At 64.5% G+C, this 56,731-nt stretch carries 51 protein-coding genes and 2 tRNA genes (2 of these 53 running past the window's edge); 21 read left to right on the plus strand and 32 right to left on the minus strand.

Going from position 1 to position 56,731, the window contains the following annotated elements:
* From CXZ10_RS12335 to CXZ10_RS12355, 5 genes are all read right to left on the minus strand, one after another.
* Positions 1-772, minus strand: the 5' portion of a protein-coding gene (locus tag CXZ10_RS12335; protein ID WP_101289647.1) for an ABC transporter permease. Its footprint begins 35 nt before the window's first position; the window shows 772 of its 807 coding nt (coding positions 1-772); the start codon lies at positions 770-772; the stop codon falls past the left edge of the window.
* On the minus strand, positions 762-1,697 hold the full coding sequence (locus tag CXZ10_RS12340; RefSeq protein ID WP_244617148.1) for an ABC transporter permease: 936 nt from the start codon (positions 1,695-1,697) through the stop codon (positions 762-764). Before CXZ10_RS12340 ends, CXZ10_RS12335 begins: the two co-directional genes overlap by 11 nt.
* On the minus strand, positions 1,690-2,712 hold the full coding sequence (locus CXZ10_RS12345; protein ID WP_101289649.1) for an ABC transporter ATP-binding protein: 1,023 nt from the start codon (positions 2,710-2,712) through the stop codon (positions 1,690-1,692). The genes CXZ10_RS12340 and CXZ10_RS12345 overlap by 8 nt, the downstream gene beginning before the upstream one ends.
* A gap of 188 nt (positions 2,713-2,900) precedes the next feature.
* Entirely contained in the window at positions 2,901-4,028 is a 1,128-nt protein-coding gene (locus CXZ10_RS12350) for an ABC transporter substrate-binding protein (RefSeq protein ID WP_244617157.1), read from the minus strand.
* 162 nt (positions 4,029-4,190) lie between these two features.
* The gene (locus tag CXZ10_RS12355) at positions 4,191-5,102 is read right to left on the minus strand and encodes a LysR family transcriptional regulator (RefSeq protein ID WP_101289795.1); all 912 of its coding nucleotides are present in this window, start codon (positions 5,100-5,102) and stop codon (positions 4,191-4,193) included.
* Between the two features lie 313 nt (positions 5,103-5,415).
* Between CXZ10_RS12355 and CXZ10_RS12360 the strand changes: the two genes are divergently transcribed.
* Positions 5,416-6,585, plus strand: a complete 1,170-nt coding sequence (locus CXZ10_RS12360) for an AI-2E family transporter (RefSeq protein WP_101289650.1) — start codon at positions 5,416-5,418, stop codon at positions 6,583-6,585.
* A gap of 10 nt (positions 6,586-6,595) precedes the next feature.
* Here CXZ10_RS12360 and CXZ10_RS12365 read toward each other — a convergent pair whose 3' ends face one another.
* Entirely contained in the window at positions 6,596-7,192 is a 597-nt protein-coding gene (locus CXZ10_RS12365; RefSeq protein WP_101289651.1) for a tRNA-specific adenosine deaminase, read from the minus strand.
* 521 nt (positions 7,193-7,713) lie between these two features.
* Here CXZ10_RS12365 and CXZ10_RS12370 point away from each other — a divergent pair.
* On the plus strand, positions 7,714-8,571 hold the full coding sequence (locus CXZ10_RS12370) for a DUF4238 domain-containing protein (protein ID WP_101289652.1): 858 nt from the start codon (positions 7,714-7,716) through the stop codon (positions 8,569-8,571).
* 228 nt (positions 8,572-8,799) lie between these two features.
* Here the strand turns inward: CXZ10_RS12370 and CXZ10_RS12375 are convergent.
* A tRNA-Gln gene (locus tag CXZ10_RS12375) sits at positions 8,800-8,874 on the minus strand.
* A 222-nt stretch (positions 8,875-9,096) separates the two neighbouring features.
* Between CXZ10_RS12375 and CXZ10_RS12380 the strand changes: the two genes are divergently transcribed.
* Positions 9,097-9,173 (plus strand) — tRNA-Pro (locus CXZ10_RS12380).
* 143 nt (positions 9,174-9,316) lie between these two features.
* Here the strand turns inward: CXZ10_RS12380 and CXZ10_RS12385 are convergent.
* Complete coding sequence (locus CXZ10_RS12385; RefSeq protein WP_244617149.1) at positions 9,317-10,108, minus strand: sugar phosphate isomerase/epimerase family protein; 792 nt, start codon at positions 10,106-10,108, stop codon at positions 9,317-9,319.
* A 273-nt stretch (positions 10,109-10,381) separates the two neighbouring features.
* On the minus strand, positions 10,382-11,722 hold the full coding sequence (gene guaD / locus CXZ10_RS12390; protein ID WP_101289653.1) for a guanine deaminase: 1,341 nt from the start codon (positions 11,720-11,722) through the stop codon (positions 10,382-10,384).
* 166 nt (positions 11,723-11,888) lie between these two features.
* Between guaD and CXZ10_RS12395 the strand changes: the two genes are divergently transcribed.
* Both CXZ10_RS12395 and CXZ10_RS12400 read left to right on the plus strand, forming a co-directional pair.
* On the plus strand, positions 11,889-13,562 hold the full coding sequence (locus CXZ10_RS12395; RefSeq protein WP_101289654.1) for a formate--tetrahydrofolate ligase: 1,674 nt from the start codon (positions 11,889-11,891) through the stop codon (positions 13,560-13,562).
* Between the two features lie 114 nt (positions 13,563-13,676).
* Positions 13,677-14,063, plus strand: coding sequence for a winged helix-turn-helix transcriptional regulator (locus tag CXZ10_RS12400; protein WP_101289655.1), 387 nt, complete (start codon positions 13,677-13,679; stop codon positions 14,061-14,063).
* A 34-nt stretch (positions 14,064-14,097) separates the two neighbouring features.
* Here CXZ10_RS12400 and CXZ10_RS12405 read toward each other — a convergent pair whose 3' ends face one another.
* The 3 genes from CXZ10_RS12405 to CXZ10_RS12415 all read right to left on the minus strand — a co-directional run bounded on the left by CXZ10_RS12405 (position 14,098) and on the right by CXZ10_RS12415 (position 16,786).
* Positions 14,098-14,406 (minus strand): PilZ domain-containing protein, encoded by a 309-nt coding sequence (locus CXZ10_RS12405; RefSeq protein ID WP_101289656.1) that lies wholly within the window; start codon positions 14,404-14,406, stop codon positions 14,098-14,100.
* A gap of 83 nt (positions 14,407-14,489) precedes the next feature.
* Complete coding sequence (locus CXZ10_RS12410) at positions 14,490-15,419, minus strand: carbohydrate kinase family protein (protein ID WP_101289657.1); 930 nt, start codon at positions 15,417-15,419, stop codon at positions 14,490-14,492.
* 119 nt (positions 15,420-15,538) lie between these two features.
* Entirely contained in the window at positions 15,539-16,786 is a 1,248-nt protein-coding gene (locus tag CXZ10_RS12415) for a D-amino acid dehydrogenase (protein ID WP_101289658.1), read from the minus strand.
* Positions 16,787-17,038: 252 nt separating this feature from the next.
* Here CXZ10_RS12415 and CXZ10_RS12420 point away from each other — a divergent pair, with 252 nt between their 5' ends.
* On the plus strand, positions 17,039-17,629 hold the full coding sequence (locus CXZ10_RS12420; RefSeq protein ID WP_101289659.1) for a DUF1131 family protein: 591 nt from the start codon (positions 17,039-17,041) through the stop codon (positions 17,627-17,629).
* A gap of 212 nt (positions 17,630-17,841) precedes the next feature.
* Here CXZ10_RS12420 and xylA read toward each other — a convergent pair whose 3' ends face one another.
* From xylA to CXZ10_RS12440, 4 genes are all read right to left on the minus strand, one after another.
* On the minus strand, positions 17,842-19,158 hold the full coding sequence (xylA, locus tag CXZ10_RS12425; RefSeq protein WP_101289660.1) for a xylose isomerase: 1,317 nt from the start codon (positions 19,156-19,158) through the stop codon (positions 17,842-17,844).
* Positions 19,159-19,197: 39 nt separating this feature from the next.
* Positions 19,198-20,661 carry a xylulokinase gene (gene xylB / locus CXZ10_RS12430; RefSeq protein WP_101289661.1) on the minus strand — a complete coding sequence of 488 codons (1,464 nt, stop codon included), beginning with the start codon at positions 20,659-20,661 and terminating at the stop codon, positions 19,198-19,200.
* A gap of 46 nt (positions 20,662-20,707) precedes the next feature.
* Positions 20,708-21,730, minus strand: coding sequence for a LacI family DNA-binding transcriptional regulator (locus CXZ10_RS12435; RefSeq protein ID WP_101289662.1), 1,023 nt, complete (start codon positions 21,728-21,730; stop codon positions 20,708-20,710).
* A 144-nt stretch (positions 21,731-21,874) separates the two neighbouring features.
* Positions 21,875-23,260 (minus strand): M20/M25/M40 family metallo-hydrolase, encoded by a 1,386-nt coding sequence (locus tag CXZ10_RS12440; RefSeq protein ID WP_101289663.1) that lies wholly within the window; start codon positions 23,258-23,260, stop codon positions 21,875-21,877.
* Positions 23,261-23,970: 710 nt separating this feature from the next.
* Here CXZ10_RS12440 and CXZ10_RS12445 point away from each other — a divergent pair.
* Both CXZ10_RS12445 and CXZ10_RS12450 read left to right on the plus strand, forming a co-directional pair.
* Positions 23,971-24,681 carry a helix-turn-helix transcriptional regulator gene (locus CXZ10_RS12445; protein ID WP_101289664.1) on the plus strand — a complete coding sequence of 237 codons (711 nt, stop codon included), beginning with the start codon at positions 23,971-23,973 and terminating at the stop codon, positions 24,679-24,681.
* Between the two features lie 139 nt (positions 24,682-24,820).
* Positions 24,821-26,443, plus strand: coding sequence for a helicase HerA-like domain-containing protein (locus CXZ10_RS12450; RefSeq protein ID WP_101289665.1), 1,623 nt, complete (start codon positions 24,821-24,823; stop codon positions 26,441-26,443).
* A gap of 3 nt (positions 26,444-26,446) precedes the next feature.
* Here CXZ10_RS12450 and malQ read toward each other — a convergent pair whose 3' ends face one another.
* Both malQ and CXZ10_RS12460 read right to left on the minus strand, forming a co-directional pair.
* Positions 26,447-28,444, minus strand: coding sequence for a 4-alpha-glucanotransferase (gene malQ, locus CXZ10_RS12455; RefSeq protein ID WP_101289666.1), 1,998 nt, complete (start codon positions 28,442-28,444; stop codon positions 26,447-26,449).
* 121 nt (positions 28,445-28,565) lie between these two features.
* Positions 28,566-29,225 carry a haloacid dehalogenase type II gene (locus CXZ10_RS12460; protein ID WP_101289667.1) on the minus strand — a complete coding sequence of 220 codons (660 nt, stop codon included), beginning with the start codon at positions 29,223-29,225 and terminating at the stop codon, positions 28,566-28,568.
* 202 nt (positions 29,226-29,427) lie between these two features.
* On the opposite strand from CXZ10_RS12460, the gene CXZ10_RS12465 reads away from it, so the two are divergent.
* Both CXZ10_RS12465 and CXZ10_RS12470 read left to right on the plus strand, forming a co-directional pair.
* A complete protein-coding gene (locus CXZ10_RS12465) occupies positions 29,428-30,285 on the plus strand; it encodes a branched-chain amino acid aminotransferase (RefSeq protein ID WP_101289797.1) in 858 nt (285 codons plus the stop codon).
* A gap of 239 nt (positions 30,286-30,524) precedes the next feature.
* Positions 30,525-30,836 carry a hypothetical protein gene (locus CXZ10_RS12470; RefSeq protein WP_101289668.1) on the plus strand — a complete coding sequence of 104 codons (312 nt, stop codon included), beginning with the start codon at positions 30,525-30,527 and terminating at the stop codon, positions 30,834-30,836.
* Positions 30,837-30,839: 3 nt separating this feature from the next.
* Here the strand turns inward: CXZ10_RS12470 and CXZ10_RS12475 are convergent, their stop codons facing one another.
* The 6 genes from CXZ10_RS12475 to CXZ10_RS12500 form a co-directional block, all read right to left on the minus strand.
* Positions 30,840-31,610, minus strand: a complete 771-nt coding sequence (locus tag CXZ10_RS12475) for a response regulator (RefSeq protein WP_101289669.1) — start codon at positions 31,608-31,610, stop codon at positions 30,840-30,842.
* 196 nt (positions 31,611-31,806) lie between these two features.
* Entirely contained in the window at positions 31,807-32,403 is a 597-nt protein-coding gene (locus CXZ10_RS12480) for a superoxide dismutase (protein WP_101289670.1), read from the minus strand.
* A 154-nt stretch (positions 32,404-32,557) separates the two neighbouring features.
* A complete protein-coding gene (locus CXZ10_RS12485) occupies positions 32,558-34,645 on the minus strand; it encodes a S9 family peptidase (protein ID WP_101289671.1) in 2,088 nt (695 codons plus the stop codon).
* An 84-nt stretch (positions 34,646-34,729) separates the two neighbouring features.
* Complete coding sequence (locus CXZ10_RS12490; RefSeq protein ID WP_101289798.1) at positions 34,730-35,083, minus strand: DUF1491 family protein; 354 nt, start codon at positions 35,081-35,083, stop codon at positions 34,730-34,732.
* Positions 35,084-35,183: 100 nt separating this feature from the next.
* Positions 35,184-36,065, minus strand: a complete 882-nt coding sequence (locus tag CXZ10_RS12495) for a peptidoglycan-binding domain-containing protein (protein WP_101289672.1) — start codon at positions 36,063-36,065, stop codon at positions 35,184-35,186.
* A gap of 3 nt (positions 36,066-36,068) precedes the next feature.
* Positions 36,069-37,853: a sensor histidine kinase gene (locus CXZ10_RS12500; protein WP_149744464.1), complete on the minus strand. Its 1,785-nt coding sequence runs from the start codon at positions 37,851-37,853 to the stop codon at positions 36,069-36,071.
* A 502-nt stretch (positions 37,854-38,355) separates the two neighbouring features.
* On the opposite strand from CXZ10_RS12500, the gene CXZ10_RS12505 reads away from it, so the two are divergent.
* The gene (locus tag CXZ10_RS12505; RefSeq protein WP_101289674.1) at positions 38,356-38,730 is read left to right on the plus strand and encodes a DUF5330 domain-containing protein; all 375 of its coding nucleotides are present in this window, start codon (positions 38,356-38,358) and stop codon (positions 38,728-38,730) included.
* 155 nt (positions 38,731-38,885) lie between these two features.
* Positions 38,886-39,308, plus strand: coding sequence for a SufE family protein (locus tag CXZ10_RS12510; protein ID WP_101289675.1), 423 nt, complete (start codon positions 38,886-38,888; stop codon positions 39,306-39,308).
* A gap of 128 nt (positions 39,309-39,436) precedes the next feature.
* Here the strand turns inward: CXZ10_RS12510 and CXZ10_RS12515 are convergent, their stop codons facing one another.
* The 3 genes from CXZ10_RS12515 to CXZ10_RS12525 all read right to left on the minus strand — a co-directional run bounded on the left by CXZ10_RS12515 (position 39,437) and on the right by CXZ10_RS12525 (position 42,487).
* Positions 39,437-39,856 carry a Ros/MucR family transcriptional regulator gene (locus tag CXZ10_RS12515; RefSeq protein WP_101289676.1) on the minus strand — a complete coding sequence of 140 codons (420 nt, stop codon included), beginning with the start codon at positions 39,854-39,856 and terminating at the stop codon, positions 39,437-39,439.
* A 444-nt stretch (positions 39,857-40,300) separates the two neighbouring features.
* Positions 40,301-41,434, minus strand: a complete 1,134-nt coding sequence (locus tag CXZ10_RS12520) for a DUF2336 domain-containing protein (protein WP_101289677.1) — start codon at positions 41,432-41,434, stop codon at positions 40,301-40,303.
* A 453-nt stretch (positions 41,435-41,887) separates the two neighbouring features.
* On the minus strand, positions 41,888-42,487 hold the full coding sequence (locus CXZ10_RS12525) for a TetR/AcrR family transcriptional regulator (RefSeq protein WP_101289678.1): 600 nt from the start codon (positions 42,485-42,487) through the stop codon (positions 41,888-41,890).
* Positions 42,488-42,587: 100 nt separating this feature from the next.
* Between CXZ10_RS12525 and CXZ10_RS12530 the strand changes: the two genes are divergently transcribed.
* On the plus strand, positions 42,588-43,436 hold the full coding sequence (locus CXZ10_RS12530; protein ID WP_101289679.1) for a DUF6920 family protein: 849 nt from the start codon (positions 42,588-42,590) through the stop codon (positions 43,434-43,436).
* A gap of 103 nt (positions 43,437-43,539) precedes the next feature.
* Positions 43,540-44,415, plus strand: a complete 876-nt coding sequence (locus tag CXZ10_RS12535; protein WP_101289680.1) for a hypothetical protein — start codon at positions 43,540-43,542, stop codon at positions 44,413-44,415.
* A gap of 68 nt (positions 44,416-44,483) precedes the next feature.
* Here the strand turns inward: CXZ10_RS12535 and CXZ10_RS12540 are convergent, their stop codons facing one another.
* From CXZ10_RS12540 to CXZ10_RS12550, 3 genes are read right to left on the minus strand one after another with little or no spacing between them, the layout of a single operon-like run.
* Positions 44,484-45,020 (minus strand): hypothetical protein, encoded by a 537-nt coding sequence (locus tag CXZ10_RS12540; RefSeq protein WP_101289681.1) that lies wholly within the window; start codon positions 45,018-45,020, stop codon positions 44,484-44,486.
* The gene (locus tag CXZ10_RS12545) at positions 45,017-45,601 is read right to left on the minus strand and encodes a DUF1214 domain-containing protein (protein WP_101289682.1); all 585 of its coding nucleotides are present in this window, start codon (positions 45,599-45,601) and stop codon (positions 45,017-45,019) included. Before CXZ10_RS12545 ends, CXZ10_RS12540 begins: the two co-directional genes overlap by 4 nt.
* Positions 45,602-45,613: 12 nt before the next feature.
* Positions 45,614-47,842 (minus strand): transglycosylase domain-containing protein, encoded by a 2,229-nt coding sequence (locus tag CXZ10_RS12550; RefSeq protein WP_244617150.1) that lies wholly within the window; start codon positions 47,840-47,842, stop codon positions 45,614-45,616.
* Between the two features lie 81 nt (positions 47,843-47,923).
* Between CXZ10_RS12550 and CXZ10_RS12555 the strand changes: the two genes are divergently transcribed.
* The 3 genes from CXZ10_RS12555 (at position 47,924) to CXZ10_RS12565 (ending at position 50,378) form a co-directional block, all read left to right on the plus strand.
* Positions 47,924-48,430 carry a YcgN family cysteine cluster protein gene (locus tag CXZ10_RS12555; protein WP_101289684.1) on the plus strand — a complete coding sequence of 169 codons (507 nt, stop codon included), beginning with the start codon at positions 47,924-47,926 and terminating at the stop codon, positions 48,428-48,430.
* Between the two features lie 184 nt (positions 48,431-48,614).
* A complete protein-coding gene (locus tag CXZ10_RS12560) occupies positions 48,615-49,232 on the plus strand; it encodes a YitT family protein (protein ID WP_101289685.1) in 618 nt (205 codons plus the stop codon).
* Positions 49,233-49,343: 111 nt separating this feature from the next.
* Entirely contained in the window at positions 49,344-50,378 is a 1,035-nt protein-coding gene (locus CXZ10_RS12565; protein ID WP_101289686.1) for a serine hydrolase domain-containing protein, read from the plus strand.
* Positions 50,379-50,424: 46 nt separating this feature from the next.
* Here the strand turns inward: CXZ10_RS12565 and CXZ10_RS12570 are convergent, their stop codons facing one another.
* Both CXZ10_RS12570 and CXZ10_RS12575 read right to left on the minus strand, forming a co-directional pair.
* On the minus strand, positions 50,425-51,171 hold the full coding sequence (locus CXZ10_RS12570) for a helix-turn-helix transcriptional regulator (RefSeq protein ID WP_101289799.1): 747 nt from the start codon (positions 51,169-51,171) through the stop codon (positions 50,425-50,427).
* A gap of 2,115 nt (positions 51,172-53,286) precedes the next feature.
* On the minus strand, positions 53,287-53,538 hold the full coding sequence (locus CXZ10_RS12575) for an HP1242/YdcH family protein (protein WP_101289687.1): 252 nt from the start codon (positions 53,536-53,538) through the stop codon (positions 53,287-53,289).
* Between the two features lie 301 nt (positions 53,539-53,839).
* Here CXZ10_RS12575 and CXZ10_RS12580 point away from each other — a divergent pair, with 301 nt between their 5' ends.
* The 4 genes from CXZ10_RS12580 to CXZ10_RS12595 all read left to right on the plus strand — a co-directional run.
* On the plus strand, positions 53,840-54,154 hold the full coding sequence (locus tag CXZ10_RS12580; protein ID WP_210199916.1) for a PepSY domain-containing protein: 315 nt from the start codon (positions 53,840-53,842) through the stop codon (positions 54,152-54,154).
* A 13-nt stretch (positions 54,155-54,167) separates the two neighbouring features.
* Positions 54,168-54,830 carry a response regulator transcription factor gene (locus CXZ10_RS12585; RefSeq protein WP_101289688.1) on the plus strand — a complete coding sequence of 221 codons (663 nt, stop codon included), beginning with the start codon at positions 54,168-54,170 and terminating at the stop codon, positions 54,828-54,830.
* On the plus strand, positions 54,827-56,209 hold the full coding sequence (locus tag CXZ10_RS12590; RefSeq protein ID WP_101289689.1) for an ATP-binding protein: 1,383 nt from the start codon (positions 54,827-54,829) through the stop codon (positions 56,207-56,209). The genes CXZ10_RS12585 and CXZ10_RS12590 overlap by 4 nt, the downstream gene beginning before the upstream one ends.
* 165 nt (positions 56,210-56,374) lie before the next feature.
* Positions 56,375-56,731 carry the 5' portion of an RT0821/Lpp0805 family surface protein gene (locus CXZ10_RS12595; RefSeq protein ID WP_101289690.1) on the plus strand. The gene runs 105 nt beyond the window's last position, so only the first 357 of its 462 coding nucleotides appear in the window; it begins with the start codon at positions 56,375-56,377; its stop codon lies off the right edge, out of view.

Genomic DNA, 56,731 nt, shown 5'->3' on the forward strand with positions numbered 1-56,731 from the left:
GGGTCAGCCAGTAGGCGGCGAGAATGGGGAAGAAGGTCACGACCATCACCAGCACGGCGACCACGTTGGTTACGGGGCGTTCGCGCGGACGGACCAGTTCGTTGAGCATCCAGATCGGCAGTGTCGTCTGCTGACCGGCGGTGAAGGTGGTGACGATCACCTCGTCGAAGGACAAGGCAAAGGCGAGCATGCCGCCGGCCAGCAGCGCCGTGCCGATATTGGGCAACACAACGTAGCGAAAGGTCTGGAAAGCATCGGCGCCCAAGTCGAACGACGCCTCGACCAGCGACGGTGACAGGCGGCGGAAACGGGCGACCGCGTTGTTGTAGACGACGACGATGCAGAAGGTGGCGTGCCCCAGTACGATGGTGAACACCGAGAAGGGTATGTCCATCAGGTTGAAGGCCGATCGCAGGGCAATGCCGGTGATGATGCCGGGCAGGGCGATCGGCAGGATCAACAGCAGCGAGACGTTGTCGCGCCCCCAGAACCGAGCGCGCGACAAGGCTGCGGCGGCGAGCGTGCCGAGCACCAGAGCCAATCCGGTCGCCACCAGCGCCACATTGAACGACAAGGACAGGGCAGCCCAGATATCGGACCGTCCCCAGGCCACCGCGAACCAGCGTAGCGTCAGGCCCGGCGGCGGGAACTGATAACTCTTGTCCTCCGTGGTGAAGGCATAGACCACGATGATGGCGAGGGGCCAGTGCAGGAAAATGAGGCCGCCGATGGCGGAGAGCTTGAGCAGCAGCGAGGAGCGGTCAGAGCGCATCGAATGCCCCCAGCTTGCGGGCAAACGTCAGGTAGACGCCCATGATCAGGATCGGCACCACCGAGAAGGCAGCCGCGAGCGGTATGTTGCCGGCCGTGCCTTGCTGGGCATAGACCGCCTGGCCGAGGTAATACTGCGAGCCGCCGACGATCTGCGGAATGATGTAGTCGCCGAGCGTCAGCGAGAAGGTGAAGATCGAGCCCGCCACCACGCCCGGAAAGGCAAGCGGCAGGATGACATGACGGAAGGTGTCGCGGGGACTTGCGCCGAGATCGGCGCTGGCCTCGATCAGGTTGCCGGGCACCCGCTCCAATGCCGCCTGTATGGGCAGGATCATGTAGGGCAGCCAGACATAGCAGAAGACGATGAAGGTGCCGGTATAGGAGGCCGAGAGCGACGGACCGCCGATCACCGGCAGCGACAGATACCAGTCGAGGAGAAACTTGAGGCCGAGCTTGTCCAGCACCCAGGTATCGATGCCTTCGCGCGCCAGGATCAGCTTCCAGGCGTAGACCTTGACCAGATAGCTCGACCACAGCGGCATCATCACCAGCAGATAGAAGGCCGCCTTCATTAGGCCACGGGCATAGCGGGCGGCGTAATAGGCGATCGGGAAAGCCATGATGGCATCGGCGATCGTCACCAGCGCCGACATCAGCACCGTGCGAATGATGACATCGAGGTTGGCGGGCGCCATCAACTGCGTCCAGGTGGACAGGGTGAACTCGCGAACGATCACCCCTGAGAAATCGTCCAGACTGAAGAAGCTCTGTGCCAGCAGCGCGAAGAGCGAGCCGAGATAGATGACGCCGAGCCACAGCAGCGGTGGCGCCAGCAAAAGTGCGAGAAACAGACGCGGGTGTCGATAGACGGCGTCGATGAGCGAAGAGAGTGGCCCGCGCCGCCGCAGGGCAAGATCAGACATCGTTGCCCTCCCCATCCATGGCATGCAGTGCGCTGCGAGCCCAGCCGACCGTGACCGCTTGTCCCACGTCAAACGCCTGCGATGACGGGGCCATGGCGTAGATTTCAAGCCCGTTGATCTTGAGCCGCGTCTTGCGCATGGCGCCCTGGAACTGCTGGTCGATCACCTCGGCTGTGTGCCGGACGTCCATGGCATCGGCCACGGCGCCGATCAGGATCGATTCGGGGCGCAGGCTGGTCCAGCGGCTGACGCCGCCAAAGCGGGGCGCCTCGTCAGGCGTCAGCACGTTGGATGATCCGACGAAGTCGGCCACGAAGCGCGTCGTCGGTCGCTGGTAGATGTCCTCGGGCGTGCCGATCTGGACGATGCGGCCCTTGTTGAACACGGCCACCCGGTCCGCCATGGACAGTGCCTCGCCCTGGTCGTGGGTCACGAACACGAAGGTGAGGCCGAGTTGCTTGTGCAGGCGGCGCAACTCGTCCTGCATCTCCTCGCGCAGCTTGAGGTCGAGCGCCCCAAGCGGCTCGTCGAGCAGCAGCACTTTGGGTCGGTTGACCAGGGCGCGGGCGAGCGCCACGCGCTGTCTCTGGCCGCCGGAAAGCTGAGCCGGGCGCCTGAGATCCATGCCCTCGAGCCGAACGAGCGACAGCGCTTCCCGAGCGCACTTTTCGCGCTCGAGGCGCGGAACACCCCGCACCATCAACCCGTAGGCCACGTTCTGGAGCACCGTCATATGCGGAAACAGCGCATAATCCTGAAACACGGTGTTCACATCGCGCCGGTTGGGCGCCAGCCCTTCGGCCGTCTCGCCGAATATCTCGATATGACCTGCGGTCGGCTGCTCGAAACCGGCAATCAGCCGGAGACACGTCGTCTTGCCCGAACCCGAGGGGCCGAGCATGGCGAAGAACTCGCCCTGGCCTATCTTGAGATCCACCCCATCGACGGCGCGCACCGCACCGAAATGGCGGCTGACGTTCTCGAACATGACGGCGGTCGTGGATGTGGGTGTCATCAAGGAAGGCTCGTTGGAAAGAAGCAGGATGTCGCGGCTAAGGCCCAGCCCGTGCCCTTGCAATCCAGCAAGGCTACGGCGGGCAAAGGATGGCCGTTGCCATCGTGCAGCGACGGATATCGATCGGAACAGACGGTCGCCGACGTGCTGGCCCGGAGATCCTCTGGGCCAGCGCATCGAAGCGTCGCTCAACGGCCTCCGAGGATCGCCATATAGTCCGACACCCAGCGGTGATAGGGCACGCAAGCCTCGCCGGCCGAACACTTGGCGACGGGCGTGCGCCAGAAGCTGATCTTGTCGAAATTGTCGATGCCGTTGGTCTTGCAGCCTTCGTCGGTCAACAGTTCGTTGCCCTTGCAGGCGGCCGGAACCGACGGGACGGAACCGAACCAGGCGGCGACGTCGCCCTGCACCTTCGGCTGCAGCGAATGCTCCATCCAGAGATAAGCGCAGTTGGGATGCTTGGCGTTGGCGTGCAGCATGGTGGTGTCGGCCCAGCCGGTGGCGCCTTCAGAGGGAACAACCGAGGCAATCGGCTTGTTCTGGGAGACCAGGAGGTTGACCTGGAACGGCCAGGACGACGAAGCGACCACGCCCTCGTTCGTGAAGTCATCCACCTGTTTCATGGCGTCATGCCAGTAGCGCTGGACCAGTTCCTTCTGCGTGCGCAGCAGGTCGAGGGCGGCTTTGTACTGCGCTTCGGTCAGCTCATAGGGATCGGTGATGCCGAGCTCGGGATTGTGCGCCTTCAGATAAAGCGCGGCGTCGGCGATATAGATCGGGCCGTCGAAGGCCTGGATCCGCCCCTTGTTGGATTTTCCGTCCGGTAGCATCTGTTCCTGGAACACCACGTTCCAGCTTGTGGGCGCGCTGCCCTTGAAGGCTTCGGTGTTGTACATCAGCACATTGGCGCCCCATTGATAGGGCGTGCCATAGTGAACGCCGTCCACCGTGTGCCAGGGCGCGTTCTGCAGGCGCTCATCTACCGTCTTCCAGGACGGGATCAGATCGAGGTTGATCGGCTGCACCTTCTTGCCGGCGATGAGACGCAAGGACGCGTCACCCGAGGCGGTGACGAGGTCGAAGCCACCCTCGTTCATCAGCGACACCATCTCGTCGGACGTGCCGGCCACCTTCACCTGCACCTTGCAACTGGTCTGCTTCTCGAAGTCGGTGACCCAGTCGTAACTCTTGTCGGTCTCGCCGCGCTCGATGTAGCCGGCCCAGGCGACGATATCGACTTGCCCTTCTCCAGGGCCGATGGAGGCGAGCTGAGCATAGGATGGCGTGACACCAAGAAGCAGCGTCGGCACCATGCCCAACGCCATCATGCGCTTTGCAGAAGTGGTCATGTCGGTTCCCCTTGTCATGGGCACGATCGGTCATTGCCGCACCCTTAGGGAAAACCCTAACAAAACCTTGCTTTCTCGCAATTTCAAAAAATCAAGAAACAATATCGGAAATTCCGATATCACGAGCTACGGCATCAGACGCCCCGCATTGTGGGAGAGCGTGACTTCGATGAAGCGACGGGCATTAAGATTGTCGTGGGTGCCGCGCCGGCGCACCAGTGCCGCCTTCACCATGGGCATGGCCGCGGAAATTTGCCGTGCTTCCAGGCGCAGACCATCCAGCGACCAGGGGCGAAACACCAGATCTGGCAAAATGGCAACGCCAACTCCGCCAGCCACCAGCGAACGCACCGCCTCGACCGAGCGCGAGCGGAACGCGATATGTGGCCGCAAGCCGGAACCGCGCCAGAGATGATCGACTGGTTCTTCGATTTCGTCGATACTAAGCGCAATCTGCGGAAATTCCGAAATCATCTGGAGATCCAAGTGATCGCGTTCCGCCAGCGTGTGACCGGACGCCACCCACAGTCGATAGCGATAGGCTTCGAGCTCGTCGGCTGCCAGGGATTCGGGATTGTGCAGGCCCGACATGGTGACGAGCGCCAGATCTATCTCGCCATTCAGCAGCAGATGTTCGAGATAATCATGCCCGTCTTCCACGAGATCGACGCTGACGCCGGGAAAGGCACGGGAGAATCGCGCCAGCAGATCGGAGAGCACATAGCCGGCCACCAGCGACGTCACGCCGAGCGCCAGACGTCCCGTCACCTCAGGCGCGACATTGGCAAGCGCGCCCCGCGCGTCGGCGACGTCCTGCCAGATGCGTTCCGCATGCCTGCGAAACAACTGCCCCTTATGCGTCAGTCCAAGGCCGCGCGACTGTCGCTCGAGCAGCTTCACCCCGAGATCAGCCTCCAGATCCTTCATCGCCTCCGTGATGGTCGACTGCGACGTCGAAATTTGCGCCGCTGCCCTCGAAACAGAACCGGTCTCGGCGATTGCGAGAAAATACTGGAGCTGACGCAACGAGAAGGACATGGTCGTGCCCATGGGTGGTGCAGGTGTCGGTCGGTCCGCAAGGTGCGCCGATAATGGAAGTCGACTATCGCGCAAGCACACCGATCGAGGAGATCATCGCTGATCGATCCGGCGGTTTCCAGTATCATCCGGTGGAACGTAGCGCGGCCATTCATTATTCACTCTGCTCCAGTAGGATGGCGCCGGCCACCGCGAGAATGATGTCTTCCTCGGGAGAAACGGTGATGTGGCTCCGAGGGTCCCTGGCAGTGGTTGCGGCTATCCCGGCGATGGCCCATAACTCACGCTGTCCAAGCCGACGAGAAGATCGCCCGTGACCGATCCGCGAAGTCCCCTGTCGAAAGATCAGCCGCGCTGGCTCGGCGCCGTTCCCTCCGGCCGTGTGCCCATCGTGCCGCTGATCGCCGCCGCGCGCTGGCTGTTGCTGCTGATCATCGTCGCCGGCATCTATTTCTTCAGCGGCTTCGTCGTTCCGGTCCTCGCCGCCCTGGTGATCGGTTTTGCCACCTGGCCGCTGTTCCGCGACCTGACGCGGCTTTGCGACGGCAACACCAAGCTCAGCGCCTCGATCGCCCTGGTCTGCATCCTGCTGTTCCTGATCGTGCCGATGCTGGTTGCGGTCAGCTTCGCCTTCGATGAGTTCAAGGGCTGGTTCAACTGGCTCCTGGAGGCCAACCGCAGCGGCGTGGCCGTGCCGCCATGGATCGCCACCTTCCCAATGGCGGGGGACTGGCTTGCCGAGCAGTGGAACCTGCATGTCGGCCCGCCCGGCGCCATCGGCGAGCTCGTCCAGATGGTTTCCGGCGCCAACATCGGCAACATCTACCGGGTCGTCATGACGGCCGGCGGCGAGGCCTTCCGGCTGCTGCTGATGCTGCTGTTCATGATGATCGCCCTGTTCTTCGTCTACAAGGACGGCAGCGCCCTGGTGGAACAGATCGATCTCGTCGGCGAACGTATCCTGCCGACCCGCTGGGGGCGCATTTCGCGCATCGTGCCGGCCACCATCAGTTCCACCGTCACCGGCATGACGCTGATCGCCATCGGCGAGGGCATCGTTCTCGGCGTCGCCTACTGGATCGCCGGCGTGCCGTCGCCGGCCATCTTCGGCGTCATTACCGGCGTCATGGCGCTGATCCCCGGCGGCGCACCGCTCAGCTTCACCCTGATCTCGCTGTATCTCGTGGCAAGCGGGCACCCCGTCGAAGGGGCCGCGCTATTCGCTTGGGGAACCGTCGAGCTGTTCATCGTCGACAAGACGCTGCGGCCGCGCCTCGTCGGCGGTCCGATCAAGCTGCCCTTCCTGCCCACCTTCTTCGGCCTCGTCGGCGGCGTGAAGACCATGGGCTTCCTCGGGCTGTTCATCGGCCCGGTGCTGATGGCGCTGCTGGTCGCCATCTGGCGCGAGTGGCTCACCGAACTGCGGAGCGAGGAAACGACGGTCGTCGTGCCTCCGCCACGCGAGCCACCGGCCGCGGCCTGACGGAAGCGGTTTATTTGAGGGGAATGGCGTTTCGCGACTTGCCGCCCTGGTAGGCGTCCGACAGCTTCGCATAGTCCACCCGGATGGCGTCGGCCCGCGCCTGGAACTCTGCCCTGGCCGTAGCGTCACAGACGGCGATCAGGTCGGCGATGTGCTCGCTGTGCCAGAAGGCGTTGGTGCGGCGGTAGCCGCCCGGCTCCAGGGTGAAGACCTCTTTCAGTATCTTGAGGTCATGCGGGATCGAGAAGGCGTCCCGAGAATTCTCGTGGCTGAAGAAATAGAAGAAATTGTCGAAGCCGGCCCAGGTGATCGCTGACAGGCACATCGAGCAGGGTTCGTGTGTGGACAGGAAAATGAGCTCGCTGGTGTTCGGCCTGTCCTTGAGCTCGTAGAATGTCTTGATGGTATGCACTTCCCCATGCCACAGCGGGTTCTCGGTCTCATTGTTGGTTCCGGCGAGCACGACGGAATAGTCTTTCTTGTCGAGCAGTGCGGCACCGAACACCTTGTTGCCGGCGCCGACGCCCGCCCGCGTCAGAGGTAATATGTGATGCTCGATCGTCGTCAGCAACGCGTCGACGAGGCGTTCCGGGTGTCTCTCGCTCATGTCCGGTTCCGATTCTCGATTGTTCCCAGGCGATCATCGTCGCTGTCTTGGGCGCGTACAAGGTTTTGGAAGGGGCGTTGTTCGTCAGTTGGCAGCCACGGAGATCTGTTACCCGTTCTTCATAGGCTACTTGGTCGTATCCTTTACGGATGCGCCATCGTTTGGGGAGTGGCCGGCTGGCTTGGTTCTTCCAGATTTACCGGGCTGACCTCGCCGTGACGGACCGGGTGCGTGCCGACCTCAGCATCATCCGCCGCACGCGGTTTACCGGTCTTCGAAGGTGTGCCCGAGGTCTGACCGCCGATGCTTTGGCTACCCGCTACTCCAGTCGTCAGGGATCCTGCTTGGGTTCACACTGTGGCCTTTCCAGCCTCAGTTATATCTCCTAGTCTTGCCCACACACGGTTCATCAAAATCCAGCTCATGGGAGGGCTTGCGAGGCGGGCGACCGGAGAGGCAGGCACCAGTAAGCGGAGGGAGATGGAGAGCTTGACGATCTCGATGCCAACTGGAGCTAATCGGTGACCGCACCCAAGCTCCACCACTATGTCCCGCAATTCCATCTGCGACGGTTTGTCGATGAACGAGGTATGCTGTGGGCGTGGGACAAGCTAAGTGACCGCATCTTTCGGTCTCCACCAAAAGGAGTCGCCGCCGAGAAGCAGTTCTACCGTCTAACTCAATATGAGGCTGGCGGCCATGACCCCTTGGCAATGGAAAAACAACTGTCGGAAATGGAAGGAGAGGTCTCGCTAATCACCGATCAGTGGCTTAATTGGCTGCCTCAGATGGCACCGCTCGACAAAGTGCCAATTCCAAGCATCAACCGTTGGATCGTCGCACGCTTTCTCGCAGTCCAAATTCTACGCACACGCGACACGCGCGAACTGCTATCAGCGCTGGCCAGCGCCCATGGCGGCGAGCCGATAGATGCACGAGAGTTGCACACAGAACTCATATGGAACTTGGATGTAGTCGAGAGGCTTGCGAAAAGGTTCAGGCGTTCAATCTGGGTCTTTGCGCGCAACGAAAGTGCGACACCGTTCGTGACCTCGGACAATCCGATCGCGTTCCGTAGCCCGGACAATCGCCAATGGCTGAGGTCCCTCGTTTTGGTGCCGGGCGCCTACCTTGTTTTTGCGATGTCGCCCGGCGCGGTGCTCTATTGTCACCCGCGCGAGGGGGCGTTCCGCAAGCTCAGCAAGTTTAACGATTGCCTGTCACCGGTGGTTCTGGACGACGGCATGGTTGAGAGCGAGAATAGCGGACAAGTCTTTATGGCATCTCGGCTCGTGCTCTCTAGCAGGCCCGAGTTCGAGGCCGAACGCACTTTCGCGTCGACGATCGGCACTGACATTTACGCGCCCACAACGACCTAAAGCGCCGGACCGCAAACCAATATTGTCCTCAAGGGCCATCCGATTGGAGGCGAGTTGCGCTGCCATCAGAGATACACCGGCTGGCGGGATCATTCGGTCGCGATATTCGGCCTTCTCTATCGCGCCCATGCGACTCGCAACATGCACATAGGGTATGTCCTCGTTGGCGAATAACCTCTGGACGAGACGAGCAGATCTGGAAATTCACGGCTCTAGTGTGGGAAAATTTGGCTGGGGTGGCAGGATTCGAACCTACGGATGGCGGAATCAAAATCCGCTGCCTTACCACTTGGCGACACCCCATCCGGCGGCCTCGGCCGCGGTCCGCTCGATATAGCCGCAACCTCGGCCGACTGCAACACGGCTGGCGCGGCTCGATGCAAGGAGCCGTACCCTCTTCGTGCAGGCAGCGCGCGGTCATTTCGCGGGGCGTCCGACGGGGCGCAAAATCCCTGATCCACAAGTGTGATTTTGGGGCTTGCAGAGGCGGGGAGGGGACGCTATACACCGCCCCACCGACGGTTACGGAGTGTAGCGCAGCCTGGTAGCGCACCTGCTTCGGGAGCAGGGGGTCGCGTGTTCAAATCACGCCACTCCGACCATTCTTCCCGCAAATTCAACGACATGACGGTGTATGGCGCAAAGCGCCAGTGCGTTCGCGCATCGGCCTGATGCGGGCTCGCTGCTTTGCCGCAGTCGCTTGCCAAATATCGAGAGCGTCCGGGATGAAATTCGGTGTGGTCCGTTACCGGGCCGCCAGCATCGGTTCGCCCCTGGCCATCTCGGCGAAGGCGCGCATGGCATCGATGCTGCGGCGGGCGAAGCGGTCGAAGTCCCGGGGATTGTCGTGCTCGGCGATGAGCAGCGACGCGCCGGCCGCAACGGCCGTTTTCCACAACTTGGGCCAGGGCACGATGCCCGTGCCGACATCCGCCCAACCGTCCTCATCGGCCCGGCTGCCGCGCGGCGCGATATCCTTGACGTGGACGGCTGCGATGCGGCCGGCATAGCCTTCGAGCCACGGCTGCGGATCCACGCCGGCCAGCGCCACCCAGGCCACGTCGACCTCAAGATGCACGGCCGGGTCGGCGGCGATGTGCTGGATGGGCATAGATCCGTCCCTCAAGGGGCGGAACTCATAGTCGTGATTGTGCCAGGCGAAATCGAAGCCGCGTGACCGCAGAAGCCGGGCGATCGTCGCGATGCGGTCTCCGAAACGTCGCCACTCATCGGTGACGGCAGGGCGCAGCTCGACGGGAATGAAGGGGCAGACGAGGAGGCGCATGCCCAGCGTTTCGGCAATGCGGCATGCCGCGTCCGGATCGCTCTCCAGCATATGCAGCGAGAAGTGGCCGCTCAAGGCCGTGAGATCGCTTTCATCGAGTGTTTCGCGCAAGGCGGAAGCGTCGTCGTAGAGAACGTCCGTGGGTTCGACATTGGTGTAGCCGAGCGCGGCAAGGTGCGGCAGGTGATCGGTCACCGGCGGGAACAGCCGCGCCGAATGCAGCTGGATGGAAAACGGCAGGTCGCGCGCCACATCACCCTCCCATGACTGGCCCAATGGTTACGCCAGCCGGATTTCGCTGACGGCGATGCGGAAGCCTCCTCGACCGCATCATGACGGCGAAATCGAAACGTTGCCGGACTTCAGTCCGCTCCCCAAGAAGATCGTCTTTCATGAGAGACAGGCGCTTTCTGCCCCTAGCCGCTCTGACCAAACCGGATCTTCAGCAATCGATTTCATCGATGCTAACTTGAGCGATCCTGTCGTGGCAAGCTATTCTTTATAGGGGTCGAAAAAACGGCACGCCTAAGAGACGGCCTTTCCGAGGCCCTGCGGGCGGCCACCAACAAATACCTCGTGGACATTGCGGTCGCTGCCGAGCGTCATCAGGACGAACAGTTCCTCTTCGAGATCGCCGCTGCCAGCCGCGAGGCGATGGGCCATCGCCGGCGTGGCCGCGCTGTCGAGCACCACGAGGTCGGCATGGGCGCCGGGGGCGATGCGGCCGAGATCCGGCTCGCCGAGCGCCTCGGCGTTGCCGCGCGTCATCAGGTGGAAGGCCTCGATGGCCGACAGCTTCTGTCCCCGAAGCTGCATCACCTTGTAGGCCTCGGCCGCCGTCGCCAGCATCGAGTAGCTGGTGCCGCCACCGATGTCGGTGGCAAGCGCGATGCGAACGGGATGGGTGCCGCCTTCGAGGCCCTTGTAGTCGAACAGCCCCGAGCCGATGAACAGGTTGGAGGTCGGGCAGAACACCGCGACGGTGCCGCTTTCCGACATGCGCTGGATCTCGCGCGGCGTCAGGTGAATGGCATGCCCCATCAGGCTCTTGGGGCCGACCAGGCCGTAATGTTCGTAGACGTCGAGATAGTCGGCGCGCTCGGGGAAAAGACGCCGCACCGTGGCGATCTCCTCGAGGTTCTCAGAGAGATGCGTCTGAATGAGGCAGTCCGGGTGATCACGGGCAAGGCTGCCCAGCGCCTCCAGCTGTTCCGGCGTCGAGGTGATGGCAAAGCGCGGCGTGATCACCACCTTCTGTCGCCCGCGGCCGTGCCATGCGGCGATCAGCGTGGCCGTGTCGTCATGGGCCGATTGGGCCGTGTCGAGCACGTCCGGCGGCGCATTGCGGTCCATGGCCGTCTTGCCGACGAACATGGCGGTGCCGCGCCGCTCGCTCTCGGCGAGAAGGGCCTCGGCCGATCCCTTGTGGACCGATCCGTAGCAGACAGCCGTCGTCGTGCCGTTCCTGAGCAGTTCATCGATGAAGAAGCGGGCCTGAACGCCCGCGAACGCCGGATCGCCATAGCGCGACTCGGCCGGGAAGGTGTACTTGGTCAGCCATTCGAGCAGTTGCTCGCCGTAGGAGGCGATCACCTGCGTCTGCGGGAAATGGATATGGGTGTCGATGAAGCCCGGCAGGATCAGCTTGCCGGAAAAATCGTGAAGGATGGCGCCCTCGCCAGCCACCCGGCTCATCTCGCCGCCATCGACAACATCGACCACCCGTCCGCCCTCGGCGACCACGATGCCATCCTCGAAGTAGCTGTAGGCCGCGCTGTCGCCGGCCCCGTGCGGGCGCCGCTTGAAGGTCAGTACGCGACCGCGTACGAGGGTGCGGCCAGAGGGACGTCGATCGGAAGAGGTCAAACGGAGGCTCCGTCAGGGAGGGCGAGGGCCAGGGGCCGTCTCGCCGCCCAGAAAAGACGAGATGCCCAGCCGAGACAACAGAAAAGTCGGACCCCGCTACATCTTTTCACTTACCGGAGCCCGAAGGCGGAGCGGCCGCCTTGTTCCGGAAACCACGAGTGCGCCCATGCTTGACGATATCGAGATTGCTCGCGCCGCCCGCCTGAAGCCGATCGGGGAGGTGGCGGATCGTCTCGGCATTCCTGGTGACGCCCTGATCCCCTATGGTCGCCACATCGCCAAGATCGAGCATGGCTTCGTGTCCGAGGCGCGGCATCGGCCGCGCGGCAAGCTCGTCCTGGTCACCGCCATCTCGCCAACGGCGGCCGGCGAGGGCAAGACCACTACCACCGTCGGCCTTGGCGACGCACTCACCCGCCTCGGCCGCAAGGCAACGATCTGCCTGCGCGAACCGTCCCTCGGTCCCTGCTTCGGCGTCAAGGGCGGCGCGGCTGGCGGCGGCCATGCCCAGGTGGTGCCGATGGAGGCGATCAACCTTCATTTCACCGGTGATTTCCACGCCATCACCTCGGCGCACAATCTCCTGTCGGCGATGATCGACAACCACATCTACTGGGGCAACGAGCCGCGGCTCGACGGCCGGCGGATGACCTGGCGGCGCGTCCTCGACATGAACGACCGCATGCTGCGCCATCAGGTCAACGGGCTCGGCGGCAGCGCCGACGGCTTCCCGCGCGAGGATGGCTTCGACATCACCGTGGCCTCGGAGGTGATGGCGATCTTCTGCCTTGCCACCGACCTTGCCGATCTTGAGCGCCGCCTGAAACGCATCGTCATTGGCGAACTGGACGCCCGCTCCTACGCCACCGCCGACATGATCAAGGCGGCCGGCGCCATGGCGGTGCTGCTGAAGGACGCGTTGCAGCCCAACCTGGTGCAGACGCTGGAGGGAACGCCGGCCTTCGTCCATGGCGGACCGTTCGCCAACATCGCCCATGGCTGCAATTCGGTGATCGCCACCGAAACGGCGCTCGGCCTTGCCGATGTCGTGGTCACCGAGGCCGGCTTCGGCGCCGATCTCGGCGCGGAGAAGTTCCTCGACATCAAGTGTCGCAAGACCGGGCTTCAGCCCGATGCGGCGGTGCTGGTGGCGACCATCCGGGCGCTGAAGATGCACGGCGGCGTCGCCAAGGAGGACCTGGGCGGCGAAAATGTCGCGGCCATGGAGGCGGGATTCTCCAACCTGTCGCGCCATCTCGAAAACCTGCGCAAGTACGGCCTTGATGTGGTCATCGCCATCAATCGCTTTGCCAGCGATACCGATGCCGAAGTTGCCCGCCTTAGGCAACTGTGCGCCGAAGCGGGGGCGCCGGTGGCGCTCGCCACCCACTTCGCAGACGGCGGCCGCGGCGCCGAGGATCTGGCGCGCACGGTGCTTGAGGTTCTCGACGGGCCTCGCCGCCAGCCCTTCGGTCTTCTCTACCCGGACGACTTGCCACTGCCGGCCAAGATCGAAACGGTCGCCCGCGAGATCTACGGCGCGGCGTCGGTCGAATACGACGGGCGCGCCGCCCGTAAGCTTGCCGAGTATGGTGAGCGCGGCTTCGGCGGATTGCCGGTCTGCATTGCCAAGACGCAGGCGTCCTTCAGCGCCGACCCGCAGCGCAGGGGCGCGCCCAGCGGCCATGTTCTGCCGGTGCGCGACGTGCGGCTGGCGGCAGGTGCCGAGTTCGTCGTCGCCATATGCGGGTCGATCATGACCATGCCGGGCTTGCCACGTGTGCCGGCCGCCACCCGTATCGGCCTTGACGCCGAGGGGCGGGTGGTCGGCCTGAGCTAAGGATGCGCGCACGCTCTTGTGATGATCGCCAGAGCGGTTTGCGCTTTCACACCGGGGGTGATGCTCCTATTTCAAGGGGCAGCAGTATACTTTTGGCGTGATTTGGAGAGTGCGATGTCTTTCGACCTGGGATCTGAGCCTGCGGCCTCGGGCCGGCTCAATTGTTCGGTCGAGCTGCAGGAGTATCTTTCGGTCGTCCAGCGCGGCCTCAAGGCCATCACCGGCAAGTGGAAGGGCGAAATCCTGTGCCTTCTGTCGGAAGGACCGAAGCGCTTCAACGAGTTGAGACGCGGCATTCCCGGCGTCACCCAGCACATGCTGGCGGCGCAGTTGCGCGATCTCGAGAAGTCCGGCCTGGTGGTCCGCCACGATTACGAACAGGCGCCGCCGCGCGTCGAGTATGAGCTGTCGGAAGCCGGCAGGGCCTTGCGCAGCGTCGGCGACGCATTGCACGATTGGGCGAAGACCTACGCCCCGCCCTCGGAAACCCACCATCACTGAGCGATGGGACAAGGCCACGCCCCAAGCGGCCGCCTCACATGAAGCGGAAGCGGGCGTGCCGGGGATCGTGGCTTTCGTGGATGTAAATGGGCTCGCCGGTGAACTGCAGGCCGAGCTCGTTTTCGCGCCGCCACATCACTTCGGCCCGACGCAGGGATTGCTCCGTCGGGTCGAAAATGAAGAAGTCCTGCGGAATTTCATGGGCGTGGTCGCAGCGGACGCGCATGCCGCCGGAGCTGGTGTCACGCACAACGCAGTCGACGATATAGCGATAGTCGCCATAGACGATCTTCGCCGCCCTGAGCGTCCGCCGCCTGACCCCGTTTCTCTGCTCAACCGACATCGCACATGTCCCACCTGTCGCGGGAATGTTGGCAGCTACAGGTTAAGATTTGCCGAAGCCGCACGCCTCGCGCGGCTCGGTCGTCACCCCTGAAGCTCAGCCCGCCAGGGCGGGTTGGCGCCGGCTCTGGAGCAGGTGATGGCCGCGCAGCGTGTGCCGAAGGCCAGGGCGGCCGCGAGTTCGTCGCGGCTGATAGCCTCGATCGCCGGTCGTGCAATCCGGCCCGCCTCCTTGAGCGCCACCAGGAACGAGCCCTGGAAGGTGTCGCCGGCGCCGATGGTGTCGACCACCTTGGTGGCGGGAGCGGGAACCTCCACCCGGCCGGCCGTCTTGTGCCAGGCGATGACGCCTTCACCGCCGCGCGTGACGATGAAAAGCGCCGCGCCGCCGGCCAGGATGTCCTTGGCCTTGCCGTCAAAGTCGTTGCCGCCGAACAGGAAGTCGAAGTCCATGTCGGACATGCGCACGATGTCGGCGGTTCTCGCGAACTCCGCCATGCGGGCCGTGTAGGCGGCCTTGTCATGCGTCAGCGTCGGCCGGCAGTTGGGGTCGAAGGACAAGGTCGTCTTGCCCTTTGCCGCCTTGAACATCGCAAGATACTCGGACGCCACCGGCTCGTTGATCAGCGTCGTCGACCCGACATGCAGCGCCTCGATGGCCGGGAAGGGGATGCTTCCCTCCTGATAGGTCCAGAGGCGCGCGGCTGTCGTCTCGTCGTAGAAGGCATAGTGCGGTTCGTTGTTCACGAAGCGGACGAAGGCCAGTGTCGTCTCGTTGTCGGAGCGGCGAACGTATCGCAGCGAGGCGCCCGAGGCCGCCAGATGGTCGGCGATCATCGTCCCGAACAGGTCGTTGGAGATGCCGCCGACGAAGCCGGTAAGCGCACCGAGGCGCGACATGGCGACGGCGATGTTGAGGCAGGAGCCTCCGACCGCCGGTACATAGGCGTCCCGGCCATCGGCCGCCTTCACAGGCACGAAATCGATCAGCGCGTCGCCGCAGGCCAGTAACATGTGATTCCCCCGTGTTGCCTAGCACTCCAGTTTCAGTGCTAGCCAATCGGCGAGGCGGCTTCAATCTCTCCTATGGAGCATGGGGGGAACTTCTGATCACGTTGACAATGCCGGATTGTTCAATAGCGGTCGATCGACAGGTCAGCCGTCTCGATGTCGGGCGTGCGTCCCGAAATCAGGTCGGAGAGCGCCCGGGCCGATCCGCAGGCCATTGTCCAGCCGAGCGTGCCGTGGCCGGTGTTGAGCGAGAGATTGGCGTAGCGCGTGGCCCCGATGATCGGTGTGCCGTCCGGCGTCATCGGCCTGAGGCCCGACCAATAGGCGGCTGCCTTGAGGTCGCCGCAAGGGAACAGGCTGCCGGCGACATGTTCGAGCGTATCGCGTCGGGCGGGCGGCAGATCGGTGCTGTAGCCACCGATTTCGGCCATGCCGCCGACGCGCAGCCGGCTGCCGAGCCGGGTGAGCGCCACCTTGTAGGTTTCGTCGAGCACGGTGGAGACCGGCGCGCGCGTCTCGTTGGTGATCGGGGCGGTCAGCGAGTATCCCTTGACCGGATAGACCGGCAGCTTGAGGCCGATGGCCCTTCCCAGAACCGGCGACCACGAGCCGAGCGCCAGCACATAGTGATCGGCGGCGATCCTGCCTTCTGAGGTGATGACGCCACTCACCGTGCCGGCTTCCGCCTCGATCCGGGAGATCGAAACGCCATAGCGGAAGCGCACGCCCAAGCCTTCGGCGATCTTGGCCAGCGCATTGGTGAAGAGATAGCAATCGCCTGTCTCGTCGAGCGGCAGACGGAGACCGCCGACGAAGCTGTCTTTCACGGCTGCGAGCGCCGGTTCGGCACGGGCGACGCCGTCGCGATCGAGCAGTTCGAACGGCACGCCGTCGGCGCTGAGCACCTCGATGTCCCGGCCGGCGTGGTCGAGCTGCTTCTGCATGCGGAAGAGTTGCACCGTACCCTGCGAACGATGATCATAGGCAATCCCGGTCTCCTCGCGCAGGGCGATCAGGCACTCGCGCGAGTAGCCGGCGATGCGCAGCATGCGGCTCTTGTTGCGGGCGTAGGCGGCCGAGGTGCAGTTCGCGAGCAAGGACACGATCCAGGGCAGCAGATGCGGATCGAGCGTCGGGCGGAGAATGAGCGGCGCATGCCGCATGAGCAGCCACTTCACCGCCTTGAGCGGGATGCCGGGCGCGGCCCATGGCGTCGAGTAACCGGGTGAGATCTCGCCGGCATTGGCAAAACTGGTCTCGAGCGCCGGGCCGGGCTGGCGCTCGTAGACGGTGACCTCATGGCCGGCCTTGGCAAGATAGTAGGCGGTGGTGGTGCCGATGACACCGGCGCCGAGAACGGCAACTCTCATGTGAATGTCCCTGCTTCACAAATCCCATGCACTTGATCGAGCGTCGAAATCGCCGTCTTCTCGCGGCGTCTTCGGCATCGCGAGGCTCGACCGTCGCATATGCCTGAACTCTAGGTAGACCTCCGGAGCGGGTCCACATGAAAAAGACCGCGTCCGGTGCTTGGGAGGGTTGCAGGATTTAGCGGTCCGGAGGTGCCTCCTCGGCACCGCCCCCTCGCTTCAATCGGCGAGGCGCCTGTGCTATCGAAAGGCATGATTCATATTCGTGACCTCCTGCGCCTGTCCGGCGTTCTGATGTCGGCGGCTCTCGCGGGCTGCTCCGTTCTTGGCTCCGACTCGGACTTCGCGCCGCCGCCGTCGCGCGCCGCCACCTTCCGCATCACCGCCGCCGGCGTGCCGGGACTGCCGCCGGACACCGCCTTTTCCAAGAAGGCGATCGAGGCGTTGGAGCCCGGCTATGCCGTGTCGTCGGTGACCATGGCGACCGAGCAGAACGAAAGCGTCGCGGCCTTGGCGCTATTCCGCGACGGATTGCAGGTGCTGCAGGTTCTGCCCGGCGCGGGCGGGCGGATCGGCGCCGTTCACGGCGTGTCGGAAAGCCTCGTCGGCCCCAATGGCGAACGCATCGGCATGACCTTTCGCGAGGCGCGCATGGATCGTCTGTCCTGCCGGGAAGGGCAGGGCAACTGGCTCGCCATGCCGATCTGCACGGCGCGCGGCGCCCCCAACGTCACCTTCGTCTTCGCCATTCCCGGCTATATCTCGGCTGGCGACCTGCCGGACGACGCCACGCTGGCCAGTGCCACGCTCCAGCGCATCATCTGGGTGCCGCCGGTGGGCTGAGCGCCCGGCGAGGACCCGCAGGGCAACACGATGGCATATAAATGAAAGAGGCCGGGAAACCCCGGCCTCCTCCGTCTCAGGAACCCTAGAGCCTTCGCCGACCAAATTGAAACATTTGGTCGCCCAGCGACGGCTCCAGGTCATTTGTTGGAGCAGCCGCTTTTCGATCAGGTTGATTCAACCTGATCGGCGGGTGCTCTCGCGTTCGCCGATCAGCAGAACTGATTGACGATGGCTTCCAGCTTCTCCTGCTTGCCGCTCTTCGGCTCGGGATTGATGTTGTTCTTGGCAACATAATCCGCGAGGTCCTCGAGCGAACGCTTGCCGGCCAGGATGGCCTGACCCTCGGCGCCCTTCCAGCCGGCGTAACGCTCTTCGAGGTTCTTGGCCAGGCGGCCGTCCTCGATGATGGCGGCGGCGTTGAGCAGCGCCTTGGCGGCGGCATCCATCGACGCGGCATGAGCGATGACCAGATCTTCCGGATCGAGCGATTGGCGGCGCACCTTGGCGTCGAAGTTCAGGCCGCCGGTGGTGAAGCCGCCCGCCTTGATGATCTCCAGCATGGCCAGCGTCAGCTCAGGCACGTTCATGCCGAACTGGTCGGTGTCCCAGCCGAGGCGGTCATCGCCGCGGTTGAGGTCGACCGAACCGAAGATGCCGAGCGCGGCCGCCATCCCAAGCTCATGCTCGAAGGTGTGGCCGGCCAGGATGGCATGGTTCTGCTCGATGTTGACCTTGACTTCCTTCTCGAGGCCGTAGGCCTTCAGGAAGGAGTACACCGTGGCGACGTCGAAGTCGTACTGGTGCTTGCTCGGCTCCTTCGGCTTTGGCTCGATCAGGATGGCGCCCTTGAAGCCGATCTTGTGCTTGTAGTCGACGACCATGGTCAGGAAGCGGCCGAGCTGGTCCTGCTCCTGCTTGAGGTCGGTGTTGAGCAGCGTCTCGTAGCCTTCGCGGCCGCCCCACAGCACGTAGTTCTGGCCACCCAGCTCCTTGGTGATGTCGAAGACGTTCTTCACCTGCGCTGCCGAATAGGCGAACACATCCGGATCGGGGTTCGAGGCCGCACCCGCCATGAAGCGGCGGTTGGAGAACAGGTTGGCGGTGCCCCAGAGGAGCTGAATGCCCGTTTCTTCCTGCTTCTTGGCGAAGATGTCGGCGATGACGCGGACGTTCTTGTTGGATTCGGCGAGCGTCTTACCTTCCGGCGCCACGTCACGGTCGTGGAAGCAGTAGAAGGGCACACCGAGCAGCTGGAACAGGTCGAAGGCGACGTCGGCCTTCACCTTGGCGAGCTCCAGCTCGTCCGAACCGTTGAACCAGGGACGCAGGAAGGTGCCATTGCCGAACGGGTCGCCGCCACCCCAGGCGAAGGAGTGCCAATAGGCGACGGCGAAGCGGAGATGGTCCTCCATGCGCTTGCCGAGAACGACCTGGTCCTTGTTGTAGTAACGGAAGGCAAGCAGGTTGCGGCTCTCCGGGCCCTCGTATTTGACGGGCTTCAGATTGCCCCAGAACGGATGCGTCATCGTCTTTCCTCTCTTTGAAACTCGGTGCGAGCGAAATGGTCAGGCCAGCGCGTCCCGGACGGCCGGGTAGAGCGCGCGATACTTGGCGTAGCGGTCGGCATAGGCGGCAACGAGCGCCTTGTCCGGCTCGACGGTGCGGGCGACCGGCGGCGGGGTCAGGGTCTCGAAGGGATCGTCGCCGGTGGCGGCGATGCGCCCCATGCGGGCGGCGCCGAAGCCGCCGCCGTAGTCGCCTTCGGCGGTGATGTCGAGCGGCCGGTTCAGCACCGCCGCCATGATCTGCAGCCAGGCTTCCGACCGCGAGCCGCCGCCGACCGCGAAGGCGCGATCAATGTCGGTGCCGGCATCGTTGAGGACGCGCAGACAGTCGCGGAAGGCAAAGGCGACGCCCTCCAGCACCGCCTGCGTCAGTTCGGCGCGACCGGAGGTATGGCTCAAGCCGACGAACACGCCGCGGGCGGCGGCGTCATTGTGCGGCGTACGCTCGCCGGAGAGATAGGGCAGGAAGGTGACCGGAGACGGCTTGGCCGGCTTGGGATCGAGGCCCTTGGTCAGCTCCGGCGCCGGCGTCTCAAGAAGATGCGACAGCCACTGCAGGCTGTCGGTGGCCGACAGGATCACGCCCATCTGATGCCAGGTGCCGGGAACGGCGTGGCAGAAGGCATGCACGGCGCCCTCGGTGTTGGGCGAGAAGGAGGCATTGGAGACGAACAGCACGCCCGACGTGCCGAGCGAGGCGAAAGCCGCGCCGGGCTTGACGGCGCCCATGCCGATGGCGCTCGCCGCGTTGTCGCCGCCGCCACCGGCCACCACCGGCGCCTTGGCGATGCCCCAACGGGACACCAGTTCGGCGCGCAGCGCGCCGGAGGACTCGGTGCCCTCGACGAGGCGCGGCATGTGGTCGAGCGTGAGATCGGTGGCGGCCAGAAGCTCCTTCGACCAGGCGCGCTTGCCGACGTCGAGCCACAGCGTGCCGGCGGCGTCCGACATGTCGGACACATAGTCGCCGGTCAGCCAGAGCCGGACATAGTCCTTGGGCAGCAGCACCTTGGCGGTCTTGGCGAAGATCTCCGGCTCGTGCTTCTTCACCCAGGCGAGCTTGGGAGCCGTGAAGCCGGGCATGGCGATGTTGCCGGCGATGGCGCGCAGATCGGGGCAGCGGGCTTCGAGCTCGCCGCACTCGACGGCCGAGCGGACGTCGTTCCACAGGATGGCGGGACGAAGCGGCTTGTCAGCTTTGTCGAGCAGCGTCGCGCCGTGCATCTGGCCGGAAAGACCGATGCCGGCCACCGCGGAGAGTTCCTTCGGGTGGCTGACCTTCAGCTGATCGATGGCGCTCTCGGTTGCGGCGATCCAGCTGTCGCCATCCTGCTCGGACCAGCCGGCATGCGGCCGCGACACCTCGAGCGAAGCCGAGGCGGTGGCGATGATCTTCTCGCCGTCGCCGACGAGAACAGCCTTCACCGACGACGTGCCGATGTCCAGGCCCAGATAGGTGGTCATGGTCTCCTCCCAGTATACTTGAAATCCGGCTTGCTTCAGGCCCGCGCTAAAGAAGGTTGTCGCGCAGGAAAATGTCGATGCGGATCCGCTCCTGCTCGTCGATGATCTGCCAGTCGGAGGTCAGCGACAGCAGCACGCGCGCCGCCGACCGCACCTCATGACCGGGATCCTGGTTGATCACCGCGTCGATGGTCCCTCTCACCAGCGCTTCGCGGTTTTCCTCGATGAGCTCATGGGCGATGTAAACGATCTCGCGCGCCCGGCCGCTCGCCTCGAGCGCCGAGATGACGCCGGCATTGCCGGCGCCGGCGTTGTAGATGCCGGCAAGGTCGGAATGCTGGCGCAGGAGATCCTCGACCAGCTTGTGAACACGCGCCGGATCGTCGCGCCCCTCGCGCAGGGCGATGACATGCACCTCGGGAAAGTCCTGGGCGATCACTTGCTCGAAGCCGAAGCGACGCTCGGCGTGGTCGCGCAGCGCCAGCGAGCCGGCCACCAGCGCCACCTTGCCGGAATGATTGGGCAGGAAGCGGCCGATCAGCGAGCCGGCAGTGCGGCCGGCTGCAGTGTTGTCGATGCCGATGAAGCGATCTCGGCGCGAACTCGGGACGTCCGACACCAGCGTTACAACTGCGACGCCGTCGGATTTCAATGCGTTGATCGCCTCGCGCACGGCAGGGTGGTCGAGCGCCGCGACGGCGACACCCGCATAGCTATCCTGCCGAATTTCCCTCAATGCTTCGGCGAGGACCTCACCGTCGAACACGTCGACATGACGGATGTCGAAGCTCGCGCCTTTGTAGGGCAGCCAGTCGCCCAGGCGTTGGATCGTGGTTTCCAGCGCCTCGAAGAAGGGATTGTGGCCCCGCGGCAGGACAAAGGCGAAGCGACTGGTACCAGGCTGCACCCGGCCGGCCAGGCTGGACGGCGCGTATCCCAACTGGCGGATGGCGCTTTCCACCTTCTCGATGGTCACCGAACGCACGCCATCACGCCGATTCAGCACCCGATCGACTGTCGCCACACTGACGCCGGCCGCCTCGGCAACCGTCCGCAAGGTGATCTTCATTGAGGGGTCCAGCCTTCCAAATGATTTTTTTCACTCAATAAGGCTATGCAATTCCCTCGTCAATGCGCATTAGGCCGATCCGAACACTCATCCGGTGAAAACGAGCGACGCCGGCTTGAGGTCGCCGGCGTCGCTGCATCGGTCTCAGTTGGCGAGAGCGTCGAGGATGCGAACCCAGGAGCGAATGCCGCCGTGGTAGCTCGACACCTCGTATTTCTCGTTGGGTGAATGGATGCGGTCATCATCGAGGCCGAAGCCGATCATCAGGCTGTCCATGCCGAGAATCGACTTGAAATGCCCGACCACCGGGATGGAACCGCCGGAGCCGACCAGCGCCGGTGCCTTGCCCCATTCCGCTTCGAGCGCGGCGCGCGCCTTGCCCATCGCTTCGCCGTCGATCGCCAGGTGGACGGCCGGGCTGCCGCCATGCTCGCGGAACTCGACCTTGGCGTCAGCCGGCAGACGTTCCCGCACATATTGGCGGAAGGCATCGCGGATCTTCTGCGGATCCTGCCCGGCGACGAGGCGGAACGACACCTTGGCCTCCGCCGATGCCGGCAGCACCGTCTTGAAGCCGGGGCCGGCGTAGCCGCCGGCAAGGCCGTTGATCTCGCAGGTGGGCCGCGACCAGATCTTTTCCAGCACCGTGCGGTCCACCTCGCCGGCCGGCGTCGTCAGACCGGCGCCACCGAGGAAGGCGGCGGCATCGAAGCCGAGACTGTCCCAGTTGGCGCGCAGGTCCGGCGAAATGTCGGCGACGCCGTCATAAAACCCGGGCACGGTGACGCGTCCCTGGTCGTCGTGCAGACCGCCGAGAATCTTGGTCAGCACGTGCAGGGGATTGAGCGCGGCGCCGCCGAACGCGCCCGAATGGAGGTCGTGACTGGCGCAGTTGAGCGAGATCTCCTCACCGACGAGGCCGCGCAGCATGGTGGTGACGGCGGGCGTCTTGCGATCCCACATCTCGGTGTCGCAGACGAGCGCCACGTCGACGGAAAGCTCTTCCTTGTTGGCCTCAAGGAAGGGAATCATCGATGGCGACCCCGATTCCTCTTCGCCCTCCGAAAAGAAGGTGACGTTGACCGGCAGCGTGCCTGTCTCGGCAATCAGAGCGCGACAGGCCTCAAGAAAGGTCATCAACTGGCCTTTGTCGTCCTGTGCGCCGCGCGCAAGAATGCGCTCGCTGCCGTCGGCCAGCTTTTTCACCACGGGCTCGAAGGGCGGCGAATCCCAGAGGTCCAGCGGGTCGACTGGCTGGACGTCGTAGTGGGCATAGAACAGCACGTGCGGCTTGTCGGGGCCGGCCTTGGTGTAGTGGCCGACCACCATAGGATGCTTCGGCGTCGGCCGCACCGAGGCGTCGAAGCCCAGCGCGGTCAGTTCGCCCACCAGCCAGGTGGCGGCGCGGGTGCAGTCGTCCTTGTAAGCGGGATCGGCGGAAATCGAGGGAATGCGCAGGAAATCGAACAGGCGATCGAGGCTGTTGGGAAAGTCGGCGTCGACGCGGGACAGAACGGCATGAACGGACATCGGTGTCTCCAGGTGAGATGATCCCTTATAGTCCAATCGCTGCCGGCGCGACGAGCCCCAAGCCGCCTGCCGCCACAATGCCACGGGCATACGCCCAGAGATGTTGCGTGTTATTGAATATGCAAGAAATACTATAAAATCCCATCCGCATTTATTTCCACTGTTATCGGAACGGCTTCGGGCAAGTTTTTTCCCTGCGACAGGCATTTCCGGACCCCAATCTTTATGAAATTCAGAGTGGTGAATTCTCAGAATGTAATCAGAAGGGGTATTTCCCGCAGCGACCAAATGAAAAAATTTCGGTCAGATAATTGAAACCGCTTCACCGTCGCATGTGCGAGTCATGTTTCTGAATGAATACATCATGTTTTTTTCATATAATCTGACGGAGAGACACCGAAGCGAAAGTCGATACTGAGATCGACTCCGAGAAAACTGTATTGAATCCGTCAAAACTGGGAGAACATCGAAGATTATGCAAAAACATAAATAGGATAAATGGTTCGTAGTTTCCCTTTTTGATCCGATGGACATAGCATTTCGTGTGATATTGTCCGCTTTTCTCCCTAAAGCCTTTATCTGGTTCGGAATGTGCTCTAGAAGGAACCTATTCGATCGCTCATGCGTTCTCATGCGAAAAGTAGCTTAAGCATGCGAACGCATGCCCCGAACTGACGATCTTTCGGGTGGCTGTGGAGGTGGGGCGAACCATGAATACGCCGGATGACATCCTAGCTGACGCAGTTGGCCTCCGCACATACTCCAGTGCAAACAAGATTTTCGAGGTCATCGAACGCCGTCTTTTGGGACATGGCGCCAGTCATGTGTTGATCTCCGGCCTGCCGATGCCGGGGCGGCCGGTGGAGCCGCTGGTTCTCCACATTCGCTGGCCGGATATCCGCTCCGAGCGTGGACAGCTCATTACCATCTCGAAGGGGGACCCGGTGCTGGAGCGCTGCCGCGTCGCCCACCGGCCCTGCCTCATCGACGGCGTCAGCATTTCCGGTCACTCGGATCTGGTAGCCGCCGCCGGCCCCGAGGCTTCGGCGCGTATCGTGGCGGTGCCGATTACCTCGATTCCACCCTACCAGGCGGCGGTCATCGGCCTGGGCGAGGCGTTGTCGCTGACCGAGCTCGATCTCGTCGCCTTTGACTTTCTCTGCAATCAGGCCTTCCGCCGCTTGAGGGCGCTCGGCTACCTCATGGATTCCCGGCCGGGCGATCTGTCGACCCGTGAGCGCCGCGTTCTCGAACTGACGGCGCTAGGCATGACGGCCCAGGAGATCGCCGAGAGCCTCAACATTTCCCAGCGTACGGTGCATGCCCACCTTCAGAACGCCGGCGAGAAACTGGATGCCACCAACAAGACCCAGGCAGTGGTCGAGGCGTTGCGCTACGGGCAAATCTCGCTCGCCAGCTGACGCCTGTCCGCGATAGTGTGGCCAAGGCCCGCCGGTCCACCGGCGGGCCTTTTCGTTGACCTTCGATCCAATGGCGGCGTTGAGGGACAACCGGGCGCTGGGTTAGAACTTGGGGCCGATGCGGATATAGGAGCCGAGCATGCTGGAAGAGGGCAGGGTCTATCTGGGATCGAGCACGAAGCCCGAATATCTGACGCTGAAGCTCGCCAACCGGCACGGTCTCATCACCGGCGCCACCGGCACCGGCAAGACGGTGACATTGCAGGTGCTGGCCGAAGGCCTGTCGGATGCCGGCGTGCCGGTGTTCTGCGCCGACGTGAAGGGCGACCTCTCAGGCATCGGCGCCCCCGGCGAGGCCAAGGACTTCCTCGAGGAGCGGGCGCGCTCCATCGGCTTTTCCGACGAGTACCAGCTCCGCGCGGCTCCTGCCGTCTTCTGGGATCTGTTCGGCGAAAAAGGCCATCCGGTCCGGACGACGATTTCCGAAATGGGGCCTCTCCTGCTGTCGCGCCTTCTCGAACTCAACGAGACGCAGGAAGGCGTGCTCAACATCGTCTTCAAGGTGGCGGACGACGAGGGGCTGCTGCTGCTCGACCTCAAGGATCTGCGCTCTCTGCTCACCTATGTCGCCGAAAATGCCGATGCCGTGGGGGCGAGCTATGGCAACGTCGCCAAGGCGACGGTGGGCGCCATCCAGCGGCAGCTTCTGGTGCTGGAGCAGCAGGGCGGCAATCACTTCTTCGGCGAGCCGGGCTTGCAGATCTCCGACCTGATGCAGGTGACGGGCGACGGCAGGGGCGCGGTCAACGTGCTGGCCGCCGACAGGCTGATGCAGACGCCGCGCCTTTACGCCACCTTCCTGCTGTGGCTGCTGTCGGAGTTGTTCGAGGATCTGCCGGAGGTTGGAGATCTCGACAAACCCAAGCTCGTCTTCTTCTTCGACGAGGCGCATCTCTTGTTCGACGAGGCGCCCAAGGCGCTGATCGACAAGGTGGAGCAGGTGGTCAAACTGATCCGATCCAAGGGTGTCGGCATCTACTTCGTCACGCAGAACCCCCTCGACATTCCGGAAAGCGTGCTCGCCCAGCTCGGCAATCGCGTGCAGCACGCGCTACGCGCCTATACGCCGCGCGAGCAGAAGGCGGTGAAGGTGGCGGCCGAGACCTTCCGGCCCAATCCCGATTTCGACACCTTCACGGCGATCACCGAGCTCGGCCAGGGCGAGGCGCTTGTCTCCATGCTGGAAGGCAAGGCGGTACCGTCGGTCGTGGCCCGCACCCTGATCCGTCCGCCGTCATCTCGGCTCGGGCCGCTGAAGGATGAGGAGCGGGCGGCGCTGATCGCGGCGAGCCCGCTCACGGGATATTACGACGAGGCGGTCGACCGGGAATCCGCCTTTGAAGTGCTGAAGGCCCGCGCCAGCGGTGTTCAGCAGCCGCACGAACCGGTGGAGGCGCCGCGCAGGCGCGAGAGCCCAGGCTTCAGCGTACCGGATTTCGGCTGGAGCCGCAGCCGACCCACCGCACCTGAGACTCGCTACGACGAGCCTGACCGCCGGCCGCGTCTCGACGAGTATGAAAGTGCAGCCGAGCGCCGCCGTCGCGAGGAGCGAGCCTCCCGCCGCGACACCTATGGCTATGGTGGTCGGCAGACGGTGGCCGAGGCCGCCATCAAGTCGGTCGTCCGCTCGGTGTCGAGCCAGGTCGGTTCGCAGATCGGCCGGGCGCTGGTGCGTGGGGTGCTTGGAAGCTTGCTGAAGTAGCCGTCACCAGCTTTGGGCGGGCGGCTCCTTTCGGGCCGCCGCCAGCGTGTCGATGCGCTGGGCGGTGTCCGGCTCGGCGAGAAGCGCCTCGAGCGGCGCAGTCATGCGCCGCCGCCAGTTGGGATGCTCGGCGATGGTGCCGGGCAGGTTGGGCTGCTCCTCGAGCGCCAGAATATCCTCGAGCGGTGCGATCGCGAGGCGCGAACGCGCCCGTCCGATGTGGCGGAGCGCCGCTTCGACCACCGGAGCCGGATCGTCGGACGCGGGGCGCGGTTCGCTGCCGCCGAAGGTCGCCCACAGAAGGCCACGGTCCCAGGCTCGCCGGTCGTCTTCCCGCTCGCGGTTGGAATCGACAGGAAGGCGACCAAGTTCGTCAGCCCAGTCGAGATCGCGGCCCGTCCACCAGCCGGCAACGGTGGCGGTGTCGTGGGTGCCAGTCATCGCAACGCTATCGGGCGGATAATCCTGCGGACCGATGAAGCCGTGATCGAGCGCCCGCTCGAACCACAGGACGCGCATCCCGAGCATGCCCTCGGCATCGATCGCCTCGGCGAAGCCGCCCGGCTTGGTGCCGAGATCCTCGGCGACGATGAGCGCCTTGGCTCGGTGGGATTCGAGCGCCGCGATACGGGTAAGGTCGCGGAAGGGATAGACGAGATAGGCGCCATCGTTCGACGATCGCCCTTCCGGCATGACCCATAGGCGTGACAGTCCGAAGGCATGGTCGATCCTGAGGCCACCGGCCCGACTCAGCGCCGACCGGAGCGTGGCGATCCATGGTGCATAGCCGCTTTCGGCGAGGCCGCGTGGGGAGAAGGTGGTGAGCATCCAGTTCTGCCCGAGCGGGCCGAGCGGATCGGGCGGCGCGCCGATGGTGAGGCCATGGAGCAGGTGATCGCGCAGGCTCCAACTGTCGCTGCCGCCGGTGTGGACGCCGACCGCGAGATCGGCCAGAAGGCCGACGGCCATGCCCGCCGCCTCGGCATGGTCCTGCACGGCAACAAGGCTCTCGTGAGCCAGCCATTGGACGAACAGATGGAAGGCGATCTCGTCGGGGTTCTCGGCGGCGAACTGCCGCACGGCCGCGCCATCGGGATCGTGGAACGGCGCCGGCCAGGTTCGCCAGCCGTCGAGCCCGCGTGCCCGGAACCGCGTGTCGAGCGCGTCGAAGATGGCATGGCGGCGCAACGCATCGCCTTCGGCCAAGCTGTCGCTGACGACACGGGACCGAAACTCCGGCGTCAGCGCGTCGAAGGTCGCCCTGAGCTGGGCAAGCCGCTTCGGCAGCGCGCCTTCCCAGTCGATCAGCGCCTCGCCGTCCTCGCCGGCCGGCAGCGGCGGCAGACCGACCAGTGCCGGATCGCCCATGGCGCCGTTGAGGAACAGACGGCTCGACGGCGAATAGGGGCTGAAGCCGATGCCGTGCCCCGGAAAGAGGGCGTGGACCGGGTTGATCATGACGACATCGGCCCCACGGGCCGCGAAACGCCGCACGGCGTCATCGAGATGGCCGAAATGGCCGAAGGGCTGCGGCACCTCGCCACGCAGCGACGGGATCTGGATCGACGGCCCCCAGACACGGCGGTCGGCGCCAAGGCCGTCGAGGCCATGGCAGCGGGGCGGGGCGACGGCAAGCGTCAGATCGTGCGAGCCGATGGCGAGACGGTAGTAGCCGGGCTCATCCACCGCCGGCAGATGGCCGCCCTCGATCCGCAGCATCCGGCTTGTGCCATTCTCCGCCACCAACTCTGCGCGGGTCAGACTGTCAGGCAGCGCTATGGGCCTGCCGGCATCGGCGACGAGCAGGGCCGGCGGTCGCCGCCTCTCATCCTCGATCTGCGCCAGGCTGAGCGCGATGGCCGCCGCGCTATCTGCCGGATAGCCGAGCGCGGTGGCGACGGCGCCAAGCGCCTCGTCGCTGACCGTCTGCGGCCGGCCGGCGACATCCCACCAGTTCCGCACCAGGCCGATTGCCGCGGCGAGCGCGTGAAGCTCGGTCATGTCTGCCTCCACTGGGACTGCGGCGGAACCTCGCCGGCATCGCTGAACGCCCTGCCGGAACCGGCGGCTTGGGCAAGGTGGGATGAAGCTACGTTTTCCGGCACGAAGCGGCCATCGCTGGTCAGAGCTTGGTGAGGCCGGTGAGGTCGGGCAGCTCGGCCGCCGGGCGCATGTCGGGATATTCGTCGAGCGCACCTGCGCGATTGATCCAGACGGTGCGGAAGCCGAACTTGGAGCCGCCGGCCACGTCCCAGCGGTTGGACGACTGGAAGGAAATGGCACTCGGGAAAACGCGGAAATGCGTGGTCGCCATCTCGTAGACGCGCGGGTCCGGCTTGTAACAGCCGATCATGTCCACCGACAGTACGTCGTCGATGATGTCTCCGAGACCGGCGGCCCGGATCGCCCGGTTGAGCATCAGAGGGCTGCCGTTCGACAGGATGGCGATGCGGGTGCCGGCGATCTTCAGGTCGCGCAGCACGGCCGGCACTTCGGGAAAGCAGTCGCAGCTGCGATAGGCTTCGAGCAGCTTCTCCCTGAGGTCCGGGTCGACCTGCGGATAGGCGGCGAAGGCCGCGTCGAGCGCGTCCTTGGTCAGCGCCCAGAAGTCCTTGTAGGCGCCGGTTGCCGATCGGATCCAGGAATATTCGAGCTGCTTGGTGCGCCAGAGTTCGGAGAGGCGCTGCGCATCCGGCCCGAGTTCGGCGGCGTGCCGGCGGACGGCCGAGTGGACGTCGAACAGCGTGCCATAGGCATCGAACAGAAAGATCGGATGGTACATACGCTGTCTCCGCTTTCAGCCGCCGATTCGTGCATCCGGCGGCTTTCGCAACTTCGGTATCGGATATATTCGGTTATCTTGAAACCGGCAAAACAGACATGCGGGAAAGCCTGCAGAGGGGCGGGTTTTCATCGGGCCGTTGCCGCGCCGCCGCGTTGAGCGACGACGAGGTGCCGACCGCAGCGAGAAACGGAAGGACAGTATCGTGGCTTGGTCTCAGACCTGGACGTGGTTGGATGGCAAATGGCACGAGGGCAACGTGCAGATCATGGGCGTCAGGACGCATTCGTCCTGGCTCGGGTCGTCGGTGTTCGACGGCGCCCGCTATTTCGAGGGCGTGGCGCCCGATCTCGACCTCCACTGCCAGCGCGTCAATCGCAGCGCGCTTGCCATGGGGCTTGATGCCCTTCACCCGGCCGAGGAGATCGAGGCGCTGGCCCGCGAGGGCTTCTCCCGCTTCTCCGGTGACGCGGCGCTCTACATCCGTCCAATGTACTGGGCCGAGGAGGGGGGCTTCATGGGCGTGCCGCCGGAGGCCGGTTCGACCCGCTTCTGCCTCACTCTCTACGAGGCGCCCATCCCGTCGATCGACGAAGGCTATGCCGTGACCGTCACGCGCTACCGCCGTCCGCTGCCGGAGACGGCGCTGGTCAACGCCAAGGCCGGTTGCCTCTATCCCAACAATGGCCGCGCGATGCTTGAGGCCAAGGCCAAGGGCTTCGACAATGCCGTGCTGCTCGACGTGCTCGGCAACGTCTGCGAACTCGGCACGGCCAACCTGTTCATCGTCAAGGACGGCGTGGTGATGACGCCGGCCGCCACCGGCGTGTTCCTCGCCGGCATCACCCGGTCGCGCATCCTCCAACTTTTGCGCGACGACGGTTTCGACGTGCGGGAGTGCGTGCTGAAACTGGAGGATCTCGCCGCTGCCGACGAGATTTTCGCCGCCGGCAACTACGGCAAGGTCACGCCGATCGTGCGTTTCGAGACGCGCGATTTCCAGGTCGGACCGGTGACCCGCCGCGCCCGCGACCTCTACTGGGCCTTTGCCCACGCCTGATACCGCTTCCGTCAGGTTTCGACCTTCCGGGGCGGAACCTGACGGAAGCGGAAGCGCCCAAGCGGGCGCCGGCCGGTCAGGCCGAAACCCGCTTGAGCTGGATGAGTCCAGATCAAGCGGATCGGGTGTAATCGGCGCGATTTCCTTGCTCCATCCCCTTGAAAACGTCGCTCTCGCGGCGGATTTCAAGGGGATGCGATCCCGGCGGTGCCGGTCGCACGGATTGCGAGGAGGTTGGCATGCGAACGGCAACGATTCTGGGATTGACGATAGCCCTCACGTTTGGCGCCGCGCTTCCGGCGGCGGCCGCATCCTTCATTGCCAGGCCGACCGAGCCCTTGGCCTGTCCGGGCGGGGCAACTGGTGCAAAACTCTGGCAGGGCTATTTCCACGGCCGCAAGGAGACGAACAGCGGCTGGATGAAATATGAAGATACCGCCGAGCGTTTTTGCTTCCGGACGGAAAAGCTGTGCCGCAACTGGCTCTACAACATGCAGAGCGAGTATACCTACATGGTGTGGTCCGCCGTCTGCACCCGCGGCGGCGGCTGACGCTCAACCGTTCCGGGTCGGCTGCGACGGCCCGCGCGGCCGCCTGGAGCGTTTGACCACCACCGGAACCACGGGCGTTGCCCGCGCGCCGACGAGGTCGCCATAGACGGCTTCGTTGGTCTTCTGGCGGAAGCCGATATGGGTGATCGAGAAGCCCGGGTTTTCCGGAAGGGGCGGCGGAGGCACATCGGGAGATGCATCCTGCAACAGGCCCCGATTGCGCAGCGAGGCCGCTTCGCGCAAGGCCAGCAACCGCTCCTCCGAGACGATTTCCGCCGGCTGGCCAGAGCGGCGCTCGGGCCCACGGTAGGTCGGATCGTTGCGTCGCCGGCGATCCGGACCGAAATAGCCCGATCCGGTCTTCACGTAGACGCGTGGCCGTCCGAACACGGTCAGCAGCCGCTCGGCGAGATAATTGGACGACATCGGCTTGACGGCGATTTCGTCGATGCCGGCCATGACGGCCTTCTGCACGTTCTGCCGGCTGGCGTGGCCGGTCATCAGCAATATCGGCACCATGCGATTGACGACGGCGCCGCCGTGACGGATGCGGTCGGCAAAGGCAAATCCGTCCATCGGTTCCATCCCGAGGTCCGACATGACGAGATCGACGTGATGGTTGGTCAGGAACTCAAAGGCTTCCTCGGTGCCGGAAAACTCGTGAATGTCCTGAAAGCCGAACTCGCCAAGCATGCCGGCCACGAAGCGGCGAAACCGAGGGCTATCGTCGACGATGACGATCGTTCGAGCGATGTAGTCCGTCAGTTTAGGCATGATGCCCCGTCAGCCGTTGCACGAGTGGAAACAATGACCCGGGGGCGAACCACTCCGGGACCCACAACGACAGTGATAGTGGCAAGCGTTGCGCCGGACAACACATATCGCCGAAAAACAACAGGGGCTTCGGACAAGCCGAAGCCCCCATGAAATGCGTAGCGTCTTGACCAGCGGAACGCCGTGAGAAACCCGATCAGCCAGCCTTGCTGTAGAGTTCGGCAACGAACTCCCAGTTGACGAGGTTGTCGAAGAAGGCTTCGAGATACTTCTGACGCAGGTTGCGATAGTCGATGTAGTAGGAATGCTCCCATACGTCGACACCGAGCAGCGGCGTGGCGCCGGAAACCAGCGGATTTTCGCCATTCGGCGTCTTGGAGATGGCGAGCTTGCCATCCTTCAGCGACAGCCACGCCCAGCCGGAGCCGAACTGCGTCATGCCGGCCTGGATGAAGTCGGCGCGGAACTTGTCAAGGCCGCCGAGGTCCTCGTTGATCTTGTTGAGGAGCTCGCCGGGAATGGAGCCGCCGCCATTCGGCTTCATCCACTGCCAGAAATAGAAGTGGTTGTAGTGCTGGGCGACGTTGTTGAAGAGGGCGGGGTTCTTGCCGAAGGAGCCCTTGACGACCTCCTCGATGCTCTTGCCTTCCCACTCGGTGCCCTTGATCAGGTTGTTGCCGTTGTTCACGTAGGCAAGATGATGCTTGTCGTGGTGATACTCGAGCGTCTCGCGCGACATGTAGGGGCCGAGCGCGTCATAGGCATAGGGAAGGTCATTGAGCTCGAAAGCCATGGTCGTCTCCTCTCAGGGAAAAAACAGCGTTCTGAAACCGAGCATCGCCGTCGGGCGGTGGTGCATGCGGAATAGATAGTCACTTTTCCTGATGGCGGCAATGAGTCGCGTGTCGATTCATGGCTCCCATGCGCCAATCGATGAACAAAACAAATTACTTAGCTCTTCCCATCACCTTTAACGCGAAGGCATATTCGAGCGCCGTTTCCTTCAGCTCGTCGAAGCGGCCGGAGGCGCCGCCATGGCCCGCGTCCATGTTGATATGCATGACCTGCGGGTTGTCGTCGGTCTTCAGCGCCCTGAGGCGGGCGATCCATTTTGCCGGTTCCCAATAGGTGACGCGCGGGTCGGTGAGGCCGGCCAGCACGAACATCGGCGGATAGGCCTGCGTCATCAGGTTTTCATAGGGGCTGTAGGATGCGATCAACTGGAAGTCGGCGATGCTTTCCACTGGGTTGCCCCATTCGGGCCATTCCGGCGGCGTGAGCGGCAGCGTGTCGTCGAGCATGGTATTGAGCACGTCCACGAACGGGACGGCGGCCAGCACCGCCCCCCAGAGCGATGGCGCCAGATTGGCGACGGCGCCCATCAGCATGCCGCCGGCCGAGCCGCCATGGGCGACGATGCGCCCCTCCGAGGTGAAGCCTTCGGCCGCGAGATAACGGGCGGCAGCGATGAAGTCCTTGAAGGTGTTCGGCTTGTTGTCGCGCTTGCCGGCCAGGTACCAGCGGTGGCCCTTCTCGTTGCCGCCGCGGATATGGGCGATGGCGTAGACGAAGCCGCGGTCCACCAGCGACAGGATGCGCGTCGAGAACGAGGCGGGAATGGCGATGCCATAGGCGCCATAGCCGTAGAGAAGGCAGGGCGCCGAGCCGTCGAGCGGCGTGTCGGCACGATAGAGCAGGGTGACCGGAACGCTCTCGCCATCGGCGGCCGGCGCCATGACGCGGCGCGTCACGTAGTTAGTTGGCTCGTGGCCGGACGGAACCTCCTGGGTCTTCCTCAGGAAGCGCTCGCCGGTCGACATGTCATAGTCGTAGACCTGTGCCGGCGTGGTCGGCGAGGAGTAGGTGAAGCGGACGACGTTGGTGTCGAACTCATAGGAGCCGGACAGCCCGAGCGAGTAGGCCTCTTCCGGAAACGAGATGGCGTGCTCGTGCCCGCTCGAAAGCTCGCGGATGACGATACGTGGCAGGCCACCCACCCGCTCGAGCCGCACCATGCGTCCCTGGAAAATCGACATGGACAGGATGAGGCGGCCCGGCTCGTGGGCAACGACATCGACCCAGTTGTCTCGGCCGGGGTTCTTCAGCGGCGCATTGACGATCTTGAAGTCCTCGGCGCCATCGGCGTTGGTCAGGATGTAGACGCGGTCGTCGCCATCGTCTTCGATCGAATACTCCACCTCGGTTTCGCGCGCCGTGACGAGACGCGGCGAGCTGTCTGGCGCCGCTGCGTCGATCAGGCGGACTTCCGAAGTCTGGTGATCGTGGGAATCGATGACGATGAAGCGGCCCGACTGGGTCTTGTCGACACCGCAGAAGAAGCCGGAGTCCTCCTCGACGTAGACGACGATGTCCTCCGAGGTCGGGGTGCCGATCACGTGCCGCAGCACCTTCTCGGTCCGGTGGTTGTCGTTGACGTAGGTGTAGAAGAACGAGCGGGAATCGGCCGCCCAGGCTACGCCGCCAGCGGTGTTGGGAATCTCGTCGGGGAGGTCGGCGTCGGCATCGAGATCGCGGACACGGATGACGTGGAACTCCGAGCCGGTGTCGTCGACGCTATAGGCGAGCAGCTTGTGATCGGGGCTGTGGCTGGCGCCGCCCAGGCTGAAATAGGGTTTGCCGCGCGCCATCTCGTCGGCGTCGAGCAGCAGTTCCTCCGGGCCGCCGTCGCGCAGGGTGCGGACGAGGCGGGGATGTTGTGCGCCGGTCAGATAACGGCTGGCATAGGCATAGGGACCGTCAGGAAGCGGCACCGAGGAATCATCTTCCTGGATGCGGCCGCGCATTTCGGCCACCAGCGCTTTCTGCAGGTCGACCGTGTCGGCCATGTAGGCGTCGCAGAAGGCGTTCTCGGCGTCGAGATGGGCACGGATGCCGGGATCGAGAAGGTCGGGATCTCGCAGGACGTCCTGCCAGTTGTCGGCGCGAAGCCAGGCATAGTCGTCGACGAGATCGACGCCGTGGACGGTCGTCACAACAGGCCGCTTCTCGGCGAAGGGGGGCTTCATCTCGGTCATGGATGCTCCGAAAAACTGCAAAACGGCTGGAGGGATAGCCCCAAAGATGCCGGCAGGGCAACTGTCAAACACGCCGCCGGACGATCAGGTTCCGATAATGTCGAGGTCCGACGTGCCCTGCCGGTCCTCGGTTTCGATGATCCAGCAGTCGCCGTCGAAGCGCCGTTCGGACCGCAGGCGGGCATCGACGTCCGCCTCGGAAACGCCGGCGAGCACCTGCTCGAACACGCGGCCGCCGGCCACAGACGGGTCGACGTCCCCCAGGTAGACCTGTGGCGCCGGGCCGTAGAGATCGGCGGTGCCGTCCAGGCGGGATACCTTGACGAAAATGGCCCCGGCCTCCGCGGCGCCCTTGCCGACGACCGCCGTGAAATGTCCGGCGTCGTTGCGACGGCGGACATAGGCCGAGACGAAGAAATCGGAGGTGATGCGGGCCATGGCCATGCTCGAAGGCGGAACCCCGTTCAAACCACGGGTTGGCGCCGAGGGCAAGGCCTGTCCGTTCTCAGGTCTGAAGGAGGAGCGATAGACGCAGAATCTAGAGGCCGCCGACCTTGACGAGCTGGGAGACAAAAGCCTCGTCGATGGTTCCGCTCTGCGGCAGGTTGTAATAGGCCTGGAAACGCTTGATGGCGTCCCGCGTCTCGGCAGACATCACCCCGTCGATCGCCACCGGTCCGAAGCCCTGCTGGGAGAGCGAGCGCTGGATGCGCGCAAGGTTGGGATCCGCGGCGACCGGAGCCGGCGCGGCGCTCGCGGCAGGCTTCGGGGGCGCCTCCGAGGGACTGGCCGAGGCGATGAGGTCGGCTATGCCGTCTGCCGATATGTCCTCGGGCGTCGCTTGGGCGGTCGCCGGCGGCGCGATGGCCGCGCCGGGTTTGGGTCTCGGCATCGGCGCAGCGGGGTCGGCGGGCAACGAGGCGACCGTCAGCGGATCGGCAGCAACAGGGACTTCGGAGTTGAGGCTGGCTTTCGGACGAACGGACCGGATGGCCAGCAGCACGTTGTTCGACGGCTCGCCGGTCGGCGTCAGGCGGAAGGCCCGCTCAAAGGCGAGAATGGCCTGGGAGGTCTGCGGACCGTCGAGGCCGTCGACCTCGCCCTTGTAATAGCCGAAGTCCTTGAGGCCCTGCTGGATGTCGGCGATCAGGCTATGATCGGTAGCGCCGACGGCGGATCCGTCGGAAGACCGCAAGGCTGGCGCCTGCGAGGCTGCCGGGACGGCCGTGGCAACGGGCCGGGTGCCGACGAACAGCGGCGCCGGATGGGTGCCCGGTTGCAGGGCGAGGGCATTGGTCATGATGGCGACGGCGGTCGCCGTCATCATCAGGCCGCCGGCAGTCGCCATCGGATTGCCGACGGCACCCCTGAGCAGAAGGGCGACAAGTCCCGTTTTCTCCTGGGTCTTGCGTCCAGCCATGCGTCAGGCCCTCCGCGCCACGCGCTGGATCTGATCGACATCCAGAACGCGGGAAATCGGTTCGGCGCTATCGCGCGACGGCTGCATCGGCAGGAGAACGGTGACCGTAGTCCCCTTGCCGAGGTCGGAGTCGATCATCACCTGGCCGCCATGCAGCGCCACGAGGCCTTTCACCACCGAAAGACCGAGGCCGGTGCCGGCCTGCTTGCGGTCATAGCCGGTCTCGGCCTGGAAGAACGGGCTGCCGACGCGGCAAAGGTCCTTCTCGGCAATGCCGATGCCATTGTCGCGCACGGCGATCGCCATGCGGCGGCCCTGACGGCGGACCGAGCAGATCACGTGACCGCCGCGATTGGAGAATTTCACCGCGTTGGACAGAAGGTTGAGAACGATCTGACGGCAGGCGCGCGGGTCCGCGACAAGCTCCGGCAGGTTGGGCTCGATTTCCGAGGTCAGGATGACGCCGGCCTTCTCGGCCTGCGGCGCCATCATCTGCCGGCAGCGATCGACCAGCGGGCCGACGCGGAAGGCTTCGGGATTGACGTCGAAGGAGCCGCACTCGATCTTCGACAGGTCGAGAATGTCGTTCACCACCTGCAGGAGGTGCTCGCCGGATTCCTTGATGAGGCCGGAGTACTCCCGCTGCCGATCGAACTCGAACTTGCCGAACAGTTCCTGGTTGAGGATGTCGGAGAAGCCGATGATGGCATTGAGCGGCGTGCGGAGCTCGTGGCTCATGTTGGCGAGGAAGCGGGTCTTGGCGAGGTTGGCCGCCTCCGAATCGGCGCGCAGGGTCTCGAGCTCGGCTTCGTGCTGCTTGCGCTCGGAAATGTCGCGGGTGACGGTCACCACGGCATCGTCGCCCTGTTCGTCGGCGAGATGACGCATGTGCGATTCGACCCAGATCCAACCATCGGTGTCCTGCTCGTCGCCGCAGCGCAGACGATACTCGACCCGCGCGGCGCCCTGGTGCAGCGCCACCGAGATGGCCGAGAGATAGGCCGGGCGGTCGCCGATGTGAACGCGGCGGAACAGGCCCTCGGCGATAAGGTCGGATGGCCGAACCGAAAGGAGCCGCATGGCGGCCGGAGAGGCGAAGGTGACGTCGCCCGAGGGATTGTGGCAGGTCACGAGGTCGCTCATCGCCTCGGCGAGCAGGCGATAGCGCTGCTCCTGACGGGCGATGGACAGCGACGTGGCGCGTTCGCGACGCTCGATGCCGATGGCAACGCCGGAGGCGTAGCCGAGGGCGACGACGCAGGCGAGGAAGTTCATGGTGGTGCTGTCGCCGGCGAAGGCGAAGGCCTGGCTGGCACCGCCGGTCGCGGTCAGGAAGATGGTGAGCAGGAAGCCCGCGCCACTGATCAGGGCCGCGCCGGCGACGGTCGACCGCCGCCCCGACAGGGCCGCTTCGATGGGCGCGATGGCGAACCAGACGACGGCAAACGAGCCGAGACCGCCGGTGTGGAGGGCGACCCAGACGGCGAGCGTGGTTAGGATGGCCGCCGACAGAAGGTAACCCTGCGCCAGCCTGCCGGTGCGGGAAACGAACAGCGCGACGAGAATCTCGAGCCCGAGGATGGAAAGGGCGGTTGCCGTGAAACCGGCAGAGGACGGATCGACGGCAAGTGCCGGCGGAATGAGGCCGAACGCGGAAAAGCCGCTGACCAGATGCGAGCCGATGAATCCTCTGTGTCTGTCGACCTCGACCGGATCGTCGACCACCGAGCTATGCACAAGGTGATCAAACGAGCGCTCCAGCGCGGCTCTGATCTCACAGTTACGCAACACGCATCCCCATCGCAGGTGGGCCGGCGCCGTCGCGGGATTCCCGCTCAAGCACTGCCGACATGCTGACCCTGAATGCCCGAAAGTCTCCAGCTGTGCCGGCTACGCTTCGGGGACGGGCCATTTGTCTTTTCTGTCATCACGGTGCCACGTGCCCCTTTATGGAATGTTGATGGGAGGCATGGGGTGAGGGGGTGAGACGCCTCCAAAAAGGGATTTGGTCGAAAAGATCGAATTCACGGTTAAGCGTGGGTGAACGATCCGGATCGGCGATCGGAAGCCCGCGATAAATCTCGCAATTTCGCCCCGATCCACGGCGGAACCTGTGGATCGATAAAATTGGACTCAAATTTTCGTCGAATTTCCCTGCGATTTGAATGATCGGCCTAATTCGATCCTAAAAGGTCCCTGCTAGAACCGGGAACATCGAACGGACAGCGACGGTTTCGGCCGCGAAAGATCCGGACGCCCTCACGGGCGATGAACAACAGGGAAGTGCGTCATGATGTTTCTCCTGAGGACGGCGTTCTGGCTGTCCGTTGTCATCTTTCTCATTCCCGTCGACCACGCTGCCGAGCAGCGGGCGGAGACAGCCAAGGTGCAGCCGATCGGCGCCCTGGAGGCTGCGAGCGCCGCCCAGGCGACCATCTCCGACATGAGCGGCTTCTGCGGGCGCAACCCGACCGCCTGCGACATCGGCGGCCGCATCGCCACCACCTTCATGCTGAAGGCCCAGACCGGGGCTCGCATGGTCTACGATTTCATCGACAGTTCGCTTGCCGACAAGGCCGGCGCCAACGTCGATCACGGCACGCTGACGGCCAACGATCTCGCCCCCGCCTGGCGCGGACCCGGCAAGGCGCCGCAAGGCATCTGAACGGCCACGCCGGCCTTGCCGGCGGCCCATGTTTCCCTGCCTGGCGGCATGTCCGCCGGGAACTCGACCGCCGCGGCCCCAGGGTCCGGCGGTCTCTTTCTTTACAAGGGCCGGCGGTCTATACCGGGGCGGCACTTGAGACATGGAGACGGAACGTGGCGGCGACCCTCGACGAAATACGGGAGAACTTCTCGCTTCTCGACGATTGGGAAGACCGCTACCGCTACGTGATCGAACTCGGCAAGGAACTGGAACCACTCGCCGAGGCCGACCACAGCGACGACAACAAGGTGCGCGGCTGCGCCAGCCAGGTATGGCTCAAGCCCCAGCTTTCCGGCGATGACGCCGATCCTCTGCTCACCTTCGTCGGCGATTCCGATGCTCTGATCGTTCGCGGGCTGATCGCCATCCTGCATGCCACCTATTCGGGCAAGCATGTCTCGGAGGTTCTGGCGATCGATCCCGAGGCCATCTTCAACGAACTGAATCTGCGCGAGCATCTTACCCCGCAGCGCTCGAACGGCCTGAGGTCGATGGTAGAGCGTCTGCGCAAGATCGCTCAGGAAGCTCGGGTCTGAGCTCATCCTGCGATGGCCCGGCTTGAGGTCGCCCGGCCACGTCGGTGAGCCAATCGCTGCGTCACGCGCACAAAAGAAAAGCCCGGCTGCGAGGCCGGGCCTGTCTCGATCTATCGGGCGGCAGCCGATCAGCGGCTGCGACGACGCTGCTGGCCGAGGCCCATCTTCTTGGCGAGATCCGAACGGGCGGCCGCGTAGTTGGGGGCCACCATCGGGTAATCGGCCGGCAGGCCCCACTTCTCGCGGTATTCTTCCGGCGACATGTTGTAGTGGGTGCGCAGGTGCCGCTTGAGCGACTTGAACTTCTTTCCGTCCTCGAGACAGATGATGTAGTCGTTGGTGACCGACTTCTTGACCGGAACAGCCGGACGAACCGGCTCGGCTTCGACTTCCTGCGGGGCGCCGCCCTGCACGCGGTTGAGAGCACCCACGACGTCGAAGATCAGGTTCGGCAGTTCCGCAGCCGGAACGGAATTGTTACCGACATAAGCGGCGACGATATGCGCTGCAAGGTCGATTATCGTCAGGTCGTCTTCCATCTCGCTCATCTTGTTACCTGTCATGCTTGAATTTGGATATTTCTGTTGCGTCTCGTCAACTGCTCCGCAAGCGGAGAATTTTTTGAAGAATTCTACCTGCGAAACCGCAACAAACCCATGATCTGCTGTCGGACATGTCATTACAGCGCTTCAAAAATGAAAACAAGTGGAACTTGGAAATGAGTAACACTAATACGATGAAAACCGCACTCCTGCACCGCGAATGCTAGGAAAACTCCCGCTAGACGCTTACTGCACACTAACGTTGCCTGAGGCTGGATGGGCTGGATGATGACGAGACTCGAGCTCCTTCGGATTATCTCGGTGCGCCGAGTCCAGTTCGGACGATTCGTCGTCGCGCCTGTCTGAGGTTGCCGATGCGGTTCGACAGGCGCGGCGCCCTTCGGCGGACAGGCCTCAAAGGCGCGAGGAGGTCCAGGATATCAGCTTGCCTCAGGCGCGGTCGCGCTTGATCTCCGGCACTTCTGCCGGCCTTTCGCTTCGGCTGGTTCCGCCCACGGAGGCCCGGACGGGTGTACCTGCCTGGGTCTGCGGAACGTGAGCCGGCGTCCGCTTGGTGGAGGGAGCGGTGCCGCGCCAACGGTCGACCAGCAGCAGAGCCGAGCGAAGTGACACCATCTCGTAGAGGTCGACGAGGCGCTTGACGTCAAAGTAGTTGCGCGTGTCCTCAACGCCGGAGAATAGAACGACGCGAGTGGCAATGCCGGTATCGATGCCGGCTGCCTTGAGGCAGATCGACAGCGGTTCTCCGCCCGGATCGGCAAGCAACCGCACCATGAAGGGGGCATCGAGGCCAGTGAGATCCGACAGGATTCGCGACATGGCCTCGGTGTTGCGCTGCAGGCAGGCGCGGGCAAGCGTTGCCACCTTGTCGGGATCGGGCATCGGCACGCGCGGCAATGGCCGGCGCGCCGCGAACTCTCGGAGCGCGGCGATTTCCAACGCCTGGATGACGCGGCGGCGTCCGCGGCCGTCGAGATCGAGGAAGAGCTCGATGAGGTCTGTATCCTGGACGTCGTCCATGCGGCTGGCGAGCTGCCGGGCCAGCCTCTCATTGCCATGGGCGTGTTCCACCAGATGGCGGACGGCGCTCGGTGACAAGGTGATGGTCTGATTGGCGGCAAGCGCCGACAGACCGTCGGGACGCATGCGCCCGAGCAGGGCTTCGACCACGACCGGCTGGAGGGCCTTGCGGGCGGCGATCATTTCGAGATGGCTCGGTGAGGCCGTGGCCACCAGCGCCAGCAACTGCGCCTCGGTGATGCTTTTCGACTTCTCGATCATCACCGACGACACCGGAAAGATGTCGTGCAGCAGCGCCCGCATGACGGAGGCCGGCACCTCGGCGTAGTCGGCGAGCATCGTGGCAATGGAAATCCGGTCCGGAAGCGCCGTCACCTTGAGCAGTTGCGCCGCAAGCTCCTCATACATCGCGATCTCGGAGCGCGTGTGCACGGGTTCCGACACATAGAGCTCGGTGGCATCCCGGAGGAGGGAGCGGGAGCGCGCGCCATCGCTGCCCTTGACGAGGCCGAAAATGCCGCTTGAAAAGGGGGGCGACGCCATTTCAAAGCCATCCCGCTCAGGAGTGTCACGCCCGCCGATTCAGGCAATAACGGTCGGCGGCCGCACATGCTGAGAATGCCGCCGAAATCGTAAACCGTTTGTTAACTCTGACGACCGAATGTTGGTTTTGCGAGCGAAAGTGTCCGGGCGCTCCATTCGTCCAGGCGCGTTGTTCGCCGAGAGCCGTTCCGGCCCTGGAGGGTGCCGTGGGTGAGGTCGTCGCTTTTGGTCTGCCTCTGCTTCGTGCGCGTCGGAAGCCGGTCACCGGTTTCTGCGAGGTGACCGTTCTGCCCCCCCGCGCAACGGACGAGCGCGATACCGAAACCTCGCCCCGCTCACCGAAAACGCAGACGAGGCGCAAGCCGAACGGGCCGCCGCGTCCGGCTGGAGTCGGCATAAAGTAGCCAAGGGCGCCAGCATCCTCACTCGGGTGAGGTGTGATGCGGTCGGCCCTCAGGACTGCCGACCGCCGAGAAGCCGCCGAAAAGCTACCAGAGACCCGCTGCACCTCGTTTCGATCTCCTGTTCCGACAGGACGGCGCGCTCATTGATGACGCGCCGGATCTGGAGGTCACCGACCAGCAGGCTGAGGAACCAGTCGGTTACCTCTTTCGGGTCGCAGCCCGTGCCAACGCAGACGCGTTGCATAAGCTCCTTCACCAGGGGCATGACCTCGTGACGGCCGCCTCCGGAAATGGCTGCCCCCAAGGCGCCGCTCGGATCGGCCGCCGCCGCGCGGTTCAGCAGAACGGCCTTCTCCCCCAGGATCATGCGAAGGAAGACGGGCGCCACGGTGCGAAGCGTAGCCCATGGATCGTCTTGACCGCTCAATGCCTCGCCGAGTATTCGCCGGGTCTCCGCGGCGTTGTCGCGAACCATGGCCCTAAAGAGGCCGTCCTTGTCGCCATACCAGCGGTAAAGGGTCTCGTTGGAGGCCTTCGCGGCCTTGGCGACGCGCAGCATGGAAGTGCCGCCATAGCCGTGCTGTGCCAAGAGGTCGTAGGCAGCCCTGAAAATCTCGCCCTCACGCTGTCGTCTGGCGTCGTCGTCCATGGCTTTCTTCCCGAGGGGGCTTTACTTTCACCGTACACGTCTGTACGGATAGGTAAAGACGTACAGACGTGTACGGCAACGAGAGCGAAGAGGATAAGCCATGCGTCGGCGTCATGTGCTCCCGCTGGGTGTCGTTTCTCTGACCGCGATCGTCATCGCAGGCGTGGTGGGGGTGTCGTCCTATCTCACCGAGCGCGAGATCGACGATCATCGCACAACCGTTCGCCGGAGCGCCGGGGAAGCGGCGCCCGCGCCCGTCGACATCGAGGCGATGCAAGCTCTGCCCGCTCCGGTTCTCCGCTATCTCAGTTTTGCGATCCCCGACCCCACGACCAACTACCGTGTCGTGAGCCTGACGGCGGAAGGGGAGTTCCGGCGACCTCTCACGGAGCGATTTGCACCGACCACGGCCTCCCAGACGATCGCGGTCCGGACGCCGGCGCTGGTGTTCGCCGCGACGACCCCCATTCTGTCTGGGGTCTGGGCGCGCGCCTATGATTTCTTCGCCGACGGAAAGATGGAAATGCGGGCCAAGATCGCTTCGACGCTGACCGTGGTCGACGAAACCACGACCGACGAGTTGAACCGCACGTCGCTGCGTCGCTGGCTTCTCGAAAGCCCGCTCTATCCGATGGCCTTGTTGCCGGGCGGTCCGGTTCGTTGGGAGGCCATCGATGACGGGCACGCCCGCGCGATCGTCTCGGCCTTCGGTCTCGAGGCGGCCTTGGTTGCAACCTTTCGGCCGAACGGCAGCCTTGCAAGTTTCGACGCCGAGCAGGACGGCGACCTGACCACACCCTATCATGGCTCGGGTGAACACGTGACCCGCGATGATTATCGGCCGGTGGCGGGCATGATGATCCCGCATGCCTTCGTGATTGCCCGGAGCGCCGGCGGCAGTTCCTATCCCTTCTGGAAAGGGCGCATCACCTCCATCGCTTTCGAGTGACACGGGAGAGGAAACGCCAGTTAGGCGTCGTGTCCCGGAAATGGCGGGCTTGCGCCGGCCTCGCGAATCCGGAAGACTCGTCCAAAACGACCGGAGAAGCATTTTGGCCGCGCGTTTGGGCGATGGGAAAGCCGGCGGAGCGCTGGTTCTGGTGATGATCGCGGTCGCCGCCTGCGGCAGGCCGACTGGCGATTTCGGGCGCGCCGAACCATCCTTTCTGCACGATAAGCTGCTACCGGCAGCCGGCAATCTGGTGGCGGAACATGGGCGCAAGGAGCCGGTTTCCCGCTTCCCACTGACTGACGACGAGATCGAACTTCGCAATCGCGCCTGGGCCTTCGTGCGGGCGCCGCATGTCCGCGACTGGTGGCTCGATACGCTGGTCGAAGGCGAGCGGACGCGGATTCTTCCGATTCTCAAAGGGGGGAGCGCCCCGTCTGCCGAGATCGTCGCCATGTTCCCGGAGATCGCGCTGCCGCTCCTGGCGCCGGCTTACGATCGCAGTCGCTACCACCGCTATCTGCTCTCGGATGGCCGCATCTCGACGGAAACGCTGTGGACCCGCGTCATCGACGATGCCCGCGCCGACACGATGCTGATCCCGCCCTTCTGCGACGTTGCCGCCCGCGTCCGGCGGGCCGATGTCGAGCGTCTCGGGGCGCTGAGACGCCAGCGCATCGTCGAAGCCGGGCTCCACGATGGAGCCGAGGCGCGGGTGTGGGAGAATGAGGAGACGATCGCCTGGGTCTGGCAGGCGCTCGGCTATCGGGCGGCGTCCTATCGTTACGCCATCGATCACTTCCAGGTGGAGGCGCCTTCCGGCCAGTTGTTCGCCGCCAACCGGGCCTATGACACGCTGATCGCCTCAAAATGCATCGGCGCGCCGGCGATCCGCACGGTAATGCCGGGCGGGCCGGGACGGCATTCTCGGCTGATGGAGGCGCGCGACCCCTTCGACGAGCCGGTTCTGCAGAAATAGAGCATGGCGCGGAAAAGCGGAAACCGGCTTTCCGCGAAAAGCAATGTGACAACAAAGGCCTGGAGCGATCAGTTGGCGAGGGCCGGGCGGCACTGAAGGCCCTCAAAGGCTTCCTCGGCAAGGCTGCGGTCGTCGAGGCCGCCGGCGAACAGGCGAACCAGAACGAAGCCGCTGTCGGCCGGCAGCGACATGACGTCGACCGACGCGATGCCGGCCGACTGGCGGGCGGCGTCGAGCGTGGCGGTGCGGCCGACCAGCAGGTCGAGGTCGGTGCCGCGCAAGTCTTCCCGGGACAGGGTCGAGAGGATCCGCCCATCGTCCGACATCGCGGCGATCGACCAATAGGTGCCTGGCATGACGCCGGTCAGCCGAACCGGTCCTGTTTCGGCATCGAAGCGACATACGGCATTGAGAAAAGCCGGGTCGAGGTCGGCGGACGTGTTGCTGCCGTCGACGCGTGCGAGCCCGCCTTCTCCCCCGCCAAAGGCGATGCCGGTAAACGCCAGGTCGCGGGAGTGGCTGGGCGCCAGGAGGACGGCGCTGATGTGGGTCAGTCCGGCGATGCACAGCGTCGCGGCGAACCAGCGAAGGCCCGTGTCGATCATGACGGCTTCCCTTCGTCACAGCCGAGCAAGGTTACCGATGGCAGCTGGTCGCGGCCCGGCGCGCGCGTCGCCAGGGTTGGCGAATAGAGGCGCAGCGTGAGCCTGAGACTTGAAAGACCCGTCGTCGCCACGAAATCACCGGGCCGAACCTCGCGCCCGATCGATATGCGAACCTGACGCGACGGTCCGAATGTCATGGCGTCGAGCGAGGTGAAGCCGAAGCGGCGGGCCGGGTTGTCGGGCAGATGCCCGTCGCGGTCGGAGATCGTCAGCGTCCAGAGCACGCCCTGCGGCATCGGACCCGCGATGAGATAGGCGCAGCTCGCCTCGAGCGGCTTGCCGTCGGCGTCGACCTCGGTGATCAGTTCCACGCCCTCGCTTGGTCCGAGACCGCCGCCGCCGCGACGGGCGACCCGCACCGCCTCATAGGGGTTGGCCTTGGCGCCATCGTCCAGAAGGGACCACTGGCCGATGGAACTGCCTTCGTCGAAACGGATGTTGCCGACGGCCCACCATGCCGAGGCAAGGCCGAGGAGAACACCGACGAGCGTGACCAGGATGAGGCGGATCGTAGCAAACACGGGTGCGACCGGTCAGTGAGACTCTGCGGCGTCGGACGCACCGAGCAGCGAAAGGCCGTTGAGAAGGACGTTGGACCGTCCGGCAGCGGACGGCGTGACGAGGGTGAGAGGTTCGCTGCCGGCTGCTGGCAGAAGGGCGGCTTCCCTTGCCTTTGCCTGGGGAAGCCGCGCCCGCATGCTGGCACCGACATCGCGGATCACCGATACGGCAGCCGGCGTCAGCGATTGCGGCGACGGGATCGCCTCGGGCGTGGCTGCGGCCACCTCGGCAGGCTTTCCGGCCTCGGCCACCATGTCGGCCGAGACGGGAACACCCGGGATCGGCTTGAACCCAAGGCCGGCATGGACGGGCTGCATGATGGCGTGCCAGGTCATGGCCGGCAGGCTGCCGCCGGTCATGTTGGCCGTGGATGTGTAATCGTCGTTGCCGAACCAGACCGAGGCCGCGTACCAGCCGGTGTAGCCGACGAACCAGGCATCGCGGTAGGCCTGCGTCGTGCCGGTCTTGCCCGCCTGCATCTGGCCGGGAAACTTCGCCCGGCCGCCGGTGCCCGCGTTCACCACCGTCGACAGCACGCTGTTCATCTCGTAGGCGATCTCCTCGGGCAACACCTGCTCGGGAGGCGGTTCGTCGCGCGCCCGATCATAGGTGATGACGCCGGCGCGGGTCTTCGTCCATTCGACGGCGTAAGGCGTTGACTTGAGGCCACCGGTGGCAAAGCCGGAGTAGGCGCCCACCATGTCGAGGGCGGTGACCTCGGCGACGCCGAGCGGCAGGGCGCGGGTGATCTTGAGTTCGGTGCGAATGCCGAGCTTGTGCGCGGTATCGACGATCTTGCCGCGTCCAAGGCTCTCGGCAAGCCGAACCGGCACTGTGTTGATCGACTTGGCGATGGCAGTCCTGAGGGAAATCCGGCCGGCATAGGAGCGGCCGTAATTGCGCGGGCTCCAGTTGCCGATGGTGATCGGCGCGTCGGAGATCATGTCATCGGGGGCGTAGCCGTTCATGAAGGCGGTGGCGTAGACGAAGGGCTTGAACGACGAGCCGGGCTGGCGCAGCGCATAAACCGCGCGGTTGAACAGGCTCTCGCCATAGTCGCTGCCGCCGACCATGGCTCGCACCGCGCCGTCAAGGCTCTGCACGACGGTGGCGGCCTGCTTCACCTTATACTGCTGGCCGTACTGCCTGAGACTGTCGGCGATGGCCGCGTCGGCCGTCTTCTGGATCGCCGGATCGAGCGTCGTGCGGACGGTGATGGTACGATCGCCCGGCGGCGCAATGCGCTTCACTTCCTCGAAGGCCCAGTCAAGGAACCAGTCCGGCGCGTTGCCGTTGGCCGAGGGAACGGGCGTTGCCGGATTGCGGCGCGCGGAGGCGACCTGCGCCTCGGTCATGAAGCCGCCTTCGACGAGGTTGGACAGTACTTGGTTGGCACGGGCGCGGCCCGCCGCGATGTTGTTGTTGGGCGAGTATTTGGTGGGGGCCTTGTAGAGGCCGGACAGCATGGCCGCCTCGGCCAGCGTCAGCGACTTGACCGATTTGCCGAAATAATACTCCGACGCCGCTGCGACGCCATGCGTGCCGCCGCCCATGTAGGCCCGGTCGAGATAGAGCTTCAGGATCTCGTCCTTGGACAGCTGCGCTTCGAGCCAGAGGGCGAGATAGGCTTCGTTGATCTTGCGCTGAATGGTGCGCTCGTTCGACAGGAACAGGTTCTTGGCGAGCTGCTGGGTGATGGTCGAGCCGCCCTGAACGACGCCGCCGGCCTTGGCATTCGACACGATGGCGCGGAAGGTACCGAGCGGGTCGATGCCGAAATGGTCGTAGAAGCGCCGGTCCTCGGTGGCCAGCGTCGCTTCGATGAGATAGGGCGGCATGGCCGACAGCGGCACGCTGTCGTCGAGGAACATGCCGCGCCGGCCGATGATCGCGCCGGTCTTGTCCTCGAAGGTGACGGCATAGTCGCCACGGGCGCGCCAGTCGCCCTCCGTCGCCTTGAAGGCCGGAATGGCAAACACCAGCAACACGATGGAGCCGGCAGCCCCCAGCGTCGTTCCCTCCGATGCCAGCTCGAAGAAGGCGCGCTTCCAGCCGCGCAGGCGGATCAGGCTGGAATAGTCGACAAGGCTGCCCCAGAACCGCGAGAAACCTTTCGTGGCGTTCCAGGCGGCCGAATCGACAAAGGCGTCGATTCGGAGAAGCCAGAGGCGCCAGCGCGGATTGCTCTTGAATTCCGGCACGGTAGAGCCCAAGCGTTAGGAATGTTCGGAAGCCGAAAACTAACCTTTTCCGGCCCCCGTTACCAGATCGCAGAGAAAAAGATGGCGGACGACAGCGGCAAAGACCAAGACCTGCCCTTCTGGCGCACCAAAAGCCTCGAGGAAATGACCGATGCGGAGTGGGAAAGCCTGTGCGACGGCTGTGCCCGCTGCTGCCTCAACAAGCTGGAGGACGAGGATACCGGCCGCGTCGTCTACACCGACGTCGGCTGTTCGCTGCTCGACGGCGAAAGCTGCCGCTGCCGCGATTACGCCCATCGATCGGAAAAGGTGCCGGAATGCGTCCGCCTGACGCCGCACGAGGTCCGCACGCTCACCTGGCTGCCGGCCACCTGCGCCTATCGCCTCGTTGCCGAAGGGCGCGATCTCTATGACTGGCACCCGCTGGTCTCCGGCGATCCGGACAGCGTGCACCGCGCCGGCGTGTCGGTACGCGGCAAGACCGTGCGCGAACAGGACTGGCCGGTGGAAGAGTGGCAGGATCGCATCGTCACCTGGCCGACGCGGTTGCCCGGGCTTCTGGGGCGCAAGAGGCGCCGGAAGGTCTAGGTTACCCGGTCGGTCATGGAGAGTCATGACGATTCATATGGGGTCATGAAGGCGCGTGAGACGCCTTAAGCGTCGCCGAGATCGGCAGCGCGGACGGCGGTCGGGCGAGATCGGCCACCCACTGGCAAACATGCTGACAGTGTGACAGAGAGCGGGCGATCACTGATTGGGAAAGACCGTGGACATGACGAGCATCGACAGGGACGACGACAGCAGGCATGGGGTCTGGGACGATGTGCAGGCCATCGCCATGGGAACCTTCTTCGCCGCCATCGGCATTGAGTTCTTCCGCGATGCCCATCTTGGCACCGGTGGCACGGCCGGCGTCGCCTTCCTCATTCATTATGTGACGGAGTTCGGCATCGGCCCGGTGATCTTCCTCCTGAACCTGCCGTTCTATGCCTTCGGCTGGGTCACGCTCGGCCGGGAGTTCACGCTGAAGACCTTCGCGGCGGTGGCGCTGCTCTCCGCCGAAAGCTATTTCATGCACGATGCCTTCGCCATCGGCTACAGCGCGCCCTGGTTCTCGGCGATCACCGGCGGCGCGCTCACCGGCGTCGGCATGCTGATGCTGTTCCGCCACAAGTCGAGCCTCGGCGGCATCGGCATTCTCGCCGCCTTCGTCCAGGAGAAGCTGGGCTGGCGGGCCGGCAAGTTTCAGCTCGCCACCGACTTGGTCATTCTCGCGACGTCCTTCCTGGTGCTCGACTGGAAAAACGTGGCGCTGTCGGTGCTGGGCGCCGTGGTGCTCAACCTCGTTCTGGCCGTCAATCACAAGCCGGGCCGCTACAACGGCTATTGAGGGGCGCAGAATACCACGTGCAAGCTCGATCAAGCGCCAGACGGAGGGAAGACTATAACGGGCCGGCCGCCTCGATGATCACCGGATCATATGGAATGGAGGGACCCGCGGATGAGCAAACCGGACGCATCAAGAACGACGGCCTTTTCGACGATCGAAGCCCGACTGGAACAAGCCATCGCATCGGGGCATATCGCCGGGCTGCATGGCATGGTGCTGACCAGGAATGGCCGGACCATCGCCGAGCGCTATTTCAGTGGTCGAGACTATACCTGGGGTGTCGACCTCGGCGTCGTCGATCACGGGCCGGACACGCTTCACGACCTGCGTTCCGTGACCAAGAGCATCGTCAGCCTTCTCTACGGCATCGCCCTCGAGCGGAAACAGGTACCGCCACCCGAAACGCCCCTCCTCGACGCCCTTCCACGCTATGTGGATCTCGCCGATGAAACGCGGCGGCGGATCACGATTGCCGACGCGCTGACGATGAGCATGGGGACGCTCTGGGACGAGACCGTACCCTATACCAGCGACGCCAACAGTGAGATCGCCATGGAGCGATCACCCGATCGCCTGCGCTATGCGCTCGACCGGCCCATTGTCGAACCGCCGGGCCGGAACTGGATCTACAACGGCGGCGCCGCGGCGCTGATCGGGGCGATCGTTGCCGAAGGCGCCGGGCAGCCAATCGAGGACTTTGCCAAAGACACCCTGTTCGAGCCGCTTGGCATCGACCGTTTCGAGTGGGTCCGCAGTTGGGACGGCGTGGCTGCGGCGGCATCCGGCTTGCGCCTCACGGCCCGCGACCTCGCCAAGATCGGCAACATGCTGCTGGCCGGCGGTCGCTGGAACGAACGCCCCATCGTTTCGGGTGAGTGGATCGAAAGGTCGACGAGGCCCCGCTTCTCGGCCACCCCGGACAATGGCTACGGCTATTTCTGGTGGACGGGGACGTCGACGCTGGCAACGGTCGGCAGCGCACTGCCGTGGTACGCCGGCTTCGGAAACGGCGGCCAGTGGCTGCTCGTCTTCCCTGCGGCCCGCGTCGTGCTGTCGCTCTTCTTCGGCAACTATGACCAGCCGGAGTTCTGGTTGCCGCCAACCCGTCTGTGGAACGACGTCATCCTGCCGGCGCTCTCGGACTGAGAACTACGCGCCTGATCGTAGCTTGAAGGCAGCGCCAGAAGCGGCCCTAGGCCGACTTCCGGCGCGGCACCGGCACGGTATCCGCCGCATCGGCCACCTCTCTCCAGGCCGGCGCGGCGCCTTCGAGTTCCCGCCATTCCTTGAGGAGCACGCGCCGGCGACGCGGATAGCGGACGCCGAGATCGACGGCATCCGACATGCGGTCGACGCGGAAGTGGCGATAGTCGGCCCTGAGCTCGCACCACGCGGTGAGGACGCGCACCCGCTCGAAGAAGGCGACGGCGATGGGCCAGACGACGCGACGCGAAGCGAGGCCCTTCTCATTGACATAGGAGAACTCGAGCCGGGTCTCGTTGCGGATGGCGGCACGCACCAGGGACAGGTCGACGCCGTCGCGGTTGGCGTTCCAGGCCGGCGCAACGATCAGGCCGGTGGCGTCCATCCGGTCGGCGAGGTCGGGCGGCAGCACCGCGGCGATCTTGGCGAGCGCATTCTCGGCCGACGAGGCGAGCCGTTCGTCGGCCCGAGTCGCCGCCAGACGGGCACCGAACACCAGCGCCTCGATCTCGTCCTCGGTGAACATCAGGGGCGGCAGCATGAAGCCCGGCCGCAGCACATAGCCGACGCCGGCTTCGCCGTCGATCGGGGCGCCCTGGCCGATCAGCGCCTGAATGTCGCGGTAGAGGGTGCGCAGCGACACGCCGAGCTCGGCAGCCAGCTCCGCCCCGGCGACGGGACGGCGACGGCGGCGCAAGGCCTGGACCAGGGTAAGGAGGCGCTCGGCGCGGGACATGGGACGACCCAGGAGTTTGGCAATGGATTCGGACAACAAATTCCGGCCGATCATGCCAGCAGCCACGGCCGACGTCCATAATAGTGATCTTGTTTTGTTCTGAAAAGGCCAATCTCAGACTTTTCCGAGCCGGCTTCGAGTGACGTCGCTTGCCGGCTCGTTTGGGGGGCATACGCCGAAACCGCCGCGAGCGAGGCGGTGGTTTTTCCCGCGCCGCTTCGATGATTACGGGAGCAGGCCGTCTCGCCGATCGTTTGGAATATTGATCGGTATCTCTCGAGCTCGTCGCAGTGGCAGCGCTGGGGCGTACGCTTGTCGAGGGGACTGAGGAGCCTGCCGCCGGTATGTCGCGCGACGCGGACTCGGCCGCCAACGGGCCACCACGCTTGGGCGGTTGCGTCAACCTTCGGCGCCTGAAGCTTACTTCATGTCTCGCGGACCGGCATGGTTGCCGCACCCGCGATCGCCGGATGACGACATACCCGGACATCGCCGTGCTGGGCATGGTCGGCAATCTCCATGGCCCGACCGAAGGACTGCATGACGCAAGTGCCTGGGCGGCGACGTTCCCGTCTGACCATATTGTTCTCTGCGGTGCATACAACCTATACGGAGTCTTCGTGACACGCCGAGATGACTCTTTGCCAGTGCCTCGGGGACAAGCGGCCGGCGCTCGTCTCGCCAGCAGATATTCGGCCGTCGACCGCCCACGCGGCGTTTCGGAACAGACCACGTGCCGACATCCAGACGCCGAGGATGCAGTTCCAAGTCACCGACAAACGGCGGATCCGTCGGCTCGGGGGAGGCCGCGCAGCATGGTCTGCTCTTGGCTTGTCGGGGAGCAAGCCTCGTGCGGACGGCTCTGGCGAGCATCCTGCGCCGGTGATTCCGTCGGCCGGAATCCTGACGTACCGGCCTGCCAACTGCTGCGGGCCTGCCTGCGGTTCCAGCAGCATTGCAGGCGAAGTCGGCCATTTGAATCACTGCGCGAACCATCATGTGAATCACTGCGTGAGTAGCCTGTGAATCACTACATGAACCATCGTGACGAAGCTTCAGCACTGTCTTCCAACCGATTCATATGACTCGCACATTCGCCTCAGGTTGAATCACCTCCTGAGGTCTGCTTTCCGGCTGGAAGCCCCCGTTTTTGAATCAGAACGTCAGCTATCGGAATCGGCCTGCGAGCGTCCTGAATCACTTCGTTAAGTCGCCGATATCGGCTTGTTACGCCTGAACATCTCGGCTTGAGCAGGCTGCGATCAATCGGCCGCCGGTTTGGTCTCTCGTGAGAGGCTGACTCCGAGCTGACACGAAGATAAGCAAATGCCCGTATCGACTCCTGTTTCGGCAAGCTTGAATCACTGCTTGAACTACGGTCACCGTCGAATGCCTCGCGGACCGGCATGTTGCATCGATCCGGCAAGGCAAGGGAAGAGACCAGCGATGCATGCCCGGCTCTCCGACGATGGATGCCGCCGCAGTACCTCGCTGCCGGGCCGATCGATCCGAGGGGGACGCCACGACGATCCGGCGGAGACCCAACAGTCAATCACTCTTGCTTGCAGGCTGAAGTTGTGTTTGGCGGTTGCGTCTGGTCTTCACGCTGCGCCGCGGTGATCGGTCGCGGTGCCGGCCAGTGCAGTCTCTCGCGGCCTCGGCGCACCGGTCAAGACGCCTCCACAGGGCAGGCTCTGTCCAGCATGCCATAGGATGGCATCGGCTTCTCCGCCCCATGCCGCGTGGCGTTGTCGTCCGGGCGGACACGGCATCAAGGCTGATCCGGCTTGACGAGTCTCTTCGTGGCATACCGGCTCTCTCGATATGCGGACTGGCGGTCGTGCGACGAGAACCGGTGGGGCGCCATCGATGTCGGTAGGTGCTACCAACGCCCAATGTTCAGAAAAATGAACGGTTCATATCCAGCGCAGGAGGGAAGGCACGAGCCTGCCTCCGGAGTCTCCGGCCTCTTTGCCCGAAACAAATCGCGCCTTGTAGATCAGGGACGGACTCTGAAAGCCGAGGTGCTGCGAGCTATCAAGATGACAAAGCTAGCCCGCGCCGTCGGACGGGGACGGCGCGGGCTATAGCGCTGGGGCCCAACGAGGAGGGGTGTCAAGCCACGGCGCATCTGGTCGCGGCAATGGCGGCCGCGATTTCATTCTTGAGCTGAGACCGATGGCGCTTGAGATCGGCGAGGACGTCCGGCTCGGCCGGTTCCTCCAGCGTCTCGATGCGGAAAATGCGCCGGTTGATCTCCTGGTAGGCAGTCGCGAGGTCGCAGAAGACCGCATCGAACAGCATGAGCTGTTCAATGGCGCCCCAACTCTCAGGGAATTCCAAGGAAAGCTCGTGCGGGATGCTCATGTCACTCCCCCTCTTTTCATCGTCCCGAGGCTAACCCCCTCGTCGCAACAAGGCCTTGAGGTGGATCAAAAGTCGTATTCGGGCCTTCCACCAACAGGGGTTTCCCTACGTCGGCGTGGCAGAACCTCGTTCCGCCGGCACGCCCGGCGCAGATGCCATTCCTCGTGGCAGGAGGGCGCTCCGCCGTGTGGTGGGGCTGGAGTAATCGGCCTTTGCCGCTTGCGGGGTTGTCGGCCTTTGCCGCTGGCGGGGCTGCATGAACGCCGGGCATTGCCGGTGTTCATGGACCGTTCAGTCTCACGTGGCTACTCTTCTGACCATGAACACCAATCGCAAGCGATTCCGTCTCGCCCTGGCGTGTCTTCTGACGCTGCCAATCGTCGCGGGACACGCCGCCGAGGCGCGTTGTCTGACGCCTGCCGAGGCGCAGGCCGTCGTCGGCAGCGGTGCCGTTCAGAGGCTGGGCGTCATCGCCCGCGTCGTCGGTGGGGAAATCGTCGATGCACAGCTCTGCGAGGGCGGCGGAATCCTGGTCTACCGGCTCGCCGTGATGCGCGAGGGCGGACGGGTGGACAACCTCATCGTCGATGCGACGTCAGGCCAGCAACTTCGCTGAATCGGGGACCTCAATGCGGATTTTAGTGGTCGAGGACGACCGTGACCTGAACCGGCAGCTTGTCACCGCCTGCCGCGACGCCGGCTATGCGGTGGATGCCGCCTTCGACGGCGAGGAAGGACATTTCCTCGGCGACACCGAACCCTATGACGCGGTGATCCTCGATATTGGCCTGCCGAAGATGGACGGCCTCAGCGTGCTCGAAGCCTGGCGGAGAGACGGCCGGCTGGTGCCGGTGCTGCTGCTGACCGCCCGCGACCGCTGGAGCGACAAGGTGGCCGGCATTGATGCCGGCGCCGACGACTATGTCGCCAAACCCTTCCACATGGAGGAGGTGCTGGCGCGCCTCAGGGCGCTGACCCGCCGCGCCGCCGGCCGTGCCTCCAACGAGGTGGAGGTCGGGCGCGTGAGGCTCGACGTCAAGGCGGGGCGGCTGACCGTCGACGGCAACCCCATCAAGCTGACCTCGCATGAGTTCCGCCTCATGCAATACCTGATGCTGCACGTGGACAAGGTGATCTCGCGCACCGAACTGGTGGAACATCTCTACGATCAGGACTTCGATCGCGATTCCAACACGATCGAGGTGTTCGTCGGCCGTCTGCGCAAGAAGATGGGCATCGACCTCATCGAAACGGTGCGCGGTCTCGGCTACCGCATTGCGTCCGGAAAATGAAGATCCGCCTCGGAAAGCTCGGCGAGTGGCTGAAGAGTTCGCTGGCGCTGCGCTTGGTGCTCGCGTCGGCGCTGTGGGCGACGATCGCCCTGGCCGCCTTCGGCTGGCTGCTCACCGAACTCTACCGGGCCAGTCTCATCCGGTCCTTCGACGAGCGCATCATCGTCTACGAGAAGACGCTGGCCGGCGTGGTCGCCTCGACCCCAGATGGCGGCGTGCCTGATCCCGGCACCATGGGCGACCCCCGCTTCGGCCGCTACCAGTCCGGCTGGTACTGGCTGGTCGTCGATGTGAAGTCGCAGGTCACCGTCGCCACCAGCCAGTCGCTGTTCGGCGAGGTGCTGACGCTGCCCCCGCCACCCAACAATGGCGTGGCGGTGACCAACGACGCCCGCGACCCGACCGGCATCGCCCTGCGTCACGCGGCGCAACGCATCTTCCTCAGCAATGGCCGGATGTACGATCTTCACGTCACCGGCAACATCGCCGAACTCGCCGACGAGATTTCGACCTTCCGCTTCCAGGTGTTCGCCACGCTTGCCGCCTTCGCGCTCGGCCTCGTTGCCGCGGCCGGCCTCCAGGTGAGCTTCGGCCTCCGACCACTGGCCGCCATGAGCCGCCGCCTTGCCGATATTCGCGAGGGGAGGGCGAACCGACTGGAAGGCCGGCTGCCCCGCGAAATTGCCGCTCTCGGCAAGGAGCTCAACGCCTTGATCGAGACCAACAGCGCCATCGTCGAGCGGTCGCGGACGCAGGTCGGCAACCTTGCCCACGCGCTGAAGACGCCCCTCGCCGTCATGCTGAACGAGGCGCGCGCCGAGGGCGGTCCGCTCGCCGACAAGGTCGTCGAGCAGGTGACGGTGATGCGGGCCGAGGTCGATCGCTATCTCGACCGGGCACGGCTCGCCGCCGATCGCAAGGTGGTTGGCGCGGTGGCCGACGTCCGCCATTCGCTGGAAGGACTGATCCGCGTTCTGAGCCGGGCCTATCCGGACCGCAGCCTCTACCTCGAGGATGGGGGCGCCGGTTATCCCAAGGCGCGTATCGAGCGGCGCGACCTCGAGGAACTTGTCGGCAACCTGATGGACAACGCCTGCAAATACGGCCGCGAGCAGGTGCGGATCGCGCTCTCGATCGACAGGAGCGACCGCGACCGGCCCCTGGTGGAAATCCGTGTCGAGGACGATGGCCCCGGCCTGCCGCCGTCGTCCTATGCCGAGGTGCTCGGCCGCGGCAAGCGGTTGGATGAGACGCTGCCGGGATCCGGCTTCGGCCTCGCCATCGCGGCGGAAATCGCCGAAACCTACGGCGGGTCGCTGGTCCTCGATCGGGCGGCTCTCGGAGGACTGGCGGTGACCCTTCGCATTCCCTTGAGTTGAAACTCATTGACAGGATGCCGGACGAGGTAGGCAGTAAATGTAAGACGGGAGGTCTATTGCGGCAAGAATAGGTTGTAACCAAAATTCGGCCATGGTTTCAGGCCATTGCAAGTATCAAGGGTGATTCGCCCAAGTGATTGATTCCAATCTCGGAGACCCGGAGAGATGCTGTTGAAGAATTTCGTGATCGTCGGCCTGGCGGCGTCCCTGCTGGCCGGATGCGCGACCGGCCCCAACCAGAACCAGACGCTTGGCACGCTGGCCGGTGCCGTCGGTGGCGCCGCCATCGGCTCGGCCTTCGGCCAGGGCAGTGGCAAGGTGGCGGCGATCGCCGCCGGCGCGCTGGTTGGTGGCTTCCTAGGCAACCAGATCGGCGCCGCCCTCGATGCCGATTCGCAGCGCTACAACTACGCGGCCAGCGTCAACGCGCTGGATACGGGCTATCCCCAGCAGTGGCAGAACCCGCAGGCCGGTACCTACGGCACCGTCAGCCCGGGTCCGGTTGCCTATGTCAACAACCGC

This window comes from Pleomorphomonas diazotrophica (assembly GCF_002844595.1).
In the GTDB taxonomy this organism is placed as follows: domain Bacteria; phylum Pseudomonadota; class Alphaproteobacteria; order Rhizobiales; family Pleomorphomonadaceae; genus Pleomorphomonas; species Pleomorphomonas diazotrophica.

What these genes read in the sequence shown, in the direction of transcription:
- malQ (WP_101289666.1), bottom strand. Translation starts at nt 28,444, where the DNA reads ATGACCGAGCTTCACGCGCTCGCCGCGGCAATCGGCCTGGTGCGGAAC.
- CXZ10_RS12575 (WP_101289687.1), bottom strand. Translation starts at nt 53,538, where the DNA reads ATGAGCATCCCGCACGAGCTTTCCTTGGAATTCCCTGAGAGTTGGGGC.
- CXZ10_RS12485 (WP_101289671.1), bottom strand. Translation starts at nt 34,645, where the DNA reads ATGACCGAGATGAAGCCCCCCTTCGCCGAGAAGCGGCCTGTTGTGACG.
- CXZ10_RS12530 (WP_101289679.1), top strand. Translation starts at nt 42,588, where the DNA reads ATGCGTCGGCGTCATGTGCTCCCGCTGGGTGTCGTTTCTCTGACCGCG.
- CXZ10_RS12355 (WP_101289795.1), bottom strand. Translation starts at nt 5,102, where the DNA reads ATGTCCTTCTCGTTGCGTCAGCTCCAGTATTTTCTCGCAATCGCCGAG.
- CXZ10_RS12410 (WP_101289657.1), bottom strand. Translation starts at nt 15,419, where the DNA reads ATGTTACTGGCCTGCGGCGACGCGCTGATCGATTTCGTGCCTGTGAAG.
- xylA (WP_101289660.1), bottom strand. Translation starts at nt 19,158, where the DNA reads ATGACGCATCCGTTCTGGGGCAATCTGAAGCCCGTCAAATACGAGGGC.
- CXZ10_RS12460 (WP_101289667.1), bottom strand. Translation starts at nt 29,225, where the DNA reads ATGTACCATCCGATCTTTCTGTTCGATGCCTATGGCACGCTGTTCGAC.
- CXZ10_RS12445 (WP_101289664.1), top strand. Translation starts at nt 23,971, where the DNA reads ATGAATACGCCGGATGACATCCTAGCTGACGCAGTTGGCCTCCGCACA.
- CXZ10_RS12525 (WP_101289678.1), bottom strand. Translation starts at nt 42,487, where the DNA reads ATGGACGACGACGCCAGACGACAGCGTGAGGGCGAGATTTTCAGGGCT.
- CXZ10_RS12340 (WP_244617148.1), bottom strand. Translation starts at nt 1,697, where the DNA reads ATGTCTGATCTTGCCCTGCGGCGGCGCGGGCCACTCTCTTCGCTCATC.
- CXZ10_RS12395 (WP_101289654.1), top strand. Translation starts at nt 11,889, where the DNA reads ATGCTTGACGATATCGAGATTGCTCGCGCCGCCCGCCTGAAGCCGATC.
- CXZ10_RS12570 (WP_101289799.1), bottom strand. Translation starts at nt 51,171, where the DNA reads ATGTCCCGCGCCGAGCGCCTCCTTACCCTGGTCCAGGCCTTGCGCCGC.
- CXZ10_RS12450 (WP_101289665.1), top strand. Translation starts at nt 24,821, where the DNA reads ATGCTGGAAGAGGGCAGGGTCTATCTGGGATCGAGCACGAAGCCCGAA.
- CXZ10_RS12345 (WP_101289649.1), bottom strand. Translation starts at nt 2,712, where the DNA reads ATGACACCCACATCCACGACCGCCGTCATGTTCGAGAACGTCAGCCGC.
- CXZ10_RS12440 (WP_101289663.1), bottom strand. Translation starts at nt 23,260, where the DNA reads ATGTCCGTTCATGCCGTTCTGTCCCGCGTCGACGCCGACTTTCCCAAC.
- CXZ10_RS12475 (WP_101289669.1), bottom strand. Translation starts at nt 31,610, where the DNA reads ATGCCTAAACTGACGGACTACATCGCTCGAACGATCGTCATCGTCGAC.
- CXZ10_RS12585 (WP_101289688.1), top strand. Translation starts at nt 54,168, where the DNA reads ATGCGGATTTTAGTGGTCGAGGACGACCGTGACCTGAACCGGCAGCTT.
- CXZ10_RS12590 (WP_101289689.1), top strand. Translation starts at nt 54,827, where the DNA reads ATGAAGATCCGCCTCGGAAAGCTCGGCGAGTGGCTGAAGAGTTCGCTG.
- CXZ10_RS12520 (WP_101289677.1), bottom strand. Translation starts at nt 41,434, where the DNA reads ATGGCGTCGCCCCCCTTTTCAAGCGGCATTTTCGGCCTCGTCAAGGGC.
- CXZ10_RS12420 (WP_101289659.1), top strand. Translation starts at nt 17,039, where the DNA reads ATGATTCATATTCGTGACCTCCTGCGCCTGTCCGGCGTTCTGATGTCG.
- CXZ10_RS12415 (WP_101289658.1), bottom strand. Translation starts at nt 16,786, where the DNA reads ATGAGAGTTGCCGTTCTCGGCGCCGGTGTCATCGGCACCACCACCGCC.
- CXZ10_RS12435 (WP_101289662.1), bottom strand. Translation starts at nt 21,730, where the DNA reads ATGAAGATCACCTTGCGGACGGTTGCCGAGGCGGCCGGCGTCAGTGTG.
- CXZ10_RS12495 (WP_101289672.1), bottom strand. Translation starts at nt 36,065, where the DNA reads ATGGCTGGACGCAAGACCCAGGAGAAAACGGGACTTGTCGCCCTTCTG.
- CXZ10_RS12490 (WP_101289798.1), bottom strand. Translation starts at nt 35,083, where the DNA reads ATGGCCCGCATCACCTCCGATTTCTTCGTCTCGGCCTATGTCCGCCGT.
- CXZ10_RS12565 (WP_101289686.1), top strand. Translation starts at nt 49,344, where the DNA reads ATGAGCAAACCGGACGCATCAAGAACGACGGCCTTTTCGACGATCGAA.
- CXZ10_RS12470 (WP_101289668.1), top strand. Translation starts at nt 30,525, where the DNA reads ATGCGAACGGCAACGATTCTGGGATTGACGATAGCCCTCACGTTTGGC.
- CXZ10_RS12365 (WP_101289651.1), bottom strand. Translation starts at nt 7,192, where the DNA reads ATGAGCGAGAGACACCCGGAACGCCTCGTCGACGCGTTGCTGACGACG.
- CXZ10_RS12515 (WP_101289676.1), bottom strand. Translation starts at nt 39,856, where the DNA reads ATGAGCGAGATGGAAGACGACCTGACGATAATCGACCTTGCAGCGCAT.
- CXZ10_RS12400 (WP_101289655.1), top strand. Translation starts at nt 13,677, where the DNA reads ATGTCTTTCGACCTGGGATCTGAGCCTGCGGCCTCGGGCCGGCTCAAT.
- CXZ10_RS12480 (WP_101289670.1), bottom strand. Translation starts at nt 32,403, where the DNA reads ATGGCTTTCGAGCTCAATGACCTTCCCTATGCCTATGACGCGCTCGGC.
- CXZ10_RS12350 (WP_244617157.1), bottom strand. Translation starts at nt 4,028, where the DNA reads ATGGTGCCGACGCTGCTTCTTGGTGTCACGCCATCCTATGCTCAGCTC.
- CXZ10_RS12405 (WP_101289656.1), bottom strand. Translation starts at nt 14,406, where the DNA reads ATGTCGGTTGAGCAGAGAAACGGGGTCAGGCGGCGGACGCTCAGGGCG.
- CXZ10_RS12560 (WP_101289685.1), top strand. Translation starts at nt 48,615, where the DNA reads ATGACGAGCATCGACAGGGACGACGACAGCAGGCATGGGGTCTGGGAC.
- CXZ10_RS12505 (WP_101289674.1), top strand. Translation starts at nt 38,356, where the DNA reads ATGATGTTTCTCCTGAGGACGGCGTTCTGGCTGTCCGTTGTCATCTTT.
- CXZ10_RS12540 (WP_101289681.1), bottom strand. Translation starts at nt 45,020, where the DNA reads ATGATCGACACGGGCCTTCGCTGGTTCGCCGCGACGCTGTGCATCGCC.
- xylB (WP_101289661.1), bottom strand. Translation starts at nt 20,661, where the DNA reads ATGACCACCTATCTGGGCCTGGACATCGGCACGTCGTCGGTGAAGGCT.
- CXZ10_RS12555 (WP_101289684.1), top strand. Translation starts at nt 47,924, where the DNA reads ATGGCGGACGACAGCGGCAAAGACCAAGACCTGCCCTTCTGGCGCACC.